This is a genomic window from Sphingobacteriaceae bacterium, from assembly GCA_016715905.1.
GTDB lineage: Bacteria > Bacteroidota > Bacteroidia > B-17B0 > Aurantibacillaceae > Aurantibacillus.
The window spans coordinates 346029-403699 of record JADJXI010000003.1; the positions used below are offsets into that span (position 1 = coordinate 346029).

The following is a 57671-nucleotide window of genomic DNA, read 5'->3' on the forward strand; positions in this document are numbered from 1 at the left end:
TTTGACATAAGCGGGCTTGACAATCGCCTTGAATTAAAATTAACATCAACTACAGTTCTTAAAAACGAAAGCGGTAAAAGAAAAACAGGTGAACTTACAACATTGCAATACCTGTTTGATTTTTTAGATGCTTATGATTTTACATCCGAAGGTTCTGAAGAAATACAAGAGCAAAACAAAAACTTAATTAACGCCTCGGTACTCGGCTTAATATTTGAAAAAATAAATGGTTATAAAGATGGTTCATTCTTTACTCCCGGTTTTGTTACCATGTATATGTGTCGCGAAACCATCAGGCGTTCGGTAATACAAAAATTCAACGAGCAATATAAAATTGATTGCGAAACTTTCGATGACCTTAAAAACTTTATAGCAAGCAAATTCAAGGCAAAAGATATTTTAGAATTTAATAAAGTAATCAATGAGCTTAAAATTTGTGACCCTGCGGTTGGTTCCGGGCACTTTTTAGTTTCCGCATTAAATGAAGTAATAGCCATCAAAGCCGAGCTAGGCATTCTAGCTGATAAAGAAGGTTTACGTTTAACAGGCTATGAAGTGAAAATCGAAAACGATGAATTAATCGTTACATACAATGACAATACCGAAATTTTCGAATACTCTGTAACAACAAATTCCATTACAAAAGAAACTCAACGTGTCCAAAAAACATTGTTTCATGAAAAAGAATCCATCATTGAAAACAGTTTATTTGGTGTTGACATCAATCCAAACTCAGTTAAAATATGCCGTTTACGTTTATGGATTGAACTATTAAAAAATGCGTATTACACCGAAGAAAGCAAATTTACTGAACTGGAAACTTTACCAAACATTGATATCAATATCAAATGTGGTAACTCTTTAATAAGCCGTTTTCCGCTCGATTCCGACCTTAAAAAAGCACTTAAAGGTAAATGGAACATCGAGACATATAAAATTGCAGTTCATTCCTATCACGAAGCCGAAAACAAAGAAGAAAAACGAAAGCTTGAAGAATTAATCGATACTATTAAAAAAGATTTCAGAACAGAAATTGGCACAAACGACCCACGAAAAAAACGCTTATCCAAATTAAAAGAAGAACTTTTTTTAAAAACAGTATCACCAAAGTTGGAATTAGATATTGAAATGAAAAAAGGTGGCGTAAAATTGGAGAAAGAAAAAGTCAAGAAATTAACCGATGAAATAAATAAAATAGAGCAAGAGCTAAAGGATATTGAGAATAACAAGATTTACGAAAATGCTTTTGAGTGGAGATTTGAGTTTCCGGAAGTTTTAGATAAAGAGGGTAATTTCAATGGTTTTGATGTTGTAATTGGAAATCCTCCTTACGGTGTCAATTTTGAACAACAGGAAAAACAAATAATATTTAATTATTATAAAGCCACAGATGATATTTATACAATGTTTATTGAAAAGGGAATTAATATTACAAACACTGTCGGAAATATTTCATTTATTACACCAATATTTTGGCTTACAGGTGAAAAATACTTTAAAACAAGAAAACTAATACATGATAAAGCTCATTTAAATCTTGGGATTACCTTACCTTATGATGTTTTTACAGATGCATACGTTGATACTGGCATTTATTCCTTTTCTAAAAACTTTTCAAGTGAAATATCTAATGTGTATGAATTTGAACCGAGGGAAAAAGTTGATTATGAAATTTTAAACTCTTTAAAACTTGATACAATTCAAAAGCAAGAATGGCAAAATGATCCTGAGTTGAAAATTGTTTTTAATAATACATCCCGTTCCTTATTATCAAAGCTAAACCAATTTACTGTGAAAATTGAAGATGTTACCAAGTCTGTCAGAGGTATTTTAGCCGATAAGACTGAATATTCAGAAAAGCAGAAAAAAGGTCAAGAGCCTGTATTCATTGGTAAATTGGATAGATACTTTATTGAGCCTGACAATTTCCAGTTTATTGACTACGGTGACAATCTTAAGGAAAAACCATCATCCTTCGACTTTTTTAGGGGAGAAAGAATTTTAATTCGTAGAATAGTAAATAGACAGTTCAGAATAATGGCATCTATTACTAACGAAAAATTCGTTACTAAGAAGGATATATATACGTTCAAAATTACTAACAGTAAATACACTCCTTACTTGTTACTTGCAATTATCAATTCAAAACTCATATCTTATTTGAAAACTAAGGGGTCGGCTTCCGCAAAAAAAGATGATTTTACACAATTAACCTTAAACGATATTAGACAAATATTTATTCCAACAGCTCAAAAAAAAGACGAAGAGCGGATAAAGGTATTGGTGAATAAATTATTAGAAATGAAAACAATAGAAAATAGTAATGTCGATAAAATTGAAAAGGAACTAGATGAGATAGTTTATGGCTTGTATAAACTTTCAGATGAAGAAATAAAAATTATTGAATCTAATTAATTCACTAAATGAAAAGCATTGAAAAAATAAAACTACAGAACTTTAAGCGCTTTAAATCGCTGTCAATTGATTTTGCGCCTGACATCAATATTCTCGTTGGCGATAATGAGTCAGGTAAAAGCTCAGTTCTATCTGCAATTAATTTAGTGCTTAGCGGCAGTACACACAAGGTAGAAAGTGCTGGCCTTGAAAGTTTATTCAATTCTGATGTGATAAGGGAATATTTGCAAACGGAAAAGAAAATTGAAGAATTACCTGTATTGTTTATTGAAGTTTATTTAAATGAACAAAATAATGCGGACCTAAACGGTAATTTCAATTCTGAACGAAAGATGTGTGATGGCTTACGTCTTGAATGTTCGCCAAATGATGATTTAAGCAAAGAGATAAAAGAGATCCTCCTACAGCCTGAAACAAATTTTCCGTTCGAATATTACAGTATAAAATTTAACACTTTTCAAGGCGAAGGATTTACTGGTTACAGAAGATATGTTAAGCATTTATTGATTGACAATTCTCTTATAAGTAGTGAATATGCAATTAAGGAATTTGTTAAGGATATGTACAATAGCTACGCAGATATTGTGGAAAAGAACAAACATCAAAATGAATATCGGAAACACAAGGATGGCTTTAAAACAAATGTTCTCACTAATTTGAACGCAAAGCTTACAGAGTATAATTTTTCCTTGAAGAATAATTCCAAAGCAAATCTCGAAACTGATTTAACGCTTTGCGAAGACGAAATTAGTATTGACAATAAAGGTAAGGGCAAACAATGCTTTATTAAAACAGAATTTGCCTTAAACAAAAAAGAAAAGAACCTTGATTTCGTCTTAATTGAAGAACCCGAAAATCATCTCAGCCATATAAATATGAAAAGGCTGATTTTAAAAATAAATGAATCCACTGAAAAGCAACTTTTTATTTCAACTCATAGCAATATGATTAGCTCAAGATTGGATTTGCGTAAGTCAATTCTTCTCAACAGCAATTCAAATATCCCCATTAAACTTCAAAATCTTCCTGAGAGCACAGCAAAGTTTTTTATAAAGGCTCCGGAAAATAATATTCTAGATTTTATACTTTCTGAAAAAGTAATTCTTGTTGAAGGTGATGCTGAATTTATTTTGATGGAAGCGTTCTACAGAAAGGTACTGTCTGAAGAATTAGCAAATTCAGGAGTACATATACTGTCAGTTGGCGGCACAAGTTTTAAAAGATACCTTGATGTTGCAAAGCAATTAAAAATAAAAACAGTTGTAATTCGCGATAACGATGGGAAGTATCAGGATAATTGTATTGATTTATTCACCGAATATACAGAAGACTACATAAAGGTCTTTGGTGATTCTGATAACACGAGATCAACATTTGAAATTTGCATATACCAAGACAACAAGGCTATCTGTGATGGTCTATTTAGTGCTGGCCGTAAAACATTATCAGTTCAGGAATACATGCTTAAAAACAAAGCGGGTGTAGCTTTAGAACTACTTGAAAAGAAAGCAGCTGATCTTAATGTTCCAAAATATATTGAAGACGCGATTAAATGGATAAAAGTGTAATATTTGCAGTAGCAGGTTCGGGTAAAACAACCCATATTATTAATCAATTAAATTTGACTGATCCTGTATTGATTGTTACCTATACTACCAGCAACCTAGACAACATTAGAACAAGCATATTAAAAAAGTTCGGTTACTTTCCTGCAAACATTAAACTCCTTTCTTACTTTACTTTTATTCATAGTTTTTGTTACAAGCCGTTTCTTACTGCTACTTATAGAACAAAAGGAATATTTTATAAGCCCAACGCCAATAATTATGCGAAAAATGAAGCCCGGTATATTACAAATGGAGGAAGGTTGTATAGCAATCGCATATCAAAATTTTTGCAAGAAAATAAAGTATTGGACGATATTAATGCAAGGCTAAAAAAATACTACAAGTACCTTTACATTGACGAGATTCAGGATTTTGCAGGTAATGATTTCAATTTTATTAAAAGTTTAGCAAAAGCAGATATTAATATTTTAATGGTTGGTGATTTTTATCAGCACACTTTTGATACAAGTCGAGACGGTATAGTTAATAAAACGCTGCATGACGATTATGCAAAGTATCAGGCACAATTCGCCCAAATGGGCTTGAAAGTAGATACAACAACACTCAACAAGAGTTATAGGTGTAGTCCAACGGTCTGCGAGTTTATTACAAAGTCCATTGGGATAAATATTGAATCGCACCGAACAGATGCAGTTAGTATCAATGTTGTAAGTGATGAAAGTGAAGCACAAACAATTCTTTCAGACAATGAAATTATTAAACTGTTTTATCAAAAACACTACGCTTATAACTGCTATTCTAAAAATTGGGGCGATTGCAAGGGGGAAGATAAATACAATACAGTATGTGTCGTGTTGAATAGAACAACACAAGAGAAATTTAGTACCAATACCTTGCGCGATTTGCCGGCAGTGTCAAAAAATAAGCTGTATGTAGCTTGTTCAAGACCAAAACGCGACTTGTATTTTGTCCCTGAATCAAACATGAAAAAAATAGATGTAAACTAAGATAAAAAAAATAATATAAAATGAATTTCATCCATTATACAAAGGCTTTTGAAAAGGCTGTAGACGAATCTAAGAAACAGCACATTTATAAAAAAATTGCAGAGCTTCGTTTTATTGACAAACCTGAATTGTTAAATTCAATTGATTCATACACGAAAGGGATTTTAGTATTGAAATTTCATGGAGCGCTTACGTGCAGAATAATAATACAATCTGAGTGGATAGAAATAAACGATGACCGCGTTCACGTTCTATTTGTAAGAGATTTTATTTCTAAAAAAGGTTTTGATTACTTCTGGGGTAGTGTAACTCACCCAATATTGAGATCGGGAGACTGGCTTTCTCAAAATCCATTACCTAATGAGGAAATGACTTTGTTTAAGAAAGAGTATATCGCTGCTTTCAAACTTAATGATAAGAAAAAACTCCCATTGCCTACTGACCTTACAAAATGGCTTTCGGATTTTAAAATCTCTTTAAATTTTGATATTTATGAAAGAGAAGCTTGGGTACTTTATTCAAACAATAGATCGATAGATGGCTTACAAGAAAAGCATGTTATTTTTTTCCGTGACACTTTAAGGGCAATATTGGAGCCAAACAAAAATTCTAAAGTAATTCAAAATCTTCTTGATCAGGATGAACAAATTTATAGCGCAATCTACGAACCATTTAATGTTGGAATTATTTACAGTCAGTTTAATGATGCTGGTGGAAGAAAAATTATTCTATATGATGGAGCTCATTTAAAGGAACAAAAAGAGAGATGGGAAAAGGCAATAAGTAATTTAAGCAAAGAAGGTGGGAAAGTTAAAGGAGATGTTTTAAATATCAGCAAAGATGCATTTAGAGCATACCCAAAATGGATTGTCACTAATGATAATGATGAGTTATGGTTTGCAATACAAAGATTTGATGGTTCAAATAATTTATCCCTTTTACCAGAGCAAGTACATTTTCTAAATAATTTTGAGTTCCCTGCATATATAAATGGTCAAGCAGGTAGTGGTAAATCCACAATGTTATACTATTTGTTTGCCAATGTATATTTTTATAAATGTGCGGGCCAGGTATCTGGTGATATTATTTTTTTAACTGAAAACGATAAGCTATTGGAACATACTTGCAAGTCAATAATTGGTTTGCTTAGTAATAACCCAGAGTTTAACGCTGGTTTATCAATAGAGGAACGTAACAATATTAGAAATCATTTCTCATCATTCAGGAGTTTCTTGATGGGGATTTTACCCGATGACGTAAGGCAGCAATTTGGCGATGAAAAATATTTAGACTTTGCAAAATTCAAGGATAAATTTAATGCTAGATTTATAAATCGTAAACATTCGGCCGAAGAAGTTTGGTTTGTAATTTCGACCTATGTATATGGTTATTTTGAATTTAATAATATTAATACTGTAGCAAAGTATACTGATGAAGTCAACGGAATTCCATCTAAATTTCGTATTGTTAGCCCCGATAATTTCGACCAAATAGTTACCAATTATTTGTCATTCTATGATAAATTAATTGAAGATGGTTGGTGGGACAAAATTACAATTGTCAGAAAAATTCGCGAATATTTTCCGGGGCCAATCCCAAAACAATACACAGTAGTTTTTTGTGATGAAGCTCAAGATTTTAGCAGGATTGAACTTCGCTTAATAATTCAATCTTCTGAATTTATTAAATATGATTTGACAGAGATTAATCAAGTGCCAATTGTTTTTGCGGGTGATGCATTGCAAACAGTAAGTCCTACAGGTTTTTCTGACACACGCTTGCATCAGATGTATTACGAAGCATTTGAAGATGCTAATTTTAAATATGACAAAACAAGATCCACCTATAATCCTGAATATAATTATCGCTCATTGTTGCCAATTGTTCGATTAGCAAATATAATTCAGAATTTCAGAAAAGAGGCTTTAAAAGAAGATGTTGTAATAAAACAATTTGCCAAAAGGGAAAATCTCAATGCATCAATTCCTATAGCTCATTCTATTGAGTGGTTAAGTTCTGAAGGTATAAGAACCAAATTTGAGGAAAAGTTTAAGTACAAATCATTTATAGTGCCGGTTGATTTAAATGAAGAGGTGGAGTATATTAAAACACAAAATTTGCTTTTCGAAAAGTTCGTTGATATTAAAAGCAGTATTGACGCTAAAGGGGCAGAGTATTCTCAAGTCGTAGTATATGGGTTTGCTGATTACTACATAAAAGAATTTGGTGAATTAAAATGGTCAACTGTTGAGTATGATTTTAAGAAAAAGTTCTTTTTTAATAAGTTATATGTTGCCATAACTAGAGCGCAAAATGAACTAATAGTCATAGATAGTGATAATGGTTGTGAAAAATTTTGGAAACCGTTATTGAATATCCCAACTCAAGTAAAAAGATGGGAAGAATATCAAGATATTAATGAAGTTTTGCCAATTAAACCTGAAACAGGGTTGCAAAACATTCAAGATAGTTCGCCTGATGAGGCATTACAAAATGCAAAGGTTGATATGGAACAAGGCATTATTGATAAAAACGTTGCGCGACTAATTGTTGCTTCAAATGTTTTTTTAATGCTTGGCAAAGTTGAAGAGGCAAATAGTTGTTTAGGGCATAAAGAGATTATCAAGGGAAATTGGGATGCGGCAGGTAGTCATTTCGTTAAAGCTAAAAATTTAAAAGAGGCTTCAAAGGCATTCTTTAATGGCAAAAATTGGGGACAACTCTTAAATTCTCCAACAAAAACTTTAAGTGGCCATAAGCAAGAATTAAGGGTGTTAATTGCACATTTAATGAAAGATGTTAAGATTGATAGATCAGCCCTTACTAAATTGTATGATTTAAGACATGTGTTGCATGATGTACTTCGTGATATTAATTGGTTCCCTGAATTAATTAAAACCTTAAAGAGTACTGTAAGCAACATAACCTCGTTGGAAACGAAGCGTGAATTTGCTTTAATCCTTGAGTCGATTGCAAGAGAACATGATTTAGATTTATGGGAAGTTATTGGTGAATTATATTTTGAAACAAAACAATTTAAATTTGCAATTGAGGCATGGGGGAGAAAAATAAATGCTTTGGAGATTCCTCAATATCCACAAAAATATATATTGGCTCATATTGAACGATCAAAAGACGAGGCTAATGTTTATGACGAATTATTATGGTGTGGTAGATTTATTTTTCAGTCCAATGATCATAATGAAAAAATAAGTTATTCAAAAAGAATTCAAACAATAAATAGCGATACTGATTTTAAAATCTCAACAAGTGAAATACAATTGGAACTATTACAATCCATTCTTGTTGCTCATATAATTATAGGTAATACTCACGAAGTAATTGAGTTGAGTAAAGAAGTTGAGTCCAGAATAAGCAATACTGCAAGAGTGGATTATTATGCTTATTGCCTTTCTAATTGTTCATCAAATGAGATTGCGGTTTTCTTAAAAGAAAGATGGGCTAAAGGCATGTGGTTAAATCAACCAAAGACTTCAATCGATGAATATATTCTCAAACTTAATGAAGAATTTAAAAGGAATAATTTTCCATTCAAGGATTCTAATTTTGACTGGACTAAAGAAGAATTAGCATTGCTTTCAGATGTTCCAGTTCAATTTAGCATTGATCCTGCAGATCATTTAAGAAACATACAGGTAATTGCATTTAGGAAATTTGAGAATATAGAAATTCAGAATGTTGGTCAATTTAATTTAATCCTTGGAGATAATAATTCAGGAAAAACAACCATCTTGGAAGCACTTCTATTTTCTTCGAATCCTGATCAATGTATTTTTAATTTTCTTTATGCCAAGAGGCAACGTAATAATAATGCTGAAAAAAATAGCGATTATCAATTAATCGAGTCTTTGATAAATCGTAAGTCAAAAGATATAGGATTAGGGTTCAATTTCAAAGAAGGCAGGCGATATTGGTCATATAAGCTTAGGTACCCGACATTAAAAGAGCTATTTGCAAAATATGAAGTTGAAAAATTAGATCCTAAAAATTATTTGGCAATTGAAACAGGGGCAGGTAATGTTTACCTAAGTGAATCAATACAAGAGATGGAAAAGTATTTTAGCGATCCTCAAAAGCTAAGTAAAATACCTTATGTTCCATTTGGAAAAGGATATTTCGACAAGCTCGCCTCAATTTATCATAGTGAAATTGGTTCAAAAAGAGGATTAAGGGGCGATTTCATAGAACAAATGAAAACATTCATTCCTGAAATAGTTGATATTTCTATAGATCCAGAAACTGACACTATTAAAATCGAGGAAGAAATTAATGGGGTTGATTATGGATCATCCTTAAATGATTTTGGAGAAGGCGCAAATAAACTGTTCAGAATATTGGTTCAGTTGCATGCTTCTAAAGGAAAACGCCTCATGATTGATGAAATTGATGCGGGAATACATTATAGTAGATTTAAAGAATTTTGGAAGGTTATTTTAAGTACTGCCAAGGAATATGACGTTCAAATTTTTTGTACTACACATAATGACGAATGCATAAAATATTTTTGGGAGGTGCTTCAAGAAAGTCAATTCGAGTGTTGTAGGGAAAAATCTAGGACAATTACTTTTGAACTTCATACTAAAACGGATGCTATAGTACCGATTGTAAGAGATTATGAGAATATGCTTTATTCAGACGAACATGGTTTAGAAGTTAGAGGCGGAAAGATATGAGGACAATAAAGTTATATGTGGAGGGTAAAGGTGACTTCCTATTTGTCATTCATTTATTAGAAGCGATGTTTGGATATAAATTAAGTATTGATATTAGAAAATTACAAGCGCATTATTCCGAACATAAAAAAATATACCTTTCTGTTGGGACGTTTACTACTCAAGAGGGGCACGGTGGAATTGACTCAACAAAAATAAATGCAGTTCTTAAACAGATAAATGATGTTGATTCAAGATTAGGTGTTGAGAGTGTTTTTTTAATAGACGCTGATACAAAGCATCACGTTAACCCACCAGGCGGTATCGAAGCGAGATCAAAACATATGGAGGAACTTAAAAAATCAACGGATTTTAAATATTTTCTTATACCTACAAATGAAATTGACGGAAATCTAGAAACAATTCTGCAGTCTATAATTTGCACCAACGGGAAGAATTTTTACAAATGTTTACATGATTATGCAGAAAGTCTTATTGCTTTAAATGATAGTGATAGACCAACATATGTTAAAGAGAACCCGAAACTTGAAAAGGAAAGAATTGGTTGGTATATATACATGATGGAGGGCAAAAGAAGTAAACAAGATAAGGACAGGATTAATCCAGAATTATGGGATTTGAATTCTGAAATTCTTAATCCACTGAAAGTATTTTTAAAGTCAATAATTAAAAACGAGTAAATTAATATTCTTATCCCACCCACAGGTTATAAGGTGTTCGTCATCGGTCGTCAGCAAAAAATCACGCCAAGCCATTGCCACATTTGTTTTAGAGTATATGTTTTAAAGGCATAAACAAAAGTGGCAATGCCCTTCGGGTTGCTATCGCAAGCTTGTCATGCTTTTTGCGTTCCTCCCTCTTCCTCACGGCAGCCTCCAGTGTCCTGCCAAGCCACTTCATTCATTGCATTGCGGTTGCCCGTTCATTCGCAAAATAAATTTTAAATAGCGGTGCTCATTCACTGGGCAATCCTCATTCCATTCATTTCAGTAGCTTGTCAATCCACCGGCTGCCAATAATTTGGCTCGCCTGCTGGTCGCCTCGGGCTGCGTCAGGCATTGGCGCATTTCATCCCACAAGCTATCGCTAATGCGCCAACACCTGCCTTGTGTTGTCTATCGTGTGGCATAAACTAAGGTCGCTTCGCGGTCTTTATTTATTTGCCACACTTGCAACATAGGTCGCCTCCGCAGCTTCTAAGGTCGCTGCTCCCAGGCTCCCACCCTCGGCTCCACTCGCAGGACGGCTCGCTAAAGCTGCACAAGTGTCCGCAATCCGTTCATTTCGCTACGTTGCACTTCGCTTCATTCTCTCATTGCAGCCACTTCTCCCACAGCTTGCCGCAGGCGCTATAACCTCCAACACACAGCATATTCGTATTTAAGTATTTGCTTAAATATGAAAATATATCTACCTTTGTGATATGGAAGGTAATACATGTATCAGGCAATTTGCAGATCCAACACAGATTAAAGACTGCAAAGAATTATTGAAAACAAATTTAAAAGCCTTTGAAAATTTAGCGAAGGTCTTGGAATTGGCCGGAAACGAAGTACGACTTAAGATTCTCTTTTTGCTCGAAGAAGAAAATGAATTATGTCCTTGTGATTTAAGTGATATTCTTGGTATGAGTATTCCGGCTGTCTCTCAACATTTGAGAAAACTAAAAGATGGGAATATTCTTATTACAAGACGTGAAGCACAAACCATCTATTACTCGCTAAAAAAAGAACACATTAAAATCCTTAAACCGTTTTTCAAATTCATTCGTCAGTCGAATGTTATTCCAGTATAGTTATGAAGCAGGGCAAATTCTTAGGAGCGGGGATTCTTTCCGCAATAGCAGCATCCCTTTGTTGCATTACTCCGGTGTTGGCATTAATTGCAGGTACCAGTGGCGCAGCCGCAACTTTCTCATGGGTTGAACCATTCAGACCATACCTGATAGGCATTACGATTTTGGTGCTTGGTTTTGCCTGGTATCAAAAATTAAAACCGATGAAAAAACCTGACTGCGATTGTGAAGAAGATGAAAAGCCAAAATTCATTCAGAGTAAAAAATTTCTCTTCATTGCTACGATATTCGCTATCCTGATGATTGCATTTCCCTATTACGCAAAAATATTCTATTCAAGTCCAGATAAGGAGATACTAATTATTGATAAATCAAATATCCGTAAGGTTGAATATTCAATTTCTGGTATGACCTGCTCCAGTTGTGAGGAACATGTATCGCATGAAGTGAATAAATTAAAAGGCATCATTAGTGTTGTAGCCTCTTATGAACAGGGTAATGCAATCATTGAATTTGATAATACAAAAACCAATATTACAGAAATCGAATCCGCAATAAATTCAACGGGTTATACAGTATCATCTACAAATGAAAAATAGCAATGGAAATAATTACAAAATCAACAATCACTTGCCCCGTTTGTTCTCATAAAAAGGAAGAAGAAATGCCTACAGATGCCTGTCAGTTTTTCTATCAATGCGAAAAATGCAAAGAAGTTATTAAACCAAAAGCAGGTGACTGCTGTGTGTTCTGTAGTTATGGGTCTGTAAAGTGTCCTCCGATACAACAGAATAATTCATGTTGTAAGTAATAAACATAAATAAATAAAGTCAGCAAACTGAAGAATGAGGCTCGCGGCTACATTAATCAAATAAAAAAAGAGCCGCAAATGTAAGTCGGTGTTCCAAGCTTAGCAAGGTCAAGCCCTCCGGGTTTTGCAAAAAAAATCTCCACCGCCTTACTTTGCTTAAGGTAAAAAATACTACTCCTACATAAGGCGGTAGTATTTTTTTTGTCAAAAACCTTGCAAACCTTGTCCCACCTCCTTGAAGGATGGCTTTCTTTTTTATTTTTTTCGGTTTTTGTTTTTTGTTTTAAAAATTATTGGGGGGTTGGGGTAGCATAAATTTTAATGCTCAAGCTATGCTCAAATCAAAAATCAAAACACACAAACTCGGTAACCATTACCACCAGCCACATTTTTTTATTTTGAATAAAGGAAGGAATGCAGGTAAACCCTGTCCGGATTGTTACACCAATAGTTTCGTATTTCTTGCTGATACGGATGATGAACGTTGGCACTTTTATTATTTATGCCAGGCGTTATGGCAAGGCAAATATTTTCACTCGCTTTTAATCGGCTCCGTAATTGAGTTTATACGCATTGATGAGTTTACGATGGCATTACATCATGCTAACATCACAATCTCTCAAAATAAGGCAGATTATGGCGAATTAATAGGGTATTTTAAACAGTTGGATGAGCATCAAGCCAACCTCAACAAACAAATCAAGTTAATTCATCAGGTTAGGCAAAGTATGGTTTATAAAATGCTGCACAAATAACACCCGTTTTCGCCTAATTAAATTTTATATGCAAAGATAGCAGGTGGGCTGACCCACGTGCCGACAATAAAAAAACAAAAGCTTACGGCATAAACACGGGCAGACGCACAGAGCCAACATTTATTCCGTTTCCTTTTGTTTTTTTAAATCCACCTGCTGAGGAAAGCATATAAAATTTAATACTATGCAAAAACATCCAAAAATGTCCTTAGTCGCTTCGGCACCGGTTTGCACATTCACTAGCGCAATTCAATTGCAACCAATGCAACTTTCACCTTATGCATTCAATCGCTATTTGCGCAAGCGTGCATTGGTGCATTCATCAACTGCAATCAAATCTTATGCATTGCCTTGCGGTTGCTATGTGTTGGTGCATTCATCAGGTGTGCGTCAGCTTTCCACCTTGCCGTTTTAGTTTTTACTAAAATAAAAAAGGTCGCCCATTTACGGGCGACCCTCATTCATTTACCATGACAACTTACTTACGGAATCGTTTACCGAGAGATTTCAATAACACAGATACACCGAAACTAACCACAGCACCAATTGCTGCAAGGATAACTGTTTTTAATATATCGGATGAACCTATGTTCACCGCTACGGTAAGGACCGTTCCGGAAACAGTGCCCAGGATAGTGCCTCCTTCTATGTGATGATTACTGCTCATTACTCAGCGATTTCCGAGATCTTAGTTGAATAATGCGCGTTGGCACTTGCACAATTCGACTCACAGTTTTTCTCAGCTTTCAAAGTGAGCAAATCCTCAACCGCTTTGTCAAGCGTTCGGCCGGCATCAGCTTTGGTTAGCTTAGCACCTGCAGCAATTGCATCGATCAATTGATTTTTGGTAAGATCAAGTGTTTTCCCTTTGAGTTCTATCTCAATGTTCGTTTTGATCGCACCTTCACCGATTGATTTAGATTGGTACTTTGCTTCCAGTTTTGGCGTTCCGCAATCGCTTGCAATTACCGTGATGGTGTCTTCATCATTTTGATTCAATCGCCCTTCACTTTCTTTTGTGATTATCGCATCCGCTTCGAATGAATTAATCACTTGTCCTTTGCTGTAGTTTTTTCCTTTCACTTCAACAATGACTTTTAGACTTTCTTTTTTTGTATTATCCATAAGGACAAAAATTTTAATGGTTATTATTCTTTTTTTTTGTCTCCACAATCTTCAACCGCGGCTTGACTTACTGCAGTCGCTACCGCTCCTGCTGTGAGCAAGTATCCACCAGCTGTTACCAACGCAACAGGTAAGGCGATTGGTGCTGCCACCAATACGCCACCTGCAGCTGCAAGTATCAAACCGATAGTCCGCAGTTTTTTGAAAAACTTTGGAGTTGGCTCAGAATATCTTTCCAAGAAGTTCATTTCGCTCGGATTTTTTTGCATCTTGTTCATACCGTTTCTTAGTTTATTTCAACAACAGTTAATGAATTATGCGCACCATCCTTTAATGAATACTGAACTGCATTCACTTCTTGGAAGAATTCAACTTGTAAGAGGTACAAATCGGTACCAGCACCACCGGGAATCGCAGGAGTTAAAACTACGTTTGATGGAGTAGCATCGATAAGAAGGTTCACAGCATTTGTTGCTTGAACGTCATACAGTCCTGTTGCGAAATCCAATTTCAACCATGCACCTTTAAGAGTTACGTGAGTAGCTCCAGCAGGAAAGTTGATATGATTTACCGGTTCAAGACCGTTGATTGTAATTACACCGGTTCCGATGTTCACGCTGTACGGTTTAAACAAGATGCTACCGAGCAAAGCTTTTTTGTTGAAGTTGAAATTTTTCAACAATGCTTTTGCCGCTGGCAAAGCAATTGCAACACCAACATTTCTTTCACCACGTACACTTGTACCATCGAGATTTTTAATGTTGGTCATTACCTTGGTTAAACGAGATACTACACGATTGTCGGAAGCAGTTTGTAACATTGCGAACAATGCTACACGCAGGTTTTTACCTGCAACCGCAGACGAACCAAATTCAGCTCCGTTTTCCCTTGTTCTCACAAAGGCAGGATCGTTTTGAATGCGTTCCGCATCCACACCGCCCTTTTCACGTGCTAAATGTCCGTCTTGGGTTTTGTAAAAGGAAATATCTCCGATTTTTCCTTTTAGCTTGATGATGCCCTTTTGACGTGCCATTTTGTTTAATTTTTAATTATTGATTAAAACTTAATCAGGCGCTGCAGTCGACTGAAAAAGGCCAGATGAATTTTCTTATCGCGAGTCGAATTTCCCTCTGACAATACAAAAGTACCTTGACTAAAATGGCTTAAAGAATTTGCGGTGCGATTGCACCCAAAAGGAATGTTTTTAACTAACGGTTGGTAAATAGGCGTAGAAAGTACCTATATGCTCCATAGATGAAGTATGGATAAAGTATATACAAGTGTAAACAAAAGCAAGGGAGAGTAAAGGGAGGAAAAAAACAAATGTTTCCCACATGTTTCCCACAGCCCATTTGAAAATAAAAAACCCCCAGTATTTACTGGGGGTTTAGCGTTCTTCATGTGATCCCGCTGGGATTCGAACCCAGGACCCTTACATTAAAAGTGTAATGCTCTACCGACTGAGCTACGGAATCAACTCATTTACTTTTCAGTAAACAAAATCAATTCGGTAATCAAGCAAATTATGCTTTTTTACACTTTGTCATAAGAATCGTTTCTATTGAAACATTTCGTATGCGGATATCATTTAAAAGAGCGTTTTTTTAACAAGAGTGCAAATATAAGCGCATTTTTAACTACTGCAAAAATATTTTTATCCCCAAAAGGCACTTTTTTTACCAATTTTTTCAAACTTTATTTATTTTAGTAACATGTCCTTTTGTCCGGAGATAAAATTATTAAAAGGTTTCTGTAATCTGAGTTTTGGAGAGCCTGCGGAAATCATTAAAAAAACCTTTGGTGAACCAGAAGAGGTGCAAGAATTAAACGACGATATATTAAATACCTCAAGCACAGTGTATCATTATTGGGAAATGGGATTCTCTCTTTTTTTCGATAACCATAAAAACCAAAGTTTTAATAGCGCCGAAATTGACAATAAAGAAACCTTGCTTTTTGGGGTGAAATTATTTGATTTGAAGGAAAAGGAAATAGTAGAATTGATGAAAAAAAATGGTTTTTCATTATCAGATTCGGAAAATCACGATTGGGGCGAAAAAAGACTGAGTTTTGATGAGGCCGGATTAGATTGTTATTTTCAGAATCAAAAACTCGCATCTGTTAATTTTGGAGTAGGTGATAAGGCCGATGAATTTTATTATTTCCCCAATTAATCCGGTGAATAAACAGTTAAATATCTACTTCTAAAATCCCTATCTTTAAACAAATTTATTGATTATGGCAGGAACAGAATTATTTGGCGATGAAGAGCGCAAGGAAATAAACGATGTAATGCAAACCGGCATCTTATTCAGATATGGACATGATGCGCAACGTAACAATCATTGGAAAGCGAAAGATTTTGAAGCTGAAGTTAGAAAAATAACCGGGGCTAAATATGCCCATGCCATGAGTAGTGGCTCTACTGCTATTGCCACAGCCCTGGCAGCTAGTGGAATTGGAACGGGTGATGAGGTAATTGTACCACCATTTACTTTTATTGCAAGTGTAGAGGCTGTATTATTTGTAGGCGCTATACCTGTTTTTGCTGAAATTGATGAAACTTTATGTTTGAGTCCGGAAGGAATTGAAAAAGCCATCACTCCTAAAACAAAAGGTATTTGCCTGGTTCACATGTGCGGTGGAAATGCAAAAATGGATGAAATTATGGCCATTGTCAATAAACATAGTTTAATATTGGTTGAAGATGCAGGGCAAGCATTTGCCTCCTCTTATAAAGGAACATTTACAGGATTATTTGGTAAAGCCGGAAGCTATTCTTTTGATTTTTTCAAAATTGCTACGGCAGGTGAGGGTGGTGTGTTGGTTACCAATGATGAGGAAACGTATAAAAAAGCCGATGTGTATAGCGACCATGGACATAATCATATAGGTGCAAAAAGAGGTATGGAAGATCATCCTTATTTAGGCTTTAATTACCGTATATCTGAGCTTCATGCAGCAATAGGTTTAGCACAAACCCGACGTGTACCTGCCATTAAGGAAAAAAATAAATTCAATAAAAAATTTATGCAGAATTTACTGGCTAAAAATCCGGCTATTTCATTTGCAATTCCGGGAGACCCAGAAGGAGATTCATGCACGCATTTAAATATTTTTTTACCGGATGCCGATTCGGCTAAAAGAACGGTTGATGAGTTTAATAAAGCAAATGTGGCTGGATTTGATTACTGGTTTTTAAATATGTATCATTTCATTAATCAATGGGATCATTTAAAGAATTTACAAACTGTTGCAAAATTACCGGCTCAAATATTAGATAAGCCGCAAGATTATAATAAATTGAGTTTACCGGTAACACAAAATATCATTGGCAGATTAATTTCTTTTGGTGTAAAAGTGTCGTGGACTGAAGATCAGATGAAGGAGTTGGCCAATAACATAAATAGTTGCGTAAATAAAGCCATGTCGGCAGTGAAAGCTTAAGGCTTGAAATTGATTTTTAAATGTGGAGCGTATTGAACAATATTTTAATCAATTAAAAAAATCGTTACGCAAGTATAATATACAATCATTTCAAACTTCCCCAACTTATAAATTCACACATGGCAAAAAGAGCATAATCTTGGAAATTCCGGATGATTTATTAATCACATCAGCACAAAAACTACCGGCTATTATTCTTTCAAAATTAAATCTGAACAAAACAGTTTTTGCCCGAATATGTGAGGTAAAAAAAATTGAATCTGAGTCTGCTTATGCATTTACCAATAGCTATCACATAATGAATAGTGTAAATTCTGCTTACAAATACGGTATTTTTTTAAATGATGAATTGTTGGCGGTAGCCTTATTTTCTAAAGGAAGAAAAATGAATCGCCTTCCAGCGCATAAAAAATCGTATGAATTAATGCGTTTTTGCACCAAAGAAGGAATAACTGTAACCGGAGGTTTAAGTAAGCTGGTTAAAACTTTTTGCCGGGAAAAAAATGCAGGCGATGTGATGACGTACATCGACAAACAATTATCGAATGGGGAAGCTTACAAAAAAGCCGGATTTATTGTTCACAGTGAAACGGGCGAAATGAATTATCAAATTCACAAGGAAAATTATAAACGATCGCTGCAAAAAGACGAAACAAATACACTTCTACATTATACTGTTAAGGGCCCCGGAAGTATTAAATTAATTTATTCTTGTAATGAGGCCATATAATTGCATAGTAGTTTTAGGCCCAACTGCAAGTGGAAAAACCAAATTGGCGTGTGAAATCGCTTATCAATGCAATGGCGAAATCATCAGTGCTGATTCACGACAAGTATATAGAAATCTGGATATCGGTACAGGCAAAGATTTAAACGAATACTCAATACACAATAAAAACATAAAATATCATTTGATAGATATTCAAGATCCAAGTGAACAGTATTATTTGCATCAGTTTATAGCCGGTTGCGATAATGCATTTTATGAAATAATTAAAAAAAATAAAACTCCGGTGATTTGCGGAGGAACAGGATTGTATCTAGATTCCTTGCATAAGGATTATTCATACACTCAAATTAGAGAAAATGAAGAATTAAGAAAACAATTAAATAAGCTTTCTAAAAATGAATTAACTGTCCGACTTAATAAATACCCCGATGATACACTCCGGCATGTTGATCGGAATTCCATTAAAAGATTAATTAGAGCTATTGAGATTGGCGAATATGTTTTGGCCCATGGATGGGACCTCACTGGCAACGCAAGGCCCTATAAACCTCTTTATATTGGATTAGAACTGCCTTTAGCGCGCAGAAAACTTAACATTGAATATAGATTAGAGCAAAGATTGAAATCAGGTTTAATAGAAGAAGTTGAAATGCTTTTAAAAAGAGGAATTACTCACCAAAGATTACAATTCCTCGGTTTGGAATATAAATGGGTTTCTTTATATCTGGAAAAAAAGATATCTCTTTCAGAAATGCAAACTAGTCTCTTAACAGGCATTCTTCAATACGCGAAAAGGCAAATGACCTGGTTCAGAAAAATGGAAAAAGAAGGAATTAAAATAAATTGGATTAATCCGGTTAATTTCACTGAAGCATTAGATTTAATTCATCTTTCATTCAGAAAGTGAAAAATTGAACACAAAAAAAACCCGATTTTTAATCGGGTTTTAATAAGTTAGTTTGATATTATTTCAATAAGCTCACATGTCCGGTATACTCTTTTCTACCTTGATTGTTGTCGCTTGAAACTTTCACTTTGTAAACATATACTCCAACTTCTCCGTTTAAATCTTTTATTTTCCCATCCCATCCTTTGGTAAGTTCTTTAGTTGAATAAACTAAATTACCCCATCTATCGTAAATCTCCATAGAATAACCTTCGCTGCTTAATCCAACTCCTTTCACATTAAACACGTCATTTAAACCGTCGTTATTAGGAGTAAAAGTGTTAGGAATATACACGCTAAAGGCATCTCTTACTTCAATAACTTTAAATACTGAATCTGAACATCCTTTGTCGGTTCTTGAAATTAAATAAACCGGATATTTACCAATGTTAGGATAAGAACGTGTTGGGTTTTTCATAGAAGAAGAATCGTAACCCCCAACACCATTAGTGCCTTGGAATTCGTATAAGTATGAAATCACATTTCCTCCTGAATGACTAGGGAAGAATGTTACGTTGTTTTCTGTAGTAGTTACCGGATCAGGATTGTAATTTAATACCGTGTGAGGAAGTGGGTGAACAACAATTGGAGTTTCAACTGAATAAGTAGATGTACAACCGTTTTTACCGGTAGTCTTCACTTTTAAATTATAAGTACCGGCAGTATTATAACAGAAATCGAAATCATCTCCCTGGTATAATTCTCCATTACCCATATCAAAAGTAATTTGACTGTAAAGACTTTGAACCTGACTGTTTAATTTTAAACATAACGGTTCACATCCTTCCGTTTTGCTTAAAGTAAGCTGTGGAGCAGGACCCTTGTTAACCGTTACAGTGAATGAATTAGAAATTGTATAATGAGGACAAGCTATATCGTAAGCCATTAAGTTATAAATGGTAGTTCCTTGCGGATAAGCATATTGTACACTTCCTGTTGGAGAGCCTAACCATTGTTGAGGGTTCCATACATAAGCATAATTCTGACTTCCACCGCTTGCGCCAGCAATTAAGGCAATGCTATCCCCGTCACAAATAGTTACATTGCCCGGAGTAGTTGTAAATGAAATTGGTGTTAAAACATCAATGCTTGTTACAGCAGAGGTTTTACATGGACCTAAGTTTACTTCCAAAGTATAAGTACCGGCCTGATTCGCTTGGATAAACGGTAATACCATTACTTGATTATTACTTTGAAAACCGTTAGAACCTAACCAAGTATAACTTGTTGCACCAACCGGTCCGCCAATAGAGTAAGTGGTATTGAAGCAGAGTTGTTTGTATGGCTCAAGTGTAAATGGTAAAGATGGGTTAACGGTAACTTGTGTAGTATTTGTATTATAGCACATGATTGCACCGTTAGTGAAAGCTGTTGTAATTGTATAAACACCTGAAGCTGATACCGGAGGGTTACCAAGAATTGGATTTGCAATACTTGAAGTATAAGAATTTGGACCGTTCCAGCTATACGAAATAGCGCCTTGAGCAAATGCTTTTAATTCAACATTGGATGGATCACACACCACAGAAGGTGAGTTCACTACAATATCCGGTACAGGTACCACATTAATTTGACCAAAGCTGTTGATGTTACAACTTACGTTACCAATGGCCCATATAGCAGTAACATTATAAACACCTGTATTAGCCACAGGGATATTAGTGATAGAATTAACGGCATTATTTGAACTGAAATTATTTGGTCCGGTCCAGTTGTACGAAAGAGGGGCAGGGTTAGCGCTTACGCTAACTGCAGCAGTTTGTTTTTCGCAAATATTTGCTGGTAAAGTTAAGGTAAGTGGAGATGTAGCCACAACTGATACATTCGCTACTGCACTTGAATTACAAATTAAAGTAGTATTAGAAGCAGTAAAAGCAGCCTGAATGGTATAGTCACCGGAAGCCAATGGAGTAACTGGTGAAATTGGAGCCGGATTTTGAACATTAGCCGTGTAATTATTTGGGCCGGTCCAAGTAAAAGAACTTGCTCCGGTAACACCCGCAGTTAATGTTAAGGCTGAACCTTGACAAACCGTTGGGTTGTTTACTGAAATACTCGAGTAATCTACCACTGTTAACGATGTTGTTCCGATTGAAGAACAAGAACCGTTATTAAATACACTGGTAACAGTACAGAAATAAACTCCGGTTAATGTAGGTTGCGCGTTTACTACTTGTGGGTTTTGAAATGAAGAAGTATAACTGTTAGGTCCGGTCCAATTATATAAAACAGGGTTTCCTGCAGAAGCATTACAGGTTAAATTTAAAACAGAACCTTTACAAATCGGACCATTACTTCCTAAAGTAACAGTTGGAGTAGGGTTAACCCAAATTTCAATGGTTTGAGAAGCCTGGCAATTTGCTGAGTTTGTTCCAACAACTGTGTATATTGTTGTTGCCGTAGGACTAACTGCTGCTGTATTTGAAATAATTGTTCCAGGATTTATAGTATATGTTCCTCCAATTCCTGCACCACCACCGGTAATGGTTGTGGTTTGACCGCTACAAATAGCAGTAGAGGTTGCTGCAGCTGTAATGGTTGGTTGAATACAACAAACAGCTAACCAAGTTAACATATTTGCACGTAAATTACCCGCACTAGGTTGAGGATTATGAAAACTAGTGTTTGTCATTGAACCAAATAAACACATTCCAGAACCCCACGGTTTAGACGCTAAAATTATATTTCCACCGGTTGGTTGCTGTGCTTGACCCCATGTTGTCCAAGGAGAAACCGTATTGTGAATTATTGGAGTTAGTCCAGGACCGGTCACATACCCATGGCAATAAAAATTATCTTGATGTACTGTTGCTGTTATAGGTGCAGGCCCAAGATAAATAGGATGAGCCGGATTCACTGCGTAACCAGGCGAAGAATAGGGACCGCCATTTACATAATTTAAAGTTATACCGCCAAATCCATAATTCATATTAAACCCTGTGTTAGGACCCGCATTTAAAAACAAACGCCCGCCATTAAACACCCAAGTTTGAATAGCGGCAATATTTGCTACTAAGAAGTTATTCATGGATGCAGCTGCCATAGAACCACCGTCACAATAAATTAAACAAACCGAAGGTTGTAATAATGCGTTTACATTAACAGTTTGAAACCAATCTTGTATCCAGTTCCCGGCACCAAATGCCTGATTCATAGCTGATACATTGGAAATAGATCCCCAAGGTTGAGCGTTTTGTTGAGTTAAATAATACTTTACTTGTTGAGCATTTAAACTTAAACCTAAAAACGCAAGTGCAAAAACTAAAACTATTCTTTTCATATCTTTATATTTCAATAATGAACATTACAAATTTAACAAAGTGATTAAATAATGGAGGCCTTTTTGGATAAAGTAGAGTAGTCCTTTAATCAGTTTTTAGCCCAATTCACCCAATTTTTGGATTTTAACAATTAAATTGAGGTCATTCATGGAATAACAATTTTAAATCTCAAAATTAAAAGATAGGAGTTCTGTTAATTTTTTTTAGAATAATCCACCAAATAATGTAGTCCGGCGCTTTCGCCTCTTTTAGCAGCATGTTTAATAATCAAATAGCCAACGCAAATTAAATTTCTTAGTTCACAAAGTTTTTGAGTGATGATTTTTTCATCGTATAAGCGCTCATTTTCTTTATAAATTATTTCTAATCGATCAAAAGCTCTTTTTAACCTTAATTTACTGCGTACAATACCTACGTAATTGGTCATGATTTGTTGCACCTCTTTATGTGATTGTGTTATTAAAATCATTTCTTCCGTTTGTTCTGTTCCTTCTGCATTCCAATTCGGAATATTGTCCTTATAATTAATTTTGGGTAATGTTTTTATTGCATCTAAACTTGCTCGGTGAGCAAAAACTACAGCTTCTAATAGTGAATTGCTTGCTAATCTGTTGGCGCCATGTAATCCGGTACACGCACATTCGCCTATAGCATAAAGGTTTTGTATGGAAGAACGTGCAAATTCGTCGGTTGTTATTCCACCACACATATAATGCTGTGAAGGCAAAACAGGTATCATATGAATGAAAGGATCAATTCCAAGCGAAGTGCATTTGTTATAAATATTTGGGAAATGTTCAATAAATCCTCTTCTGTCCAAATGCCTACAATCTAAATACACAAATTCTTCACCACTCATTTTTAATTCATTATCTATAGCTCTGGCCACAATATCTCTTGGAGCCAATGATCCTCTTTCATTATATTTTTGCATGAATTCTTTCCCCTGCTGTGTTTTTAAAATTCCGCCAAAACCCCGAACAGCTTCACTTATTAAAAAACTAGGTGTTTCACCGGGATTAAATAAAGAAGTGGGATGAAATTGCACAAATTCCATATCTTTTATTGCACCTTTTGCTCGGTACACCATTGCAATTCCATCTCCGGTAGCAATATTTGGATTGGTTGTTGAAGCATATACATGTCCTGCACCACCGGTTGCCATGGTAGTTATTTTTGATAATACAGTTTCTACTTGTCCGTTTTTGGTATTCAACATATAAGCACCATAACATTGTATGCCGGGAGTTTTTGAATTCACTTCAACTCCCAAGTGGTGTTGCGTTAAAATGTCAATAGCAAAATAATGGTCATAGATTTCAATATTAGGGTGGTGATGAACTTGTTTTAATAATGCTCGCTCTATTTCTGTTCCTGTTGCGTCTTTATAATGTAAAATCCTATTCTCGCTATGCCCTCCTTCTTTTGCCAAATCAAAAGATCCATCGGACTTTTTATCAAAATGGGTGCCTAATTTTATCAGTTCTTCAATTCGCTCTTTACCTTCTTCAACAACCATCCTTACAATTTTCTCATTACACAATCCTGCACCTGCATTTAAGGTATCCTGAACATGTTTTTCAACATGATCTTTTTCGTTCCAAACCGCTGCAATTCCACCTTGCGCGTACTTGGTATTGCTTTCGTCTTCTTTACTCTTTGTTAAAATAATTACTTTACCATAGTTTGCTACTTTCAATGCAAAACTTAATCCGGCAATTCCCGACCCAATTATTAAAAAATCTGTTTTTAACTGTTTCAACAAAACAAAATTACTAAGATTTGCATAGTATTGGTAATAATTTACATTAATGAGCTTTGGTTTATTGTTGTATTTTTACGGCTTAATATGAACATGAGTGAAATTCCATATACAATTTATGCAGAGGGTACTCCTAACCCGGCCAGTTTAAAATTTGTGGCCAACAAATTAATTTTGGTAAGTGGAGCCTCAGCAGAATATGATAGCGTTCAATCTGCAAAAGATGCTCCAATTGCATTAGCATTGTTTCAGTTTCCTTTTGTTAAAAGAATCTTAATTAATTCTAATTATATAACTGTTCTTAAAAGTGATTCGGTTAGTTGGGATGAAGTGATGAGTGAAGTACGTATTTTTATTACCAATTATTTAAATGATGGGAAAGAAATAGTAAATAAACTTCCACAACAAGAAGTTGCTAAAGACAATAACTTTAAAGAAACGGTTAAGGTAAATACACAACATGCACCACCATCCAACGAAGTGGAAACTAAAATAATTGAAATACTTGAACAATACATCCGCCCTGCTGTGGAACAAGACGGTGGCATGATTACTTTCAAACAATTGCAGGATGGAATTGTAACCGTTCAAATGCGGGGCAGTTGTAGCGGTTGCCCAAGTAGTACACAAACTTTAAAAGCAGGAATTGAAGGGTTGCTAAAAAGATTAATGCCCGATGCAATTAAGGAAGTAGTGAGCGAAGCAATGTGATCAAATAAATCAAAATCTTACCGATGAAATCTGAAAAAATAAGACCATCATTTGAAGAAATTTATATGGAATTAGCCCAAAAACTGGCTGATCGCTCTCATTGTGTAAAAGCCAATGTTGGAGCCGTGTTAACCAAAGATACTCGGATCATTTCTTTGGGATATAATGGGCCACCAGCAGGAACTCATAATTGTGATGTAGAATGGCCGGAAACAGGGTGCCCCAGAGATAGTAAAGGGAGTTGTTCACTTGCACTTCATGCTGAACAAAATGCCATTTTATATGCTGCTAAAAATAATGTAAGTATGGAAGGCGCTACTTTGTTTGTGACTTTATCTCCTTGTATTTCTTGTGCTCGTGTGATTTATACCACGGGAATAAAAAAAGTTTATTTTAAAGATAGTTACGCTGATTTTAAGGGATTAAAAAGCGACGAAGGAGTTGATTTTTTGAGGAGATTCGGTGTAGAAGTAATTAAGTTTGAAAAATGAAATGGACAAAGATTATAATTTTGTTTGGTCTGATTTTAACATCGCCTAAGTTTATTGCTCAGGATAAAAAAGATGGAACGGGGCCTGCAGAAAAATCATTTAAAAGCGAACGTAAATTAAGAAAAGCAGATAGAAAAGAAGCCAAAGAAAAACGAAGAAAAGAAAAGGCGGAGCAAAAGGCGATAAAAAAACATCATAAAAGAATTCAAACTAAAAAAGTTCGGAAGCGAATGAAAAAAAGTAAAAAAACAGCCATTCGTAATAATGAAAATAAACGCGAGTTCTTTTTGAAGAGATGGTTTAAAAAGAAAAAGAAAGTTTGATCGCAAGTACTTCCATTTAATTCAATATTTCAACCACTTATATAAAACCAACCGCCAGTTTTTAAAATGTTAATTTTAATTAAACGTGTTATGCGTAAACTTGTATTAGAAATCTATCTAACATGAACGCTTATAATAGATATAAAAACATTAAGTACTTGATTATCACATTTATAATAAATAGAGTGCATTTTTCCTTGCAATATCATTGTAGCTTTGATATTTTTAGGGTTTTTAAAAATAGGTTGTATTTTAAGGTAATTTAACAATATGAGGAAAAACATTTACTTAGCAGTTGTATTCGCATTTTTCACAAGTTTAGCCGGGATGGCGCAAACAGGTAATGGTGCAATTAAAGTAGTTTTACAAGATAAGGTTACGAAAGAAACTATTCCATTTGCCAATGTGGTTGCTTATAAAGATGGAGTACAGGTTGGCGTTGCAACTACGGATATGGAAGGTGAAGCAACCATTAAGCCATTAGAACCCGGAAAATATTCTATTAAAGGTGTTTACGTTGGATACCAAGCACAGGAAATAAAAGATGTTGTGGTAGGTGATGGAAAAACTGCCTATGTTACTATCGGACTTTCAAACGGTGAAGGTGTTAAGTTAGATGAGGTTGAGGTTGTTGTATATCAGGTTCCATTAATTGATCCGGATACTAAATCAGGACAAACCGTAACTCGTGAAGATTATCAAAACTTAGCAACGAAAGATGTAAACTCCGTAGCAGCAACTACAGCAGGTGTATATCAGGCTGATAATGGCGGTGGTATTAATGTTAGAGGTGGTAGAAGTGGCAATACAACATATTTTGTTGATGGCGTAAAAGTTTTCGGAACACCTAATTTACCTCAACAAGGTATTGAACAATTAAACGTAATTACAGGTGGTGTTCCGGCTATGTATGGTGACCTTACTTCAGGTGCTATTTCTATTTCAACACGCGGCCCTCAATCAAAATATTTTGGAGGTATTGAATTAATTTCTTCTCAATTAACCGATCCTTACGGCTATAACTCTTTAGGTTACAGTTTTGGTGGGCCAATCTATAAAAAGAAAGATTCTACCCAACGTACTGTATTAGGTTTCTTTTTATCAGGTCAAGGTACTTACAATAAAGATCCTCGTCCGCAATTTATACCGGTTTATATGTTGAAGGAAGAAAAACTTCAGGAAATAAAAGATGCTCCTTTATTACCTTCTCCTTCCGGAACTGGATTTATTCGTTCATCTGAATTCGTGACTAAGGAGGATATGTACACTCAAAAATATCGTCCGAATGCTACTTCTCGCGGAATATCCTTAACCGGTAAATTAGATTTTCAACCTGTTGCAAATACCAACATTTCATTAGGTGGTTTCTTCAATTATGGTAAGGGTTATAATGCAGGTATTGGTAGTCAATTATTCAATTATGCGAATCATTCCGTGTCTAATAATTTAATGTATCGTACTTCTTTATCTATTACTCAAAAATTCGGCAGCGGAACAGGAAATAAGGATAAAAAACAATCTATCGTTACTAATCCGTTTTTTAGATTCTTAGTAAGTTGGGAGAACAACCAGAATATCACCCAAAGTGATGTTCATAAAGACAGAATTTTTGATTATGGATATGTAGGAAAGTTTGAAAGAACGTTCTTAGAAAAAGATTTTGCATACAATTATGCATTTACAGATACCTTTTTATTAGGAGGTCAAAACATCAATGCTTACGTGTACCAAAACAGATCAGAAAATGAGGTGAAATTTACCCCGGGCACTTTAAATCCGGATGCAGCTCTTTACACTAGTTATTTGATTAGTCAATCACAAGACAAATTTATCAGTATGAATTATATTCAGGGTAATAATGGTGTAATTAACGGTGATGGTCCGGATAATATTTATGGTTTGTTTAGTAATTTTGGTTCTTATCCGGGTAGTTATACTAAATTTAATTTAAAGCAATTCCGTGTGGCCAGTAGTTTCAACGCCGATATAAAAAATCATGCCATCACTTTTGGTATGGAATTAGATCAGCAATTTACTTCGCAATATAATGTAGCCGCTAGTTCACTATGGATTCGAATGGATCAATTGGCCAATTTCCATACGCAAAGTTTAGATAATACAAATCCTCAATTAGTACCTCAATTTTCCGGTTTAATTCCTTACTATTATTTTGACAGAGCTTATGATGCAGATCGTCAAACGCAATTTTCAAAAAGTTTATTGGCGAAATTAGGCTTACCAGAAAATTATACCGGTTTTGTAAATGTAAATGAAATGGATCCTTCCACTTTTAGTTTGGATATGTTTAGTGCTGAAGATTTATTAGGAAGTACAGGTAATACAGCTCGTGTGTTTTATCAAGGTTATGATCATACAGGAGCAAAAACGAAAGGCAAAACGGATATTGATAAATTTTTAAATGAGAAAGATGCCAATGGAAGAAACTTATTCCCTGTAGGAACTTTTAATCCAATTTATTCTTCTGTTTACATCATGGATAAATTCGACTTTAAAGACATGAAATTTAACATTGGATTACGTGTTGATCGTTACGATGCAAATCAACCGGTGTTAAAAGATAAATTTGCTTTGCATGATTTAGCACGCGTTGGAGATTTAGCTTCCTTAGATTATTTACCAAATGGTTTTGCTAGCAAAATTCCGGGTAATATTTCTAAAGATGCTGCAGTTTATATTTCTCAAGGACCAAAAACTTCAACGGTTAATGGACAAGTAGTAACTACAATTCCTTCCAATTTTGCTATTACCGGATTTAGAGAAGGTGATAAATGGTATGACGCACAAGGCGGCGAGATATCTGATCCTACTCTGATCAACGCATCTGAAGGAAAACCGGTTCCTTTATTCAAGGATAAAAATAATTATAACGAAAGAATGTCAAAAGACGGGTTTACAGATTATAAAGCTGCGGTTAATGCCATGCCTCGTGTAGCTTTCTCTTTCCCAATATCTGATGTGGCAAACTTTTTCTCGCACTATGATGTGTTAGTACAACGCCCAACCGGATTATTTATATTACCGCTTGAATACTATTTCTTAGGAACAACCGGTGGTGCTCCTTTAATTACTAATCCTAATCAAAAGCCTCAACAAACAATTGATTACGAATTGGGTTTCTCTCAAATATTAAATGAGCGTAAAAATGCGAAGTTAGCTATTACCTCTTTTTATAGAGAAATGAGAAATATGATAAACCAACGTATGGTGGTTGGAGCTTATCCTCAAAACTATGTGATGTACGACAATATTGACTTTAGTACTGTAAAAGGTTTATCTTTTGAATTTGATTTTAGAAGGACTGGCGGTTCACGTATCAATGCAAATTATACATTACAATTTGCTGAAGGTTCAGGTTCTAATGCCAACTCCGGTGCTAACTTAGCAGGGTCTGGTCAGCCAAACTTAAGAGTTTTAACCCCATTAGATTTTGATCAAAGACACAGTGTGGTGTTGAATTACGATTATCGTTTCGGAAAAGATAAAGACTATAAAGGTCCAACTTTTAAAAAGAAAGATGGAAAAGTGGTTCAGATATTATCTGATGTTGGATTTAACTTAACCTTTATGATTGGTTCAGGTACACCTTACACTCGTCACAGTGCGCCGTATGCACTTAATGGTAATGCAAAATCAAATATCGTGGGCCAAATCAACGGTTCAAACAAACCTTGGAATTTCAGAAGCAACTTACGTGTAGATAAAAACATACCGTTAACATGGGGTAAAAAAGATTCTGATAACAGAAAGAGAGCCAACTTAAATGTATATGTTCAGGTGCTTAACTTATTTAATACAAGAAACGTACTTGGTGTTTATGCGTTCACCGGTGAGCCGGATGATGATGGTTATTTAACTTCATCTCAAGCTGCTCAGCAATTGGCTTTAACAAACAGTCCAAATGCATTTGTAGATATGTATAATATTAGAATGAATGTCCCTGGTAATTATAGTTTGCCTCGTCAAACTCGTCTAGGTTTATTATTCGAATTTTAAAATATAGGAGGAATTTATTATGAGAAAATTAATAATACTAATCAGCGCACTTACACTCACTACTTTACAAGCTAAAGAAAAAGTGATTGGTGGGAAGCCGGGTAAAACGGTAACCGAAGAAAGTGTAGAATCCAACAACAATTTGGCAGGAAAAGTTATGTCGAGTTGTGCTTCTCCTAAATCAGGACAAGAATTAAAATACAATAACGTTAGAACCATTATTTATACCGGAGGTGATATGTGGTGGGATTTGGTTTCTAATGCCCGGTATATTATTCCAAAAACGGAAGACACTAAAAATGCGGTGAACTCAAGTTTTGCCGGTTCAATTTGGTTAGGAGGATTGGATGCCGGTGGTCAATTGAAAGTGGCTGCGATGACATATCGTCAAAAAGGAGTTGACTTTTGGCCCGGACCATTAGATACCACAAACGCATCTGCCGATCCTGCTGAATGTTCAAGATATGATCAGATATTTACGATTACAAGAGATGAGGTAGATAAGTTTATTGCCGGTAAATCAGCTGCAACTCCTAATATGTTAATCTGGCCCGGTAATGGTAATTTAGGTAAAAATCAAGGTAGAATATTGGCTCCTTTTACAGATGTAAATGGGGATGGTTTTTATGATCCTTCTTCCGGAGATTATCCCGCTTATGATGTTTATAACGAAGCGGCAAAAGATCAATACGGTTATTGTAAATCAAAACTTTATGGTGATTACACTTTATTTTGGGTATTCAATGATAAGGGAAATATTCATACCGAAACAGAAGGTGTAGCTATTGGCGTGGAAGTTCGTGCTCAAGCTTTTCAGTTTAAAACAAACGATGAAATTAATAACATGAGCTTTTACAGCTATGAAATTTTCAATCGTTCATCATTCCAAATCAATAAAACTTATTTTACTATTTGGAATGATGCTGACTTAGGTTATTATTTAGATGATTATGTGGGTTGTGATGTTGAGTTAGGATTGGGGTATATTTATAATGCAGATCCATTCGATGAAACTTATGGTGGTGTAAATGGTTATCAGGATTATCCGCCTTCTTTAGGTTGTGACTTCTTCCGCGGACCGTTAGCAGATGCCAATGATAAAATTGATAATGATCAAGATGGTTTTATTGATGAGCCGGGTGAATCTATTCAAATGAGCCGCTTCACTTATTATAACAATAATATTGGTGCATTCCCTCCTCAAACTACAAATCCGGATATCGCCATCCATTATTATAATTTCATGACCGGTTTTTGGAAAGATGGTTCTCCTTTTACCCAGGGTGGTAATGCATATGGCGGAACTTCACCTGCTCAATATGTTTACGATGGAGATCCTGTAAATAATACCGGTTGGACTGAAAAGAATTCAGGTAACTTGCCTGGTGATCGCCGTTTCTTACAATCGGCTGGTCCTTTTACTTTAAAACCCGGTTCTGTAAATTACATCACTTTTGGTATGCCATGGGCACAAAGCCCGAATAAAGGCGGTAATATTGAATCTATTCGTTTATTAAAAATTGCTGATCAAAAAGCTCAGGCTTTATTTGATAATTGTTTCAAGATTTTGGACGGGCCTGAAGCTCCGGATATGATTGTTCAAGAAATGAATAATGAATTAATAATTTATCTAAGCAATTTAAAAGGTGTTTCTAATAATTACAAATACTACAATAATGATTATGCGGAAGAGGATATAACTATTTTATCAGATCCTACATCTTCAATCACAGCGCTTCAAAATCCGGATAAGTTTTACAAGTTTGAAGGTTATATTGTTTATCAGGTTCGTGATGCTCTTGTTACTTCAACGGATTTAGGTGATGTAACAAAAGCTATTCCAATTTTCCAATGCGATTTAAAAAATGGAATTAGTAGAATAGTTAATTATATTCAAGATAATAATGTGGGAAGTGTGGCTCCTAAAATTATGGTTGAAGGAAATGATAATGGAATTACTTCAACTTTTAAAGTAACACAGGATGCTTTTGCTACAACAGAAAATAGAAATTTAATAAATAATAAAACCTATCATTTTATTGCGGTAGCTTATGCCTACAATAACTATTTAACTTACGCACCTGATGTATCACCATCTACTGACCCTAATGCAAATTATTTAGGACAGAAAAAACCATATTTGGAAGGTCGTAAATTAAAAAGAGCAGCTGGAATTCCGCATAATCCGGAATTAGAGAAAGAGGGTACAACTATGATGTCTGCTTATGGTTTCGGACCTAAGATTACTCGTGTAGAAGGACAAGGTAATGGTGGAAATTTATTAACACTTACTAAAGAAAGTGAAGATGCCATTGTAAATAGTTCAACTGGTTTCGTTGAACAAATTACTTACGAAAACGGTGAAGGGCCTATCAGCATTCGCGTTGTTGATCCATTAAATGTAAAAGCTGCAAATTACACCTTGCGTTTAATCAATAAAAATTTCAGATCAATTTATTCTCCAACTATTGATCCAACTTATTCTATTTCTCCTCAGGAACCAAGAATTTGGATTAACCCAATGCCGTCTGCTGTTGCTGATGCAACAAATGGATTAACAGGTAATGGCGCAAATTTAGCGGCATTAAATGTGGATAATACAAGTTGGGAACTTTATGATGTAACAAACAACAAAAGATATCATCCGAATGAACCAAGTTGGGTGCCTGGAACTTCAACCACATCTACGGCATATAAAGACACCTTGTATCAAACAATTAAAATCGGGAATGAGTTTTATTTCCCTGAGTTAGGATTTTCCATTAATATTAAACAAGTTGCTGATCCGGCAGAAGAATTAAATAGCTTTACAAGTCATGGATCATTACCTGAAACTTATGAAGGACCAAGCACCTCGTCATTTTTAGGTTCACGAATTTCTTATGTAAATGGTACAAGCGGATGGTTAAACTCCATTGCTGATCAAGATGGAACAACTCCTGAAAACTGGATTTTATCCGGTAATAGTAAAGGAAATGATGCAAGTTTCTATGGAGCTGATGCTTTTTATAACGTTGCTAATGAAAAACCGGCAGCATTCTATGATCCTAACAAACAGTTTGGAAATATTTTAGGTGGTACGTGGGCACCATACCCTCTTTGCGCTTCTTATTATACGATTAATCCAGGTGCGACTCCTAATATTCCTTCGCGAGTATTTGCAGGTCCCGGATTTGACGGACGTGTTTGGGGATTAGATCAGTATTTTAAAGACACCTACTTCTTATCTGGTACACCTAATACAAATCCGAATAGATTACACACCGATTTAAGAAAATTAAGTTCGGTGTTAATTGTGCTTACCAAAGATAAATCCAAATGGTCGCGTTGTCCGGTAATAGAAATGCAGGAAAAATCTCATTTGAGTCAAGGTAACGCTCCTTTTTTCTCTCCAAGAAATCATTGGTCGGTTGATAAGAACGGAAATTATGATTCTACTGCAACAGTTACAGACACTGATCCGAACTCTCCAAATTATATTTCAAGAAAAGGTATGGGCTGGTTCCCGGGTTATGCTATTAATTTAGAAACCGGTGAAAGATTAAATGTGGCTTTTGGTGAAGATAGCTATCAAAAAGAAAACAACGGACAAGATATGATGTGGAATCCAACTTCTTCAAGAAACTTCCCATATCCGTATGCTTTTGGTGGCAAGCACTTCGTTTATGTTTTTGCCGGTAATACCATCGCTTCTACATTCACCAATACCGGTATTTACAATTGGGAACCAAATTTGGAAGGTAAAGCATATGGGGTTGGCCGTTATGATGCTGCCAAAAAAATGATGACCATTTTGAATGCATTCTATGATAAATCCACAATAGGTTCAGGTAGTGATCCGGTATCAGGAAACTATATGTCTCCTCTAAGTGCTATCGAGCGAGATATTATGTGGGTTTCGATGCCAATGCCATCTTCAGGGGTTAGCTTTAAAGATCCTGCAAATATGCCTTCAGATGTAAGAATGCAAATTAACGTGAGTAAACCTTATCGTTACGGATTCTCTGGAGTTGCTACTTTCGCTAATCAAACCTACAATAACTTCAATAAATTAGGTTCGGTTGATACCCCTTCAAATTTAACTTCACACGTTAAAACCGGAGTTACACAAAATAACAACTTCCCGATTTATTCATTTAATACCAATGAATTGGCTACCTTGTTTAGTCAGGTGGATGTTGCTAAGAATTTGTTGGATAAGATTCGTATTGTTCCAAATCCTTATTATGGCTCTTCAAGCTACGAAACAAACAGAATTGATAATCGTGTTCGTATCACAAACTTGCCTTCGAAGTGTACGATTAAAATTTACACCATGAATGGAACATTGGTTAGAACATTAAAACGCGACGTCTCTGGTCAGGAAGATGATTTTATTGCAGGTGAAACCAAGCAAAATAAGTATATATCTTATTTGGATTGGGATCTTAAAAATCAGAATAACATTACCATTGCCAGCGGCTTATACATTTTCCATATAGACGCTCCTAATTTAGGCGAAAAAGTATTAAAATGGTTTGGTGTTATAAGACCTCTCGACGTTCAAAATTATTAATCTAACCGAAATGATGAAGATGAAAAATTTAAAATACATAGGACTTTCGGCAGTGCTTTTTGCTGCGGTTGACGTAAATGCAGGTAATCCTGAGCGTGCAGGTCAGGCAGGCGCAAGTCAATTATTAATTAATCCCTTTGCTCGCAACGCTGGAATGGCGGGATCAAATTCTGCCAAAGTTAGAGGGTTAGAAGCTCAGTTTTTAAACATTGCCGGTACTGCGTATACTCGCAAAACTGAGATTATGTTTAACAGAACGAGTTGGCTTTCCGGAACTGATATTTTTATTAATAGCTTTGGTATCACGCAAGGTGTTGGTGAAACCGGAACAATAGGTTTTGGTGTAATGGCTATTAATGCCGGTAAGATTGAAATTACTACGGAAGATCAACCGGAAGGTGGCTTAGGCACATATAACCCAACTTTTCAAAATATTAGTTTGTCCTATGCAAAAATGTTTTCTGATAATATTTTTGGTGGAATAAACATCAAATTACTGAATGAACAAATACCAAATGTATCGGCAAGGGGTGTGGCTATAGACGCAGGAATTCAATACCATACCGGAAAAAACGAACAAATTCATATTGGAATCGCTCTTAAAAATTGGGGACCAAAAATGACTTATCGTGGTGATGGTTTAAGTCGTCAAACCAGTGTACGTTATGGTAACAATTACGAATTAACTGTAAATAACCGTTCCGGAGCTTTTGAACTACCGGCTTTGGTAAATATCGGACTTTCTTATGATTTGTATTTAATGAAAGACAGTAGCGGTGTTTCAAAAAAACATAGAGTTTCATTAAATAGTACGTATACTTCTAATTCTTTTACTTACGATAACTACCTTTTCGGATTGGAATATTCATGGAAAGATATTTTAATGTTTAGAGGCGGTATGTATATTGAAAAAGATATTTTCGATGCTGAAAACAGAAGAACCGCTTTAACGGGTCCGGCCGGTGGAATTACTTTTGAAATTCCGTTTAATGAGAAGAAATCTACTTTTGGATTGGATTATTCATATAGAGCTACTAACCCTTTTAGTGGAATTCATACTTTTGGATTCAGATTGAATTTATAAGTATTCGATAAATTTTTTTAATTTTGTTTAGAGTCTCGATTTATGTCGAGATTCTTTGCATTTAATACCTAAGCAAATGGCACAACAAATTGGATATTACACCGAAGAAGGTTTGGCTAAATTGAAAGCCGAATTACATGAATTGGAAACTGTAGAAAGAAAGAAATGCACTGCAGCTGTTGCCGAAGCTAGAGATAAAGGCGACTTAAGTGAAAATGCTGAGTACGATGCGGCTCGGGAAGCGCAAGGTTTATTGGAAGTTCGTATTGGCAAATTAAAAGATGTAATTGCGAATGCTAGATTAGTTGACGAATCGCAACTTGATTTAAGTAAAGTAAGTATATTAACTACAGTGAAAATTAAAAATGCTGCTAATGGGGCAACTATGAAATATACTTTGGTGGCTGAAAGTGAAGCGGATTTGAAAGCAGGGAAAATTTCGATCGATTCACCCATTGGACAAGGAATATTAGGGAAAAAAGTTGGCGATAAGGCCCAGGTAAAAGTACCGGCCGGTACCATTACTTTTGAAATATTAGAGATTACATTATAAATATGCCTAGCATTTTTTCAAAAATTGTAAGTGGTGAAATACCTGCTTACAAAATAGCAGAAAATGATAATTTCTTGGCCTTTTTAGATGCATTTCCTTTAAAGCAAGGACATGTATTGGTAATTCCGAAAACCGAAATTGATTTATTATTTGATCTGGATAAACAAACGTATACCGGATTGTTTGATTTCACAAATACAATTGCACAGGCTATTAAAAAAAGTATTCCCTGCAATCGGGTTTCCTTACATGTTGTCGGTTTGGAAGTGCCACATGCACACATTCATCTAATTCCAATCAATACTACAAATGATTGTAATTTTAGCAATCCAAAATTAAAATTTACAAAAGAAGAGTTTGAACAAACAGCGTTGCTTATCAAGTCAAATCTTTGAGCCTTATAGTTTCTTCAATAGACTCTTTAAACTAACTTTTTCTGACATGAAACTTGAAAGTGCTTCTATATTTATTCTTTCCTGCTTCATGGTATTTCTGTCGCGAACGGTTATCGTATTATCTTCTAAACTTTGATGATCTACTGTTATACAGAATGGAGTTCCAATAGCATCTTGTCTTCTGTATCGTTTTCCAACAGTGTCTTTTTCATCAATGATAACTTGATAATCGAATTTTAATAAGTCGGCAATTTTATTAGCTAATTCAGGCAAACCATCTTTTTTAACCAATGGAAAAATAGCAGCTTTAATTGGAGCCAGCGCAGGAGGTAAGTTTAATACCGTTCTTGTTTCGCCATTTTCTAATTTTTCATCCTGATAAGCAGATGATAAGGTTGCTAGAAATAATCGATCTAATCCTACAGAGGTTTCGACCACATAAGGTACATAACTTTTATTTTCTTCGGGGTCAAAATATTGCAGTTTTTTGCCGCTGAATTCTTCATGCTGTTTTAAATCAAAATCTGTTCTTGAATGTATACCCTCCAATTCTTTGAATCCAAAAGGAAACTGAAATTCAATATCGCATGCTGCATTGGCATAATGCGCTAATTTTAAATGATCATGAAATTTGTAATTCTCATTTCCTAGTTCTAAGCTTTGATGCCATTTTAAACGGGCTTCTTTCCAATATTCATACCATTTCATTTCGGTACCCGGCTTCACAAAAAACTGCATTTCCATTTGCTCAAATTCACGCATCCTAAAAATAAACTGACGAGCAACAATTTCATTTCGGAAAGCTTTACCGGTTTGTGCAATTCCAAAAGGAATTTTCATTCTGCCCGATTTTTGTACGTTTAAATAGTTTACAAAAATACCCTGCGCCGTTTCCGGTCTTAAATAAATAGTACTTCCTTCTTCAGCAACCGACCCCATGGAAGTTGAAAACATTAAATTAAATTGTCTCACATCTGTCCAGTTTCGGCTTCCGCTAATGGGATCTGCAATTTCACAATCAATAATAATCTGTTTTACTTCCGCCAAATTGTTTTGATTCATTGCTTCTTTGAATCTTGCATTTACTGCGTCAATTTTATTTTGGTATTCAAGCACTCTGGCATTTGTGCTTTTGAACATAACCGCGTCAAAGTTCTCAAATCGTTTTGCGGCCTTTTCTATTTCCTTATTAATTTTATCTTCTATTTTGGCCACGTATTCTTCAATCAACACGTCGGCTCTGTATCTCTTTTTACTATCCTTATTATCAATTAAGGGATCATTAAATGCATCCACATGTCCGCTAGCTTTCCAAGTTGTAGGATGCATAAATATAGCAGCATCTATGCCTACAATATTTTCGTGCATTTGCACCATAGCCTTCCACCAATATTCGCGTAAATTTTTCTTTAGTTCAGCGCCATACTGTCCGTAATCATACACTGCACTTAACCCATCGTAAATTTCACTACTTGGAAAAATAAATCCGTATTCCTTACAATGAGAAATAATGTTCTTGAAAAAATCTTCTGGTTTGGTCGACATAAAAAAATATAGTGGCAAAAATAACTAATTAATTGATAAATTTAAACGTGGGAAGTATAAGGTTAATAATCTTTTTCAGTTTTTATTGGAACATAGTGTGGGCGCAGAAAAATTGGGAGTATGTGGGTCCAAATGAAATGAAATCGCAGGTGAAAGGAATGATTACTGCTGTTTGGTGCAATTCCGTAACTCCGAATATAGTTTTTGCCGGAAGCGCTACCGGAGGATTGTTTAAAAGCGAAAATGCATTGGATTCGGTGCCTGTTTGGAAAAACATCAGCGATACATACTTAGATCAAGTGTTTGGAGTAAGTGATATTGTAATTAAAAGTAATTCGCATGAACAAGAAATTTTTATTTCAACTTGTAGTAAAAGCGCAATCTCAAAAGCTTATGGACATGGTATATTATATACGAATAACGGAGGAATCAGCTGGAAAAAAGTTGGACCGGGAAAAGAAAAGGATAATACCTTCGCTTTAAATGGCCTTGTGGTAAATAGTGAAAACGAAAATGAAATGTTGGCGTATGATAGCCATCTGATTTATTTAACCAGCGATAATTGGAATACCTATAAAACTATAGATGTTGGATTGGCGAAAAATGACAAAGATGTTAGTTTATGTGATATAGAATTTGCTCCATATGAAAAAGGAAAGTTTTATGCATGTACGCGTACAAATAATAAATACGAATCAAAATTATTTTCGATTGAAAATTATGGCGTTCTTATAAATGATATCACTCCGGCTAATATAAAGTCTGAACGATTAGAAGTAGCCACCATTAAAAATCCCGCTTACAAGGGAAAATTTTATATGGCTTTGGGCTGGATACATGTTTATGTGCAATATTATAACGGAAATAAGTATAGCGGCAATTTGAATAAACAAGCCATTAATCAAGTATATGCCGGTGCGTATTGGAATTTTGAATTGAGTGTCAATCAGGTTGACACCAACATACTTTATTTAAGTATGACTGAAACATCAAGAAGTTTAGATGGTGGAAAAACTTTTCATCACATCAGTAATTATAATGGAGTGAATACACATGCTGATAATAGAGCGCAAATTTTGTTGCAAAGTTCAGAAGGCGGAAAAAACGATAAATTATTGTTAGGTAATGATGGTGGTGTGAGTTTAAATACAACAGGCTTACCATTTAAATGGAAAAATTTAAACGGAAAGGGTTTGGATGTAAATCAGTTTTGGGGAATATCGGTTTTACAAAGTGATTCTTTAGTGATTGCAGGAGGCACGGCTGATAATGGTGGTTTTATTTTTTGGAAAAACGAAGAAATAAATTCAATGGGAGCATGTGGTGACGGCTATTTGGCACAGGTTACCGGACAAAATGAAATGATTATCCAATGCAATACGCCTTCTATTTTTTATCATAATTTAAAAAATAAATCTTCTGTTTATTTAAATGTTTATGATAATCGTTACGACGGTAAACGCCCTATGTGCTTGCACGATTCATTTGTTTATGTAGGTTACTCTAATTGTTGGAGAATAGGTTTACATGAATTAAGAGCGGGTAAAACTAATTTTACAAAGTTTAGTAATATACCCGATGTGTTGAATAAAACCGGTGGCATTAAAAATGGTGCTATAAAGGCCATGGCTATAGGGCCAACTAATGAAGGATTGATTGCTTTCAAAGATCCAAATTGGGGTGATATTGAAAACACGGGTAAATTTTATCATTGCAGAGATTTAAATAATAATGTTTGGATTGATATTAGTAACGAAGCCGTTTGCAATGGTTTTGCAATTTGCCAGTGGAGCGAAATTAATACCTTGATTTTTGATGGTAAGGAGAAAGGAAAATTTTATTTTGTGAGCAGAGATGTGAATAACCAAAGTAACTCTCGTCTTTTTGAAATGAAGTATTTTAATGATTCTTTAAAATATAAAATCAGAGAAATTGGTTTTGGATTACCAAACGTGGGCATAAATGATTTGTGTATTGATCAGTTTAGTAGAGTACTTTATTTGGCTAGTGATAAGGGAATTTTTTATGGAGATTTAAATGCCGACTCATTAGTTTGGAAAATCTTTGCTAACTCAAATACGCTTCCATTAACTCTAATTTTTGATTTGGATATTAATTACGTAAACAATACGCTGTATGCTGGCACATTTGGAAGAGGTATTTGGAAAACAACATTAGTGTATTCCAATTCGGAAAGAAAAACTATTAAAAAGAATTCTGTTTTCAAAACTCCGTTTAAAGTGGATGGAGAGCTAGTCTTAAAAAGAAAAAGAGAGTTGCGGGTTAATTCAAAATTAATTTTAACGCCAAACTCAAAAATCAAACTCAATCGAAAATCAAAATTAATAATTGAGGATAAGAATTTAATAAGAAATGAGCGCAATGAAATAACAGATATTCATTTGTTTATGGATGCTAAATCTAAAACACATCCTATATTCATAAAATAACATTATCAATTAATCTTATTTTTCCGATTGTACAGGCTATCAATGCAGCGTATTTTTGATTGATATTAAATTCGTTCACTTCCTGAAGATTTTCCAGTTCGCAAATGGAAAAGTAATCCAAGCTCAGGTTTGGATTATTTGTTATAGCATTTAGTATAATGTTTTTAATTTCAACGGCTGATTTTTTTTCATGGAATAATTCTTGAGCCCAGAAAAGATATTTTGAAATTTGAACGGCCTGCTCTCGTTGTTCTTCTGTTAACAACATGTTTCGTGAACTCATGGCTAATCCGTTTTTTTCGCGATAAGTCGGGCAGGCAACAATTTCGATATTCAGTGCAAGTACTCGTACTAGTTTTTTAATAATACAAACCTGTTGTAAATCTTTTAATCCGAAAAAAGCTGCATGGGGTTGAACAATGGCAAATAATTTACTAACCACTTGCGCTACCCCGTTAAAATGTCCTGGTCGGTGCTTGCCATCTAAAACTTTATCCAACAAACCAAAATCAAATTGTCTTTCGTCTTTTACCGGATAAATTTCGTTGGCATCAGGTAAAAAGAGCGCATCACACTTTGTGGTTTGAAGTAATTCAATGTCACTTTCAGGTGTTCGAGGGTATCGCTCCAAATCTTTTGGATCGTTGAATTGCGTAGGATTCACAAAAATGCTGCAAACCACAATTTCACACTGTTGACAGGCAGATTCTATTAAATACAAATGACCTTTGTGTAAGGCGCCCATGGTGGGCACAAAACCTACTTTCTTACCCGAATTAGCATTATGGTCTAAAAAGTTGCGTAAATCGCTTATTTTGGTGAATATTAACACGTATTATAGCCTACTAATGTACATTTAACTTTGAAATTCGGCTTTTTTTTTCTTACTTTTGTATACTCCTAAAAAAAGTTAGATTTATGAAGAAAGCAAGGGTTCTCTTTGTCTCACAAGACATCACTCCGTACTTAGACGAAACTTACATCGGTAAAATTTCTAGAAAGCTTCCGCAAGGAATTCAGGAAAGAGGAAAGGAAATCCGGACTTTTATGCCCAAATACGGATCCATTAACGAAAGAAGACATCAATTACATGAAGTTATTCGCTTGTCTGGTATGAACTTGGTAATCAATGATGTAGATCATCCACTCATAATAAAGGTGGCCAGTATACCAAGTGCGCGTATGCAAGTTTATTTCATTGATAATGAAGAGTTTTTTAGCCGAAAAGCTACTTTAGCCGATAAAACATCGGGTAAACAATTTGATGATAATGACGAACGTTCTATGTTTTTTGTTCGAGGTGTTGCTGAAACAGTTAAAAAATTAGGTTGGCAACCCGATATTATTCATTGCCATGGTTGGTTTACTTCTTTAATGCCTCTTTATATTAAAAAGTATTATCAGGAAGATCCATTATTTGCAGATACTAAAATTGTGGTGTCGTTATATGATGATGAATTCCCAAAAACATTAAACAAAAAGTTTATAGAGAAGTTGTCATTTGACGGCTTCAATAAAAAGGATGTAAAGCACCTTTCTGAAGAGTCAAGCCATTTCAATTTGATTAAGCAATCTATTGAGTTAGCCGACGGTATTATTCAAGGGGTTGAGAAGTTGAATCCGGATATTGAAAAGTTAGTAAAAAAATCAGGTAAACCATTTTTGCCATTTAAAAATGAAATTGAATACATGGATGCATTTAATGAGTTTTACGATGTGATTTTGGAAGAAGAAAATGTTTTAACTTAAGAATAGCTTATAACGTAATTTATGCCTCGGTAAAACCGGGGCATTTTTTTTAATTTTTTTTGTGTAATAGTAGATTTTAATTTGATTACTTTAGACCTTTATTTGAAGAATTTACAATACATATTTTATTTTGTTTTTTTTACCTTTTTATTTACCGCATGTAAAAAAGACCATAGCATTTTAGGTGTTGAGGTGCAGCCTTCTCAAGATGCATTGAACGTTGTATTCAGCGATACCTCAAAATTATTTTGCCATACAGTTGGCTATGATTCTATCATCAGTTTTAATGATCGGTATAAATATTTGGGTAGTAATCAGGATCCGCATTTTGGAAGAACAGACGTTAGCCTTATATTAAATGCAAATATTTTAAATAATCAAAACAATATTAGTTTTGGCATCGATCCTCAATTGGTTTCGGCCGAAATAATTTTAGCAGTTGCCTCCTTGGACTTTTTAGGAACCTATACAAACGCACTTACATACTCGGTTCATCCCTTAACAGAAAATCTCAAGACTACAGATGTGCATTATAACAATAGTCAAGTAAAATACAATGCAAATTCAGTTTTAGCTAGTCACACAGGAACGCTTGAAATTTTTGAAGGAAAATTGGTAGCAAGGATTCCGATTGATTTCAATTATGCCAACTCCATTTTATTAAACCCACAGTTTTTGACCAATAACGCTACTTTTCAGTCGTACTATAAAGGATTTTATATTACCACTTCAGGAAGTAATTTAAATCCGGTAAATCAACAGGGTTTTATTGCCAAATTTGATTTAGAAGATGCTTTAAGTGGATTTTATTTACATTATCAAAACGGAACTCCTTCGGCGGTTAAGAAAAACAACAGTTATCGATTTGTGTTTTCGGGAATTGATGCTGTGCGATATAATATTTCAAAATATGATAAGGGCAGCATTGCTTCAAATATCTTATACGATCAATTGGTAAGTAAAGATACATTAAAGGGATCACAAGGACTTTTTTTGAAAGGCATGGGAGGAACTCGATTGAAAGTGTACATTCCGGCACTACAAAATTACGCGAAAGAAAGTTCTATTTCAGTGAATAGAGCTGAGCTTGTGTTTCATTTGGATCCTTCATTCCAATCTTCCGGAGGCAGTTATTTTTATCCGCCAAAATTTTCATTATTACCTATTGATGAAAACAATTATGAACTGTTTGCCTTAGATCAGGCGTCGGAAACGGATTTAGCCCGGTACAACGGAAATTATGATTTTACTAGTAATAAAATCGTGTTTAATTTATCCAAACAATTTCAGGCTATCATGCGTGGCACAAAAAAGAATTACGGTTTTTATTTGGTTATTGCCGATCCAAGTCCGATTTATACGGCAAGAAGAGACAATTACATTGAAAGAATTATTTTGGCAGGTACCGGTCATGCCACGCTAGGCCCTAAACTGAATTTGAGTTATGTGAAGTTGTCACAAGGCAATTAGCAAATTCTTTTCACTTATTTAAATGGTGAATACAAATTTTAAACCAATAGAACAATTCTATCATAGGGTTAATGCGGAAAAATCCGGCAAACAAAAGATTTTTATAATTACCAATAAAAAAACTAATCGCCTGGTTTATGTTTGTGATTTTATTTTTAGCCAAACACTAAAGTGTGCCTATCAAATTGAAAAATCTTTACCCGCATCCATTGATATAAATTCACCCGTTATCCAGTATAAAAACGAAACAGATGAAAATGGAATTTCTATTTTTCCGGATGGATTGTTAGAGGAAAACTCAGTAAGGTCCGATAAACCCCAGGCTCAGTTCAAAGCTGATAATTTTTATTTATTTACAAATAATTCAGAAATTGGATTTGATATTTTTTCGGCTGTTTTTTATATGATTTCCCGTTATGAAGAGTGGCAAAAATTTACACCGGATAAACACGGACGTTTTGAAATAAATGAAAGTATTTTATTTCAATATAAATTTCATCACAAACCCGTGGTGGATATATGGATGCAAATACTGAGAGATGAAATTGAAAAAAAATATCCCGCATTCGTTTTTCCGCAACGAAAATTTCAGACCATCGCTACTATTGATGTGGATAATTTATATGCTTATAAACACAAAGGTTTTTTAAGAACAATCGGAGCCGGAGTTAAAGACATGTTGAAATTAAATTTTGTAAATATCATGAGGAGAAATGCGGTAATTAACGATATTGATCCGGATCCATTTGATATTTACGATAGCTTTTCTTCCTTCTGTAAAAGCAATAATATCCCCTTAATTTATTTCTTTCTGTTTAGTAACAATGGCAAGTATGACAGAACCGTAAATCCCAAATCTAAAATTTTTGATACGGTGTTTAAACGTGTTTTAGCTCACGGTGCAAATATTGGTTTGCATCCGGGATATTATAGTAAAGATTCTGAAGAAGTATTTTCTGCAGAGAAAAAATCATTTGATCATCGATTAGGAAATAGTGTGGAATTCACAAGGCAACATTATTTAAAATTTGACATTAGAGAAACTCCTAAATTATTATTGGAAAATGGAATTAAAATTGATTTTTCAATGGGATTTGCCAGCGCTTCAGGCTTTAGAGCAGGTTGCACTCAACCTTTTTATTATTATGATTTTGATAAAGAATGTCAAACCGAATTAATTTTATTTCCATTTTGCGCAATGGATGGAGTTTATTTTGTTTATGGAAAAAAGAGTGCCAATCAGGCAAAAGAAGAATTATTGAAATTAAAAGACGAAGTGAAAAAAGTTTCAGGCTATTTTACTACTGTTTTTCATGAAAGAACTTTTGCTAATCATTTATATCCGGGTTATGGCGAAATGTATAAACAGGTATTGATTGGTTAAGGTCGGTACTCTAATTTGTACTCTTGTAGTTCAGTTTGTTTTTTCCCGATTTTAAAATTTTCAAGCTTTTCAAGAATTTTTTCTATTTTATTTTTTTCGGATTTCGATAAATCATACTTGTTGTAAATTTCAGCCTTTTCCACTTTCCCTTTTTTATTAATTAATAAAACTGCATCAAATTTTTGATTCACATTTTCTTCACTCAACTTTTTATTTAAAAACTCATGTAAGGCGGGTTTTCCGCTTTTAAAAGTAACCTCATTGTTTAAGTTTGATTCATCTCTGTTTTCCGTAACCGTTTTAGGTTCTTGTGGAGCAGAAACAGCAGGTGCAGGGCTTTCACTGGCTGCTTGTTCAAGGTTTTTGATTTTTGGAGCTTTTAATCCGCTTTTTTTCTTTCGGTCTGATTTTTCACCCTCCTCATTGCTCACGCCCTCTCTTTTATCTTTTGCGCCGCCTAAATTTAACTCAGCATCTTTTGCCGGAGCACCGGTGGATACTTTCTCTTCCTTGGTTTTAGTTGTATTGTTTACTATTGATCGGGCTAATTGATCTTGATCTTTTTCTGAAGACGACTCTCTTTCAGAGTCTGTTGCAGCTTGCTTATCAAGTAAATTTCCACTGGGCTTAGCTTCATCTTTCGATCCTAAATAACCCGAATTAGATTTTCCGCCCGAATTTCCATCACCTCGATTTTCTTTTTTTGCTACGGCATCAATAATATCATCCTCGCTTTCGCTAGCTGTTTCTGAAAAGTTGTCTGATTTGCCTTTGTTTACCTGTTCTGCTGCAACTGTCTTTTTAATTTGTTTATTATCGGAAACTGGTTTATTGTTTTTTGAAGATTCTTCATTTAAGGATAGTGATTCAGTTGCCGGTTCATTTTTTTCACCGGGTACCATAATAGGAGACTCCTCCATTTGCAATAAAGCCAAGTCTTTTTTAGATTCATTGGAAGTCGAATTCAATAAAAATATTACACTTAATCCTAAGATTAGCATAAGCGAAGCTGCAGCCCAAATTATACTCCAGGTAAATTTGTTCTTTTTTGCAAAAACAGTTTTCTGCATCTCTTCATCCAATTCATTTTTTAACTGAAAAAGCTCTGTTTCATTTTCAATTAAATCAAAACCTTCCAGTGCTTCTTTATCAAATTGATCCAGTTGTGTACTGTTTTTGTTGGAAAGGAGTTTTTTTAACTCGTTATTATTCAAATTTTTCTCCATTCAGTATTTCTTCCATTTTTATTTTTAAATTTCGTTTTCCATTTTGTATAAAGCTTTTAACTTCATTATTGGTATATCCGGTTAAATCGCTGATTTCCACATAGGATTTGCTTTTTAGGTAGAACAATTCTATACATTTTTTTTGTTCAGGATTTAATTTGTTAATTGCTTGTTCCATTACAGTGATCTGATGCTCTTTTTCTTTGAGATGTTCATCTGAGCTAAAATCCATAATTAAATGTGCATTATCCTGTAATTCAAGATCTTTCTTTAAACTTCTTTGCCTGTTTCGAAGTTCCATCAAGCAACGGTTTTTGGAATACACATAAAGCCAACTTTTGAAAAACTGGATTTTGTGTTTTTTTAAATCTTCCAATAAACCCGTAAAAATCTGAATCACCATATCTTTGGCATCATCCTTATTTTTAAGGTATTTAATACACAAACCCAGTACTAAATGGCCATACTTTTCATATAAAACGCCTACAGCTTCATTATCACCATTTTCCAAAAAATTGTTAATGAGTTCATTATCGGTATAATCCTTGTATTTAAAGTTTGATGGCAGATGCTAAATTTTAGCCCTAATTTACGAATAAACAGTTATTTGCCATTAAAATGCAAATGTTATATTTGTAATTCCGTATAAAAAACTGAAAACCGCACATAAATATTTACTTGTTCTACTTTGCTTAATTTCGTTCAGATTTCAGCAACCTTCCAATTATGATACTAATGCCAAAATAAAGGCAGTTTTCATTTATAATTTCACGAAATATTTTGAATGGCCGGACAAGAAAAAAGTGGCTGATTTTGTGGTTTATGTGGTGGGAAAAAACGACAATTTAATTACAGAATTAAAATCGCTGGCGGCTAAGAAAAAAGTAGGAAATCAGGATATGGAAATAAAAAATTCATCAACCTACGATCCAAAAATTAGTTGCAGTATAATTTATTTATTGCCTGAAGAACTTAAGTCGGCGAGTACCGCTTTGGCCAAAAATAAAGGTAATGGAACCTTACTTGTTGCGGAAGGTACAAATGCTTGTAAGGCCGGGGCCAGTATTAATTTTATGATTATAGAAAACAAGGTGAAATTTGAATACAGTAAAAACAACGCCGTTAAGGCAGGATTAAAAACGAATGATGATTTTAAAGCATTAGCTACTAAAAATATTGATTAATAAAATGAAAAGATGAACAAGTTGCGCTACATAACTAAAAACCTGCTTCTCGGCGTGCTCATGCTGTGGGGAATAAAAGGTTTTGCGCAGATGAACAAGTTGCAGCAAGCGATAGATTACTATCAGGCGAAAAACTTCGACGCTGCAAGATTGCTTATTGATAGCGTAGTAAAACACCCTGAAACAGCCAAAGAGCCATTGAGCTGGAGTACCAGAGCCTTTTCATATTATGAACTGTATAAGCGTAAAGAGCGTTACGCGTTACGTTCCCCTTTAAGAGATACCATTGTTAGTAGCATTAAAAAGTCAAATTCACTTTCACCTGAATCAGATGTTTTATCCAATAACAAAAAGTTAATCTATAATTTGGTTGCTAACTATTACAACATGTGTACGCAACTGTTGCAGGATTCATTAAAGCACAGTAGAAGTTTAGAGGCTTATAATAAATCAAAAGAGTTAGCTGTAATGCTCAAGCCGGATACTAACTTTACAAAATCGGATGTTGAGTATTACAATACAACAGGAGCAATTTATTCAGATATCTTTAATAAAGATAATTCAAATATGGAGGCGCAAGATATAGCTAAATCTGCCTTATTAAAAGTTTTAGAACTTGATCAGAACAATGTAAAAGCAAATTACAATTTAAGTATCATGTACTATAATCAGGGCGCTAATCTTGTAAAATCGATGGATTATGGCGCTGATATTTCGCAATTGGACATTATTCAGGAAAATATCACTAAACTGGCTAAACAATCTCAACAATTAATGGATAGGGTTCACAAAAAAGAACCCAAAAATGAAAAAGCAGTTGAAGCTTTATATTTCATCTATCGCATGTTGAATGATGCTCCTAAAACCGAAGAGTTTAAGAAAAAATGTAATGATCTAAACATTAAACTCGATTAACTCCTATGGCATACAGATTTACAATAGGTAGAAGAATCGGTTTCGGTTTCGCCATCTTTATTTTACTTACCATGGTTGCGTTTATTTCAACCGTATTAACCATTCGAGAAAGTAAAAGCAGAACACGAACTGTTGTTGAACAAGTAACACCAAGTGTTATTGAGTTAAGGCAATTGAATTTTTTATTGCAAAAGTCATATACCAACATTTCCAAATGGTTTTATAACAAAAGTTTTAATGACTTAGAGTTCCGCGATGAATTGATTAAAATAATTGATAAGGATTATTATAAACAAAAACATAGACTGCAAGAACTTTCCGTTTCATGGACACCTCAGGAAAAAGATCAGTTACGTCAAATATTTAGCAGAGTAGAAAAATTATTTAAAGTTTATAAAAGCGAAATTACCGATCAGCTTACATCAACGGAGGCTTACGAAGACCCTAATATCCTCATGATGGCTCGTATGTCTTACGAAGATTCTGAATTGAATATTAAAGCCCTTTTTAAAACTTTAAATGAATTAATTATATCCAAACAAAATAATGCAGTTAGTGTAACTAATTCCATGTTTAAAGGATTTAATTTCTTAAACACATTTGTTGAAATTTTAGGTATTGCGCTTGTTGTCGGTGGAATTCTAATTGCGGTATTCACTACACGTTCAATTACCCGCCCGGTACATAAACTTAAAAAAGTTTTACTTTCTATGGGCCTTGGAATTTTACCAACAGAAAGAATTACAACCGGTGAAGATGAAATAGGAGAGATGGGTAAAGCATTAAATGAATTGGTTCAATCTATGCGCCAAACCACCGATTTTGCCAAAGAAACCGGTTCAGGAAATTTTGATGCTACTTACACGCCATTAAGTAAGGATGATACTTTAGGCTATGCATTGATAAAAATGCGTGATGACCTGGCCGTGAATGAAAGAGAATTGGAGCGAAAAGTTATTGAAAGAACCGAAGAGGTAGTGCGTCAAAAAGAAGAGATAGAAGGTAAAAATGCTGAATTGGAGATTTTATACAAGCAAGTAACGGATAGTATTCATTATGCGAAAAGAATTCAAGAGGCTATTTTGCCTCCAAACAAAGTATTAGAACAAAATCTACCTAACTCTTTTGTACTATATCACCCTAAGGATATTGTTTCAGGTGATTTCTATTGGATAGAACGTAAAGAAAAACTGGTGTATTTTGCCGCAGTGGATTGCACAGGTCATGGTGTACCTGGAGCCTTCATGAGTTTGGTTGGTCATAATATATTAAAGGATATTATTAATAATTCAAATCTTAAAAAGCCGGCTGAAATTATGGACCGGCTTAGAGAAGGAGTTATTAATACCTTACACGCAGATAAATCCGGTGGTGAAACGAAAGATGGAATGGACATGACTTTGTGTTGCTTAAATTATGACACTTTAGAATTACAATTCGCAGCAGCATTTAATCCGCTATATATTATACGCAATAAAAATCTTATTGAACATAAGGCCAATAAGTTTCCGATTGGTGCATTCATTGGTGAAAAACAAAATTTTACGAATAATACTATTCAGTTACAAAAAGGTGATCAGATATTTATTTTTAGCGATGGTTATGCTGATCAGTTTGGAGGTCCGAAAGGTAAAAAATTCATGGTCGGAAATTTCAGAAAATTATTGACGGAAATTGCATTACTTGATGCGAAAAATCAAAAGGAAGTATTGGAAACCACAATGGCAGAATGGAGAGGCGATCAAGAGCAGGTAGATGATGTTTTGGTGATTGGTGTTAAAGTTTAAAGTGAAATTAATATATTATATCTTCTTTCAACTAACTTTTCTTTTTTGTTTCACGCAAAAAAGTTTCAATTATTTCAAAGAAACAAAATCGGAATTTGGTATATCAGCTATAAGTGAATCAACTTTATTGGCAAAATCATTTCAATTCAGTTACCCTATTTTTACTGTTTTGCCCGATACATCAAATCACCAATTATTGGTTAGTGTTCGACAGAGGGATCCTTCCGGGAAATCATACACCAGCAAAGGATTTCATATGTGTATTCAGAAAAACGATTCTATAAAAAGTGTATACGAAGATTCAAAGCTGGATTTTGAAATGCTAGGCGACTTTCTTTTAATGTCGAGTAACAGTAAAACTGGCCGTTTTAATCGAAAACATGGCTATGAACAATTTGAGTATCCATCAAAAATAATTTACATCAATCAATCAAACGAAATTGGCTTATCATATAATCCATTATTTAAAACCGGCAACGAAATTAATTTGAGTGCGCTGAATTTAAATGATGGTAACGTGCTATGGTCTGCTCCTTTAGAATCTAAAAATTACTGGAATGATGTGCTGGGTGTAAATGATTCTTTGATTTGTATTGCTTCAAGCGGATTGCACGGTGTTAATTCTTTAAGGGGTGTGAATTGGTCTTATCCCATGATAACAGCAGAAAAGCCAAAAAAACCATTAATTCAAACAGTTTTTAACCCAATTACATTGAATCGGTTTTTCAAACCAATAAAAACAAGTAATACGGAGGGAATTGTTAGGCAACTGGCTTCTAACATTTTATTGGTAGACGGCTTAAGCTATTTTGCCGCCACAGATAAAATAATTTCGGTTGATTTAAGCGGAAAATTAATATGGGAAACCGATTTAAAAGATAAAAACAATTCATTGAGTTTTTTAGTTGATTATTCATCCAATGTTTTGCTGTTGAATTTGGGCCTGGGATTAATAAACGGAAATTACATCAGCTACGGAAAACCATCTGTAATGTTGTTCAGTAAACAATTCGGACAGCTAATTTACCTGGAGGAGTTAAGTCAATATGGTTTATTGTCTGATATGCAGATTTTCAAAAATAAATTATATTTTGCCTCACGTTCGGATATTTTATATGCAGATAACATTGGTGTTAAAAACCAATATCATATAGATAAAATAAAATACGGAGAATTTACAGAGTTTATAAATGGAGATGAGTATTTTGTGGAGAAGGAAGGTTTTTATGTGCCACTTAATTTTATCAATGATAATGTGGTATATTTTAAAACCGATCAGGACAAAGTATATGGATTAAATAACGACCAAATTGATTACGTGTATCATTTCACCGAACTTTATAAATTAAAAGCAGAAGAGGGCGGAAAAAAAATAATTTCACAAAGAAATAAATCCTTGCTGATAAGTGAAAATTTAGAATTGCTTTCAACGCTAAAAGCAGCCGAAAATGTAATCGGCATGAATAATAAGTTTTACGTTTACAACGCCGGGTTTTTATACATTATAGATTTAAATGATGTGAAATAGAATTTACAATTCAATTTCAAATGTTTTAATCAAAGCAACCCATTCTTTCGGAACATCAATGCTTAATTCCTTTTTGTAATCCATGGCCACTAATATTCCAAGTGCATTTGCGCATTCAATAATTTCGGATTTATTTTCTTTCACAATGCAATTTGATACCGTAATGCTTTTAGTTCCTATCTTTTCGATTCGAGTATAACATTTGACTTTATCTTGCAGAAAAATAGGATTTAAATGATCCATTTCGGTTCTTGCTAATACAAATCCTCTGTCAATCCAGTTGATGTGATTTCTAAAAATGGCGTGAAAATAATTTACTCTACCAATTTCGCAATAACTCAAATAACAGGCATTGTTAACGTGTTTTAAAGAATCAATGTCGTTAAATCTAACTTGTATATCAGTACAGTGACGGTAATTTTTATAAAGCATTAGTTAACCCGGTTAAGTAAAGAAAGTGCAAATGTTTTTAGTTCTTCAAGCTTCGCTGAAGATGCTTTTACTTTTAATAAACATTGTATGGCCTTTTTGGTGTGTTTATTTGCTTCCTCTAAGCAAAGTGATTTTATATTTAATTGATCGAAAATATTTTTTGCGCTTTGAATTTTAATTGCAGAATCCATTTCCGTATTGGTTAAAAGATGATGTAATTCCTTTCTTTGGCCGGATTTAGCTTTCTCTAGCGCCTTTAAAATTAAATACGTTTTTTTATTGCTTAGTATATCTCCTCCAATTTGTTTTCCGGTGTTTTCACCGTATAAGTCAAGTAAGTCATCGTTTAATTGAAATGCAACTCCCAAATGAAGGCCAAATTCGTATAATTTTTTTTGTGATGATTTATTTGCGTTAGCACATATTGCACCGAGTTGTAAACTGCAACCTAATAATACAGCCGTTTTTTTGGTAATCATTTCAATGTATTCTTTAGAACTAACCGCCTCTGAACTTTCAAAGTTCATGTCCATTTGCTGACCTTCGCAAACCTGCACAGCTGTTTCGCTTAACTTAACGAAAAGTTGTTTTAGTATATTGGCTTTGTAAGAAGTTAAAATTTCAAATGCTTTAACTAACATTAGATCACCGCTTAAAATGGCAATATTGGTGTTCCATTTTTCATGAACAGTTTGCTGATTTCTTCGCAACGGCGCTTTATCTAAAATATCATCGTGAATCAATGAAAAATTATGAAATACTTCCAAGCTCAATGAGGCATCAAGTGCTAATGCCGGATTTTTTTCAAATAAATCGCATCCAATTAGAGCAAGTAAAGGACGAATTCGTTTGCCTCCTAAAGATAAAATATAAAGTTCCGGATCGTATAATTCTTTAGGTCTTTGTCGCCTTTCCTTTTCACTGTAAGATTCAAGATGAGCCAAAAAGAGATCCGATAATGCTTTGTAGTTTGTCACACGATATCTATTAAATAAAACTAAAAATGTTTTGCTACTTCAAGTAAATAGGTTCCGTATCCGCTTTTGGTTAAGGGTTCAGCAATTTTAATGAGTTGTTCTTTGGTTATATAACCCATTTTATAGGCTACTTCTTCTATACATCCAATTTTTAATCCCTGACGTTCTTCTATTACCTGAACAAATTGTCCGGCTTGCATCAAGGAAGGGAAAGTGCCTGTGTCTAACCAAGCTGTTCCGCGATCCATGATAGAAACTTTTAATTTCCCTCTTTTTAAGTATTCTTTATTTACATCCGTAATTTCATATTCCCCACGGGCACTTGGTTTTAGGTTTTTTGCTATTTCAATTACATCATTATCATAAAAATACAAACCGGGCACTGCATAATTGGATTTAGGTACTTTTGGTTTTTCTTCAATAGAAATTACTTTATGATCTTTATCAAATTCTACAACTCCATATCTTTCCGGGTCACTCACATGATAAGCAAATACAACACCACCGTCCGGATCATTAATTTGTTTAAGCATTCTTCCCAATCCAACTCCGTAAAAAATATTATCTCCTAAAATTAAAGCGGCTTTTTCTTTGCCAATAAATTTTTCTCCAATAACAAAGGCTTGTGCTAATCCATTGGGAACTTCCTGTACCGCGTATTGAAAATTACAACCTTTATCTTTTCCGTCACCAAGTAAACGTTCAAAATTTGGCAAATCATGAGGGGTAGAAATAATTAATATATCTCTTATTCCTGCCATCATTAAAACAGAAAGCGGATAGTAAATCATGGGTTTGTCATAAATCGGCATCATTTGCTTGCTCATGGCTAAAGTCAATGGATGCAATCTTGTACCGGAACCTCCGGCTAAAATAATTCCTTTCATGTAATTGCTTAATTCACAAATTTAATTAAAACAGTTAGGTAACAAACATTATTTATTATTTTTATTTATATGAGAAAAAAAGTTTCCTGTATTTTAATCCTTTTTATTCTTTTTGCTTTTAAACAAAATGAAACTGTAGTTAATCAATTAATTAATAGTGCTGTAAAACAAACTCAAACAAAAGTTACCTATGAACCAGCCTATGTGAAAATTTCATACCCGGGCGGAGATGTGCCTTCAAACACCGGCGTTTGTACCGATTTAATAATACGATCCTATCGAGCAATAGGAATAGATTTACAGAAGGAAGTGCACGAGGATATGCTTAGCAATTTTAAGTTGTATCCTAAAATGTGGAAACTAAAACAACCCGATTCAAACATTGATCATCGAAGAGTTCCTAATTTAATGTGCTTTTTGGAAAGAAAAAATTCGAAATTAAAAATCACTAATAAAAGAGAGGATTATAAGCCGGGCGATTTAGTAACCTGGAACTTGCAAAACAAAACGAGCGTGGCCGGAATAACCCATATTGGTATAGTAACTAATATTAAAAATGCTGATCAAACAGGATATTTAATTGCCCACAATATTGGCGGAGGGAATGTTTTGGAGGATATGCTGTTTAATTATACCATCATTGGCCATTATAGGTATTTAAAGTATTGATAAACAATAATATAGATTAATTTTAGACGATTTAGATTCCAGTTCAGTCAATTTTTTATTATCAACTTTTGAGTGAATTGCCCCTCCCATTTAGTAAAAAAAGACGCTTTTTTAAACCTTAAATGTAAATTTGTTTATAATTAAAACTGAATAAAATGAAGTCAAGCCGCAAATTCCTATTCCTAAGTTTATTAATGATTGTTTCATTAGTTACTTTTTCACAGCAATTGGAAGAGATTAAGTTGAATCCAAAAAAAATTCAACAATTTGAACCGTACATGAAATGGAAACATGGAAGTGGAGATGGTTTTGAGGCATGGAAAAGCACAAATAAATTGCAATATGCAAAGGAGATGTGGTATTATTCAGAATCATTTTATATTAAACGCAATCATATTGCTAAAGGAGAAACATTAGACGAATCGATTATAGATATTTCACGTTTCGAAAATCAAAGAAGCAAAACCGAAGAGGTGATTGTTACTTTACCCGGATTTAAAGATGTGGTTGTGTTGTTACCTGAAAACAAATTAATTTACAAATTAAACTAATTTTAAAACGAAAGAAATCATGAAAAGATTATCATACCTATACGTTTTTCTTTGTTTATTTTTAGTTGGAGAAAAAGCATTTGCTCAACCCGGTGTTGGCGCAGCGCCTTATTGTTTACCTATTTATGCAATGACCCCATGTAATCAAGTTGGTCCTTGTAACGCCCCCGGTAATTTTATCAATGATTTTATTAATAGTTTCAACACAACAGGTGCGGTTACTAATATTACCAATAATAACTCATGTTGTAATACGCAAATTGTTACCGGTATTGGTCAAAGAAATTACCGTAACTGGGGTTGCGAACATTATTTAGTTGTAAATCCGGGACAAGTTGTTACTTGTAATTTTCAATCCGGAAATATTTGGGCACAAGGTTTTGCTTTATTCGTAGATTGGAATCAAGATAACGTATTTAATTTACCAGGTGAGCGTTTAATAGGTACCGCTGTTCCTCCTGCTGCTACATTTATTTCAGGTTCATTTACTGTTCCTGCCGGTCAAGCCGGAGGCACTTACAGAATGCGTGTTCGTTGTATTTGGGCTACCAATGGGAACTTTATTGATCCTTGTGCTAATACAACTTACGGTGAGGTTGAAGATTATGCCTTATACGTAACACCGCAAATGCCAGCAGGTGTAATTACTGCAACAACTCAAGTATTAGGTTCACCAATTTGTAGTGGTAGTACCGCTAACTTTTCAGTTGCAACAACTTATACAGGTGCTTTAACTTATACTTGGACAGGTCCTAATGCTTTTACATCTTCATTAGCTGCTCCTAGTATTCCTAATGCTCAGCCTAATGCAAGCGGAATTTACACAGTTGTTATTTCTCCGGGAAATTGTCCTTTAACTCAAACCGTAAACTTAGCAGTTAACCCAACACCAACAGTTATTCCTTCAAGTGATTCTCCGGTTTGTCAAAATGCACCTTTAAATTTAAGTGTAGCTCCTGTACCGGGTGGTACTTTAGTTACTTATGCATGGACTGGCCCCGGTGGATTTACATCCGCTTTTCAAAATCCGGTAATTCCGGTGGCGCAACCGAGCAACTCCGGTGTGTATTCTGTTACTGTAACAAATTCATTTACCAATGGTGGTTCTTGTTCAGCAGCTAATACAACTACGGTTGGTGTTGTACCTGTTAATCCTACAAATGTTACGCCAAATTTTACACTTTGTATGGGTGATCAGTTAAATTTAACTGCACAAAATGCTGTTCCTCCAACCGCATACTTTTGGTCGGGACCAAATACATTTACTTCTAATTTACAAAATCCGGTTATTGCAAATACAGCACCAATACATAGTGGTGATTATATCGTAACAGCTTCTTTTGCCGTTCAAGGTATAACGCTAGTCTGCACCAGTACTGCTGTATCTAACGTTTCGGTAGTTGCCACTTCACCAATTACACTAACTATTCCAAATAATATTTGCGAGCATGATAATGCTGTATTAACTGCAACTACAAATCCAATGGCTCCTAACTTCTTATGGACCGGACCCAATGGATTTACTTCAGTTAATAGCAGCACTAATATTGCTGATGTAAGCCCGTCTGCAACTGGTTTATATAATGTAATTGCAACTTGGAATATCGGAACAAAAAGTTGTTCAATAAATAATTTCAATGTAATGAATGTGGTACCGATTGCACCAATTGCAATTAATGCTCCAACAGCAGTTTGTTATCCGGAGAATGTTCACCTAACCTCATTTGCTCAGGGAGCAATTTCTTACAGTTGGGGGGCAACAACAGGCTTTACTTCAAATATCCCTAATCCAATATTAGGAGCGCCCGGAACAACAGCTACCGGAATTTATACGGTATTTACTGCATACACCAATGGTGCTTTAACATGTTATAATTCAAATACCACAGCGGTTACTGTAAATCCAATCATTGAATTTAATTTAGAGCCTTATAAACAACTTTGTTATAATCAGTAAGTGGTCCAAATGGAGGAACCAGTTATTTATGGACCGGACCAAACGGATTTATGAGCACAAATCAACTTTTAGTTATTCCTTCAATACAAACCCCTTTAGCAGGAACCTATTCATTACAAGTAATGTTAGGCCCTTGTAAAACAAATGGAGTTACACAGGTTGATGTTCTTAGTCCTATTGTATTTACTTGGACACCGGGAAATGTTACCATTTGTAAAGGAGATAGTGTTGCATTAACTGCAGGTGCTTCAGGTGGTAGTCATAATTACGCTTACGTATGGAATCCTCAACAATGGTTAGGTTCTCCTACCGGAAGTATACAATACGGACATCCGGGAGGAACAACAATTTATAATTTGACAGCTTATGATATAGCTTGCCCTTTCTATACTATAGGAGCTTCATTTACAGTGAATGTAAATAAAGCACCGGAACCGGAAATTGAATTAGCTTCTTATGAAGGTTGTCAGCCTTTATGCTTGAAATTAAATTCAAAAA

At 34.6% G+C, this 57671-nt stretch carries 45 protein-coding genes and 1 tRNA gene (2 of these 46 cut by a window edge); 33 read left to right on the plus strand and 13 right to left on the minus strand.

The window, feature by feature from the left end; all coding sequences use genetic code 11:
* The 9 genes from IPM51_01870 to IPM51_01910 all read left to right on the plus strand — a co-directional run.
* A protein-coding gene (locus IPM51_01870; protein MBK9283048.1) for an Eco57I restriction-modification methylase domain-containing protein crosses the window boundary here: on the plus strand, positions 1 to 2415 show its 3' portion. Its footprint begins 1209 nt before the window's first position; 2415 of the gene's 3624 nt are visible here — the last part of the coding sequence; the start codon falls outside the window, past its left edge; it ends in the stop codon at positions 2413 to 2415.
* 8 nt (positions 2416 to 2423) lie between these two features.
* A complete protein-coding gene (locus IPM51_01875) occupies positions 2424 to 3983 on the plus strand; it encodes an AAA family ATPase (GenBank protein ID MBK9283049.1) in 1560 nt (519 codons plus the stop codon).
* Positions 3968 to 4990, plus strand: coding sequence for a UvrD-helicase domain-containing protein (locus tag IPM51_01880; protein MBK9283050.1), 1023 nt, complete (start codon positions 3968 to 3970; stop codon positions 4988 to 4990). The genes IPM51_01875 and IPM51_01880 overlap by 16 nt, the downstream gene beginning before the upstream one ends.
* A 20-nt stretch (positions 4991 to 5010) precedes the next feature.
* Complete coding sequence (locus tag IPM51_01885; protein MBK9283051.1) at positions 5011 to 9684, plus strand: ATP-binding protein; 4674 nt, start codon at positions 5011 to 5013, stop codon at positions 9682 to 9684.
* On the plus strand, positions 9681 to 10364 hold the full coding sequence (locus IPM51_01890; GenBank protein ID MBK9283052.1) for a hypothetical protein: 684 nt from the start codon (positions 9681 to 9683) through the stop codon (positions 10362 to 10364). The genes IPM51_01885 and IPM51_01890 overlap by 4 nt, the downstream gene beginning before the upstream one ends.
* A 743-nt stretch (positions 10365 to 11107) precedes the next feature.
* Positions 11108 to 11479: a helix-turn-helix transcriptional regulator gene (locus tag IPM51_01895; GenBank protein ID MBK9283053.1), complete on the plus strand. Its 372-nt coding sequence runs from the start codon at positions 11108 to 11110 to the stop codon at positions 11477 to 11479.
* Positions 11480 to 11481: 2 nt separating this feature from the next.
* Positions 11482 to 12078 (plus strand): mercuric transport protein MerTP, encoded by a 597-nt coding sequence (gene merTP / locus IPM51_01900; GenBank protein ID MBK9283054.1) that lies wholly within the window; start codon positions 11482 to 11484, stop codon positions 12076 to 12078.
* A gap of 610 nt (positions 12079 to 12688) precedes the next feature.
* Positions 12689 to 13045, plus strand: a complete 357-nt coding sequence (locus IPM51_01905) for a hypothetical protein (protein MBK9283055.1) — start codon at positions 12689 to 12691, stop codon at positions 13043 to 13045.
* A gap of 184 nt (positions 13046 to 13229) precedes the next feature.
* The gene (locus tag IPM51_01910) at positions 13230 to 13460 is read left to right on the plus strand and encodes a hypothetical protein (GenBank protein MBK9283056.1); all 231 of its coding nucleotides are present in this window, start codon (positions 13230 to 13232) and stop codon (positions 13458 to 13460) included.
* 251 nt (positions 13461 to 13711) lie between these two features.
* Here IPM51_01910 and IPM51_01915 read toward each other — a convergent pair whose 3' ends face one another.
* From IPM51_01915 to IPM51_01930, 4 genes are all read right to left on the minus strand, one after another.
* Positions 13712 to 14170 (minus strand): hypothetical protein, encoded by a 459-nt coding sequence (locus IPM51_01915; protein MBK9283057.1) that lies wholly within the window; start codon positions 14168 to 14170, stop codon positions 13712 to 13714.
* Positions 14171 to 14193: 23 nt separating this feature from the next.
* Positions 14194 to 14418, minus strand: a complete 225-nt coding sequence (locus IPM51_01920) for a hypothetical protein (protein MBK9283058.1) — start codon at positions 14416 to 14418, stop codon at positions 14194 to 14196.
* 38 nt (positions 14419 to 14456) lie between these two features.
* Positions 14457 to 15203 (minus strand): hypothetical protein, encoded by a 747-nt coding sequence (locus tag IPM51_01925; GenBank protein MBK9283059.1) that lies wholly within the window; start codon positions 15201 to 15203, stop codon positions 14457 to 14459.
* 369 nt (positions 15204 to 15572) lie between these two features.
* Positions 15573 to 15645 (minus strand) — tRNA-Lys (locus IPM51_01930).
* 237 nt (positions 15646 to 15882) lie between these two features.
* Between IPM51_01930 and IPM51_01935 the strand changes: the two genes are divergently transcribed.
* From IPM51_01935 to miaA, 4 genes are all read left to right on the plus strand, one after another.
* Positions 15883 to 16344 carry a hypothetical protein gene (locus IPM51_01935; GenBank protein ID MBK9283060.1) on the plus strand — a complete coding sequence of 154 codons (462 nt, stop codon included), beginning with the start codon at positions 15883 to 15885 and terminating at the stop codon, positions 16342 to 16344.
* 64 nt (positions 16345 to 16408) lie between these two features.
* On the plus strand, positions 16409 to 17617 hold the full coding sequence (locus IPM51_01940) for a DegT/DnrJ/EryC1/StrS family aminotransferase (GenBank protein MBK9283061.1): 1209 nt from the start codon (positions 16409 to 16411) through the stop codon (positions 17615 to 17617).
* Between the two features lie 22 nt (positions 17618 to 17639).
* Positions 17640 to 18347: a hypothetical protein gene (locus tag IPM51_01945; GenBank protein MBK9283062.1), complete on the plus strand. Its 708-nt coding sequence runs from the start codon at positions 17640 to 17642 to the stop codon at positions 18345 to 18347.
* Positions 18334 to 19254: a tRNA (adenosine(37)-N6)-dimethylallyltransferase MiaA gene (gene miaA / locus IPM51_01950; protein MBK9283063.1), complete on the plus strand. Its 921-nt coding sequence runs from the start codon at positions 18334 to 18336 to the stop codon at positions 19252 to 19254. Before IPM51_01945 ends, miaA begins: the two co-directional genes overlap by 14 nt.
* Positions 19255 to 19312: 58 nt before the next feature.
* Here the strand turns inward: miaA and IPM51_01955 are convergent, their stop codons facing one another.
* Together IPM51_01955 and nadB are read right to left on the minus strand one after the other, a co-directional pair.
* Positions 19313 to 22573: a gliding motility-associated C-terminal domain-containing protein gene (locus IPM51_01955; GenBank protein MBK9283064.1), complete on the minus strand. Its 3261-nt coding sequence runs from the start codon at positions 22571 to 22573 to the stop codon at positions 19313 to 19315.
* Between the two features lie 194 nt (positions 22574 to 22767).
* The gene (gene nadB, locus IPM51_01960; GenBank protein ID MBK9283065.1) at positions 22768 to 24339 is read right to left on the minus strand and encodes an L-aspartate oxidase; all 1572 of its coding nucleotides are present in this window, start codon (positions 24337 to 24339) and stop codon (positions 22768 to 22770) included.
* Positions 24340 to 24423: 84 nt separating this feature from the next.
* Here nadB and IPM51_01965 point away from each other — a divergent pair, with 84 nt between their 5' ends.
* The 8 genes from IPM51_01965 (at position 24424) to IPM51_02000 (ending at position 36462) form a co-directional block, all read left to right on the plus strand.
* Positions 24424 to 25047 (plus strand): NifU family protein, encoded by a 624-nt coding sequence (locus IPM51_01965; GenBank protein ID MBK9283066.1) that lies wholly within the window; start codon positions 24424 to 24426, stop codon positions 25045 to 25047.
* 23 nt (positions 25048 to 25070) lie between these two features.
* Positions 25071 to 25538, plus strand: a complete 468-nt coding sequence (locus IPM51_01970) for a dCMP deaminase family protein (protein ID MBK9283067.1) — start codon at positions 25071 to 25073, stop codon at positions 25536 to 25538.
* Positions 25535 to 25861, plus strand: coding sequence for a hypothetical protein (locus IPM51_01975; GenBank protein ID MBK9283068.1), 327 nt, complete (start codon positions 25535 to 25537; stop codon positions 25859 to 25861). The genes IPM51_01970 and IPM51_01975 overlap by 4 nt, the downstream gene beginning before the upstream one ends.
* Before the next feature lie 270 nt (positions 25862 to 26131).
* A complete protein-coding gene (locus tag IPM51_01980; protein ID MBK9283069.1) occupies positions 26132 to 29875 on the plus strand; it encodes a TonB-dependent receptor plug domain-containing protein in 3744 nt (1247 codons plus the stop codon).
* A gap of 19 nt (positions 29876 to 29894) precedes the next feature.
* On the plus strand, positions 29895 to 34430 hold the full coding sequence (locus IPM51_01985) for a hypothetical protein (protein ID MBK9283070.1): 4536 nt from the start codon (positions 29895 to 29897) through the stop codon (positions 34428 to 34430).
* Between the two features lie 19 nt (positions 34431 to 34449).
* Positions 34450 to 35514, plus strand: a complete 1065-nt coding sequence (locus IPM51_01990) for a PorV/PorQ family protein (GenBank protein ID MBK9283071.1) — start codon at positions 34450 to 34452, stop codon at positions 35512 to 35514.
* A gap of 76 nt (positions 35515 to 35590) precedes the next feature.
* Positions 35591 to 36067, plus strand: a complete 477-nt coding sequence (gene greA, locus IPM51_01995; GenBank protein MBK9283072.1) for a transcription elongation factor GreA — start codon at positions 35591 to 35593, stop codon at positions 36065 to 36067.
* A gap of 2 nt (positions 36068 to 36069) precedes the next feature.
* Positions 36070 to 36462, plus strand: coding sequence for an HIT family protein (locus IPM51_02000; GenBank protein MBK9283073.1), 393 nt, complete (start codon positions 36070 to 36072; stop codon positions 36460 to 36462).
* A gap of 3 nt (positions 36463 to 36465) precedes the next feature.
* Here IPM51_02000 and IPM51_02005 read toward each other — a convergent pair whose 3' ends face one another.
* Entirely contained in the window at positions 36466 to 38007 is a 1542-nt protein-coding gene (locus IPM51_02005; protein ID MBK9283074.1) for a glycine--tRNA ligase, read from the minus strand.
* Positions 38008 to 38039: 32 nt separating this feature from the next.
* On the opposite strand from IPM51_02005, the gene IPM51_02010 reads away from it, so the two are divergent.
* A complete protein-coding gene (locus IPM51_02010; GenBank protein MBK9283075.1) occupies positions 38040 to 40457 on the plus strand; it encodes a hypothetical protein in 2418 nt (805 codons plus the stop codon).
* Here the strand turns inward: IPM51_02010 and IPM51_02015 are convergent.
* Positions 40447 to 41289 (minus strand): pantoate--beta-alanine ligase, encoded by an 843-nt coding sequence (locus tag IPM51_02015; protein MBK9283076.1) that lies wholly within the window; start codon positions 41287 to 41289, stop codon positions 40447 to 40449. The genes IPM51_02010 and IPM51_02015 overlap by 11 nt on opposite strands.
* A gap of 86 nt (positions 41290 to 41375) precedes the next feature.
* Between IPM51_02015 and IPM51_02020 the strand changes: the two genes are divergently transcribed.
* The 3 genes from IPM51_02020 to IPM51_02030 all read left to right on the plus strand — a co-directional run bounded on the left by IPM51_02020 (position 41376) and on the right by IPM51_02030 (position 45060).
* The gene (locus IPM51_02020) at positions 41376 to 42206 is read left to right on the plus strand and encodes a glycogen/starch synthase (protein MBK9283077.1); all 831 of its coding nucleotides are present in this window, start codon (positions 41376 to 41378) and stop codon (positions 42204 to 42206) included.
* A gap of 102 nt (positions 42207 to 42308) precedes the next feature.
* Positions 42309 to 43676: a DUF4270 family protein gene (locus IPM51_02025; GenBank protein MBK9283078.1), complete on the plus strand. Its 1368-nt coding sequence runs from the start codon at positions 42309 to 42311 to the stop codon at positions 43674 to 43676.
* A 22-nt stretch (positions 43677 to 43698) separates the two neighbouring features.
* Entirely contained in the window at positions 43699 to 45060 is a 1362-nt protein-coding gene (locus IPM51_02030) for a polysaccharide deacetylase family protein (protein MBK9283079.1), read from the plus strand.
* Here IPM51_02030 and IPM51_02035 read toward each other — a convergent pair.
* Entirely contained in the window at positions 45057 to 46286 is a 1230-nt protein-coding gene (locus IPM51_02035; GenBank protein ID MBK9283080.1) for a hypothetical protein, read from the minus strand. The genes IPM51_02030 and IPM51_02035 overlap by 4 nt on opposite strands.
* On the minus strand, positions 46267 to 46797 hold the full coding sequence (locus IPM51_02040; GenBank protein MBK9283081.1) for a sigma-70 family RNA polymerase sigma factor: 531 nt from the start codon (positions 46795 to 46797) through the stop codon (positions 46267 to 46269). The genes IPM51_02035 and IPM51_02040 overlap by 20 nt, the downstream gene beginning before the upstream one ends.
* Before the next feature lie 118 nt (positions 46798 to 46915).
* On the opposite strand from IPM51_02040, the gene IPM51_02045 reads away from it, so the two are divergent.
* From IPM51_02045 to IPM51_02060, 4 genes are read left to right on the plus strand one after another with little or no spacing between them, the layout of a single operon-like run.
* On the plus strand, positions 46916 to 47470 hold the full coding sequence (locus IPM51_02045) for a YfiR family protein (protein ID MBK9283082.1): 555 nt from the start codon (positions 46916 to 46918) through the stop codon (positions 47468 to 47470).
* A gap of 12 nt (positions 47471 to 47482) precedes the next feature.
* The gene (locus IPM51_02050; GenBank protein MBK9283083.1) at positions 47483 to 48385 is read left to right on the plus strand and encodes a hypothetical protein; all 903 of its coding nucleotides are present in this window, start codon (positions 47483 to 47485) and stop codon (positions 48383 to 48385) included.
* A gap of 5 nt (positions 48386 to 48390) precedes the next feature.
* Positions 48391 to 50172: a SpoIIE family protein phosphatase gene (locus tag IPM51_02055; protein ID MBK9283084.1), complete on the plus strand. Its 1782-nt coding sequence runs from the start codon at positions 48391 to 48393 to the stop codon at positions 50170 to 50172.
* A 1-nt stretch (position 50173) separates the two neighbouring features.
* Positions 50174 to 51700 (plus strand): hypothetical protein, encoded by a 1527-nt coding sequence (locus IPM51_02060; protein ID MBK9283085.1) that lies wholly within the window; start codon positions 50174 to 50176, stop codon positions 51698 to 51700.
* A gap of 3 nt (positions 51701 to 51703) precedes the next feature.
* On the opposite strand, the gene IPM51_02065 is transcribed toward IPM51_02060, so the two are convergent.
* From IPM51_02065 to rfbA, 3 genes are read right to left on the minus strand one after another with little or no spacing between them, the layout of a single operon-like run.
* The gene (locus IPM51_02065; protein ID MBK9283086.1) at positions 51704 to 52132 is read right to left on the minus strand and encodes an acyl-CoA thioesterase; all 429 of its coding nucleotides are present in this window, start codon (positions 52130 to 52132) and stop codon (positions 51704 to 51706) included.
* Entirely contained in the window at positions 52132 to 53109 is a 978-nt protein-coding gene (locus IPM51_02070) for a polyprenyl synthetase family protein (GenBank protein MBK9283087.1), read from the minus strand. The genes IPM51_02065 and IPM51_02070 overlap by 1 nt, the downstream gene beginning before the upstream one ends.
* A 20-nt stretch (positions 53110 to 53129) precedes the next feature.
* Entirely contained in the window at positions 53130 to 53996 is an 867-nt protein-coding gene (gene rfbA / locus IPM51_02075) for a glucose-1-phosphate thymidylyltransferase RfbA (protein MBK9283088.1), read from the minus strand.
* Between the two features lie 69 nt (positions 53997 to 54065).
* Here rfbA and IPM51_02080 point away from each other — a divergent pair, with 69 nt between their 5' ends.
* From IPM51_02080 to IPM51_02095, 4 genes are all read left to right on the plus strand, one after another.
* Positions 54066 to 54665, plus strand: coding sequence for a DUF1287 domain-containing protein (locus IPM51_02080; GenBank protein ID MBK9283089.1), 600 nt, complete (start codon positions 54066 to 54068; stop codon positions 54663 to 54665).
* 155 nt (positions 54666 to 54820) lie between these two features.
* Positions 54821 to 55216 carry a hypothetical protein gene (locus IPM51_02085; GenBank protein ID MBK9283090.1) on the plus strand — a complete coding sequence of 132 codons (396 nt, stop codon included), beginning with the start codon at positions 54821 to 54823 and terminating at the stop codon, positions 55214 to 55216.
* Between the two features lie 19 nt (positions 55217 to 55235).
* On the plus strand, positions 55236 to 57173 hold the full coding sequence (locus IPM51_02090) for a hypothetical protein (GenBank protein ID MBK9283091.1): 1938 nt from the start codon (positions 55236 to 55238) through the stop codon (positions 57171 to 57173).
* A 50-nt stretch (positions 57174 to 57223) separates the two neighbouring features.
* A protein-coding gene (locus IPM51_02095; protein ID MBK9283092.1) for a gliding motility-associated C-terminal domain-containing protein crosses the window boundary here: on the plus strand, positions 57224 to 57671 show its start. It continues 728 nt past the right edge of the window; only the first 448 of its 1176 coding nucleotides appear in the window; its start codon is at positions 57224 to 57226; its stop codon lies beyond the right edge, outside the window.

Coding starts and splice junctions, on each gene's coding strand:
- IPM51_02085 (MBK9283090.1), top strand. CDS start 54,821: ATGAAGTCAAGCCGCAAATTCCTATTCCTAAGTTTATTAATGATTGTT.
- IPM51_01880 (MBK9283050.1), top strand. CDS start 3,968: ATGGATAAAAGTGTAATATTTGCAGTAGCAGGTTCGGGTAAAACAACC.
- IPM51_01990 (MBK9283071.1), top strand. CDS start 34,450: ATGAAAAATTTAAAATACATAGGACTTTCGGCAGTGCTTTTTGCTGCG.
- IPM51_01940 (MBK9283061.1), top strand. CDS start 16,409: ATGGCAGGAACAGAATTATTTGGCGATGAAGAGCGCAAGGAAATAAAC.
- IPM51_01965 (MBK9283066.1), top strand. CDS start 24,424: ATGAACATGAGTGAAATTCCATATACAATTTATGCAGAGGGTACTCCT.
- IPM51_01920 (MBK9283058.1), bottom strand. CDS start 14,418: ATGAACTTCTTGGAAAGATATTCTGAGCCAACTCCAAAGTTTTTCAAA.
- IPM51_02005 (MBK9283074.1), bottom strand. CDS start 38,007: ATGTCGACCAAACCAGAAGATTTTTTCAAGAACATTATTTCTCATTGT.
- IPM51_01895 (MBK9283053.1), top strand. CDS start 11,108: ATGGAAGGTAATACATGTATCAGGCAATTTGCAGATCCAACACAGATT.
- IPM51_02080 (MBK9283089.1), top strand. CDS start 54,066: ATGAGAAAAAAAGTTTCCTGTATTTTAATCCTTTTTATTCTTTTTGCT.
- IPM51_01915 (MBK9283057.1), bottom strand. CDS start 14,170: ATGGATAATACAAAAAAAGAAAGTCTAAAAGTCATTGTTGAAGTGAAA.
- IPM51_02030 (MBK9283079.1), top strand. CDS start 43,699: ATGGTGAATACAAATTTTAAACCAATAGAACAATTCTATCATAGGGTT.
- IPM51_01885 (MBK9283051.1), top strand. CDS start 5,011: ATGAATTTCATCCATTATACAAAGGCTTTTGAAAAGGCTGTAGACGAA.
- IPM51_01925 (MBK9283059.1), bottom strand. CDS start 15,203: ATGGCACGTCAAAAGGGCATCATCAAGCTAAAAGGAAAAATCGGAGAT.
- IPM51_02050 (MBK9283083.1), top strand. CDS start 47,483: ATGAACAAGTTGCGCTACATAACTAAAAACCTGCTTCTCGGCGTGCTC.
- miaA (MBK9283063.1), top strand. CDS start 18,334: ATGAGGCCATATAATTGCATAGTAGTTTTAGGCCCAACTGCAAGTGGA.
- IPM51_01875 (MBK9283049.1), top strand. CDS start 2,424: ATGAAAAGCATTGAAAAAATAAAACTACAGAACTTTAAGCGCTTTAAA.
- merTP (MBK9283054.1), top strand. CDS start 11,482: ATGAAGCAGGGCAAATTCTTAGGAGCGGGGATTCTTTCCGCAATAGCA.
- IPM51_01955 (MBK9283064.1), bottom strand. CDS start 22,573: ATGAAAAGAATAGTTTTAGTTTTTGCACTTGCGTTTTTAGGTTTAAGT.
- rfbA (MBK9283088.1), bottom strand. CDS start 53,996: ATGAAAGGAATTATTTTAGCCGGAGGTTCCGGTACAAGATTGCATCCA.
- IPM51_01980 (MBK9283069.1), top strand. CDS start 26,132: ATGAGGAAAAACATTTACTTAGCAGTTGTATTCGCATTTTTCACAAGT.
- greA (MBK9283072.1), top strand. CDS start 35,591: ATGGCACAACAAATTGGATATTACACCGAAGAAGGTTTGGCTAAATTG.
- IPM51_01935 (MBK9283060.1), top strand. CDS start 15,883: ATGTCCTTTTGTCCGGAGATAAAATTATTAAAAGGTTTCTGTAATCTG.
- IPM51_02090 (MBK9283091.1), top strand. CDS start 55,236: ATGAAAAGATTATCATACCTATACGTTTTTCTTTGTTTATTTTTAGTT.
- IPM51_02035 (MBK9283080.1), bottom strand. CDS start 46,286: ATGGAGAAAAATTTGAATAATAACGAGTTAAAAAAACTCCTTTCCAAC.
- IPM51_02020 (MBK9283077.1), top strand. CDS start 41,376: ATGAAGAAAGCAAGGGTTCTCTTTGTCTCACAAGACATCACTCCGTAC.
- IPM51_01975 (MBK9283068.1), top strand. CDS start 25,535: ATGAAATGGACAAAGATTATAATTTTGTTTGGTCTGATTTTAACATCG.
- IPM51_02065 (MBK9283086.1), bottom strand. CDS start 52,132: ATGCTTTATAAAAATTACCGTCACTGTACTGATATACAAGTTAGATTT.
- IPM51_02055 (MBK9283084.1), top strand. CDS start 48,391: ATGGCATACAGATTTACAATAGGTAGAAGAATCGGTTTCGGTTTCGCC.
- IPM51_01970 (MBK9283067.1), top strand. CDS start 25,071: ATGAAATCTGAAAAAATAAGACCATCATTTGAAGAAATTTATATGGAA.
- IPM51_01985 (MBK9283070.1), top strand. CDS start 29,895: ATGAGAAAATTAATAATACTAATCAGCGCACTTACACTCACTACTTTA.
- IPM51_01910 (MBK9283056.1), top strand. CDS start 13,230: ATGCAAAAACATCCAAAAATGTCCTTAGTCGCTTCGGCACCGGTTTGC.
- IPM51_02000 (MBK9283073.1), top strand. CDS start 36,070: ATGCCTAGCATTTTTTCAAAAATTGTAAGTGGTGAAATACCTGCTTAC.
- IPM51_01890 (MBK9283052.1), top strand. CDS start 9,681: ATGAGGACAATAAAGTTATATGTGGAGGGTAAAGGTGACTTCCTATTT.